Annotated in this window: 42 protein-coding genes and 1 pseudogene; 35 read left to right on the forward strand and 8 right to left on the reverse strand. The window is 40.3% G+C overall.

The window, feature by feature from the left end; all coding sequences use genetic code 11:
• The 15 genes from tnpA to HT701_RS08115 form a co-directional block, all read left to right on the forward strand.
• Nucleotides 1-292 (forward strand): IS200/IS605 family transposase (gene tnpA, locus HT701_RS08050; RefSeq protein ID WP_119920204.1); only part of this gene is annotated, 292 nt, incomplete at its 5' end.
• A gap of 201 nt (nt 293-493) precedes the next feature.
• Nucleotides 494-1,597: a Gfo/Idh/MocA family oxidoreductase gene (locus tag HT701_RS08055; RefSeq protein ID WP_000241724.1), complete on the forward strand. Its 1,104-nt coding sequence runs from the start codon at nt 494-496 to the stop codon at nt 1,595-1,597.
• A 179-nt stretch (nt 1,598-1,776) separates the two neighbouring features.
• Nucleotides 1,777-2,475: an N-acetylmannosamine-6-phosphate 2-epimerase gene (locus HT701_RS08060; protein WP_001135655.1), complete on the forward strand. Its 699-nt coding sequence runs from the start codon at nt 1,777-1,779 to the stop codon at nt 2,473-2,475.
• 19 nt (nt 2,476-2,494) lie between these two features.
• Nucleotides 2,495-4,012 (forward strand): PTS transporter subunit EIIC, encoded by a 1,518-nt coding sequence (locus HT701_RS08065; RefSeq protein ID WP_172931421.1) that lies wholly within the window; start codon nt 2,495-2,497, stop codon nt 4,010-4,012.
• Nucleotides 4,013-4,135: 123 nt separating this feature from the next.
• Complete coding sequence (locus tag HT701_RS08070) at nt 4,136-5,464, forward strand: ABC transporter substrate-binding protein (RefSeq protein WP_023936033.1); 1,329 nt, start codon at nt 4,136-4,138, stop codon at nt 5,462-5,464.
• Nucleotides 5,465-5,715: 251 nt separating this feature from the next.
• Nucleotides 5,716-6,582 carry a sugar ABC transporter permease gene (locus HT701_RS08075; RefSeq protein WP_165852403.1) on the forward strand — a complete coding sequence of 289 codons (867 nt, stop codon included), beginning with the start codon at nt 5,716-5,718 and terminating at the stop codon, nt 6,580-6,582.
• A gap of 15 nt (nt 6,583-6,597) precedes the next feature.
• Nucleotides 6,598-7,437: a carbohydrate ABC transporter permease gene (locus tag HT701_RS08080; protein ID WP_001192119.1), complete on the forward strand. Its 840-nt coding sequence runs from the start codon at nt 6,598-6,600 to the stop codon at nt 7,435-7,437.
• Between the two features lie 227 nt (nt 7,438-7,664).
• On the forward strand, nt 7,665-8,117 hold the full coding sequence (locus HT701_RS08085; RefSeq protein WP_119920024.1) for a YhcH/YjgK/YiaL family protein: 453 nt from the start codon (nt 7,665-7,667) through the stop codon (nt 8,115-8,117).
• A 326-nt stretch (nt 8,118-8,443) separates the two neighbouring features.
• Nucleotides 8,444-8,788 (forward strand): hypothetical protein, encoded by a 345-nt coding sequence (locus tag HT701_RS08090; protein ID WP_014017319.1) that lies wholly within the window; start codon nt 8,444-8,446, stop codon nt 8,786-8,788.
• A 9-nt stretch (nt 8,789-8,797) separates the two neighbouring features.
• Nucleotides 8,798-8,989 (forward strand): hypothetical protein, encoded by a 192-nt coding sequence (locus tag HT701_RS11550; RefSeq protein WP_014017318.1) that lies wholly within the window; start codon nt 8,798-8,800, stop codon nt 8,987-8,989.
• 82 nt (nt 8,990-9,071) lie between these two features.
• Nucleotides 9,072-9,716 (forward strand): YesL family protein, encoded by a 645-nt coding sequence (locus HT701_RS08095; RefSeq protein ID WP_172931403.1) that lies wholly within the window; start codon nt 9,072-9,074, stop codon nt 9,714-9,716.
• A 169-nt stretch (nt 9,717-9,885) separates the two neighbouring features.
• On the forward strand, nt 9,886-10,803 hold the full coding sequence (locus tag HT701_RS08100) for a dihydrodipicolinate synthase family protein (RefSeq protein WP_172931404.1): 918 nt from the start codon (nt 9,886-9,888) through the stop codon (nt 10,801-10,803).
• 17 nt (nt 10,804-10,820) lie between these two features.
• Nucleotides 10,821-11,705: an ROK family protein gene (locus HT701_RS08105; RefSeq protein ID WP_050307310.1), complete on the forward strand. Its 885-nt coding sequence runs from the start codon at nt 10,821-10,823 to the stop codon at nt 11,703-11,705.
• Between the two features lie 96 nt (nt 11,706-11,801).
• The gene (locus HT701_RS08110; protein WP_000150673.1) at nt 11,802-12,089 is read left to right on the forward strand and encodes a hypothetical protein; all 288 of its coding nucleotides are present in this window, start codon (nt 11,802-11,804) and stop codon (nt 12,087-12,089) included.
• A complete protein-coding gene (locus HT701_RS08115) occupies nt 12,079-12,429 on the forward strand; it encodes a type II toxin-antitoxin system RelE/ParE family toxin (protein ID WP_172931405.1) in 351 nt (116 codons plus the stop codon). Before HT701_RS08110 ends, HT701_RS08115 begins: the two co-directional genes overlap by 11 nt.
• 61 nt (nt 12,430-12,490) lie before the next feature.
• On the opposite strand, the gene HT701_RS08120 is transcribed toward HT701_RS08115, so the two are convergent.
• Nucleotides 12,491-13,342, reverse strand: a complete 852-nt coding sequence (locus HT701_RS08120) for a MurR/RpiR family transcriptional regulator (protein WP_172931406.1) — start codon at nt 13,340-13,342, stop codon at nt 12,491-12,493.
• Nucleotides 13,343-13,535: 193 nt separating this feature from the next.
• Between HT701_RS08120 and pbp2b the strand changes: the two genes are divergently transcribed.
• The 17 genes from pbp2b to HT701_RS08205 all read left to right on the forward strand — a co-directional run bounded on the left by pbp2b (nt 13,536) and on the right by HT701_RS08205 (nt 33,714).
• Nucleotides 13,536-15,593 carry a penicillin-binding protein 2B gene (gene pbp2b / locus HT701_RS08125; RefSeq protein ID WP_172931407.1) on the forward strand — a complete coding sequence of 686 codons (2,058 nt, stop codon included), beginning with the start codon at nt 13,536-13,538 and terminating at the stop codon, nt 15,591-15,593.
• A 10-nt stretch (nt 15,594-15,603) separates the two neighbouring features.
• Nucleotides 15,604-16,200: a recombination mediator RecR gene (gene recR / locus HT701_RS08130; protein WP_076984727.1), complete on the forward strand. Its 597-nt coding sequence runs from the start codon at nt 15,604-15,606 to the stop codon at nt 16,198-16,200.
• 176 nt (nt 16,201-16,376) lie between these two features.
• Nucleotides 16,377-17,420 (forward strand): D-alanine--D-alanine ligase, encoded by a 1,044-nt coding sequence (locus HT701_RS08135; RefSeq protein ID WP_172931408.1) that lies wholly within the window; start codon nt 16,377-16,379, stop codon nt 17,418-17,420.
• A gap of 84 nt (nt 17,421-17,504) precedes the next feature.
• The gene (murF, locus tag HT701_RS08140; protein WP_172931409.1) at nt 17,505-18,878 is read left to right on the forward strand and encodes a UDP-N-acetylmuramoyl-tripeptide--D-alanyl-D-alanine ligase; all 1,374 of its coding nucleotides are present in this window, start codon (nt 17,505-17,507) and stop codon (nt 18,876-18,878) included.
• Entirely contained in the window at nt 18,865-19,476 is a 612-nt protein-coding gene (locus HT701_RS08145; RefSeq protein WP_172931410.1) for an NUDIX hydrolase, read from the forward strand. Before murF ends, HT701_RS08145 begins: the two co-directional genes overlap by 14 nt.
• 90 nt (nt 19,477-19,566) lie before the next feature.
• Entirely contained in the window at nt 19,567-20,271 is a 705-nt protein-coding gene (locus tag HT701_RS08150) for a TIGR02206 family membrane protein (protein WP_172931411.1), read from the forward strand.
• 218 nt (nt 20,272-20,489) lie between these two features.
• Entirely contained in the window at nt 20,490-21,863 is a 1,374-nt protein-coding gene (ftsA, locus tag HT701_RS08155; RefSeq protein WP_000090393.1) for a cell division protein FtsA, read from the forward strand.
• Between the two features lie 16 nt (nt 21,864-21,879).
• A complete protein-coding gene (gene ftsZ / locus HT701_RS08160) occupies nt 21,880-23,139 on the forward strand; it encodes a cell division protein FtsZ (RefSeq protein WP_000144272.1) in 1,260 nt (419 codons plus the stop codon).
• Nucleotides 23,140-23,143: 4 nt separating this feature from the next.
• The gene (locus tag HT701_RS08165; RefSeq protein ID WP_172931412.1) at nt 23,144-23,815 is read left to right on the forward strand and encodes a YggS family pyridoxal phosphate-dependent enzyme; all 672 of its coding nucleotides are present in this window, start codon (nt 23,144-23,146) and stop codon (nt 23,813-23,815) included.
• Between the two features lie 9 nt (nt 23,816-23,824).
• Complete coding sequence (locus HT701_RS08170) at nt 23,825-24,364, forward strand: cell division protein SepF (protein WP_172931413.1); 540 nt, start codon at nt 23,825-23,827, stop codon at nt 24,362-24,364.
• A complete protein-coding gene (locus HT701_RS08175; protein WP_172931414.1) occupies nt 24,364-24,627 on the forward strand; it encodes a YggT family protein in 264 nt (87 codons plus the stop codon). The genes HT701_RS08170 and HT701_RS08175 overlap by 1 nt, the downstream gene beginning before the upstream one ends.
• Nucleotides 24,624-25,409, forward strand: a complete 786-nt coding sequence (locus HT701_RS08180; protein ID WP_172931415.1) for an RNA-binding protein — start codon at nt 24,624-24,626, stop codon at nt 25,407-25,409. Before HT701_RS08175 ends, HT701_RS08180 begins: the two co-directional genes overlap by 4 nt.
• An 8-nt stretch (nt 25,410-25,417) precedes the next feature.
• Nucleotides 25,418-26,299, forward strand: a complete 882-nt coding sequence (locus tag HT701_RS08185) for a DivIVA domain-containing protein (RefSeq protein ID WP_310732916.1) — start codon at nt 25,418-25,420, stop codon at nt 26,297-26,299.
• A gap of 252 nt (nt 26,300-26,551) precedes the next feature.
• Nucleotides 26,552-29,344 (forward strand): isoleucine--tRNA ligase, encoded by a 2,793-nt coding sequence (gene ileS / locus HT701_RS08190; protein ID WP_119920034.1) that lies wholly within the window; start codon nt 26,552-26,554, stop codon nt 29,342-29,344.
• A 145-nt stretch (nt 29,345-29,489) separates the two neighbouring features.
• Nucleotides 29,490-30,182, forward strand: a complete 693-nt coding sequence (locus HT701_RS08195) for a phosphoglycerate mutase (RefSeq protein WP_172931416.1) — start codon at nt 29,490-29,492, stop codon at nt 30,180-30,182.
• A gap of 120 nt (nt 30,183-30,302) precedes the next feature.
• On the forward strand, nt 30,303-31,004 hold the full coding sequence (locus HT701_RS08200) for an ABC transporter ATP-binding protein (protein ID WP_050261670.1): 702 nt from the start codon (nt 30,303-30,305) through the stop codon (nt 31,002-31,004).
• Nucleotide 31,005: 1 nt separating this feature from the next.
• A complete protein-coding gene (locus tag HT701_RS08205) occupies nt 31,006-33,714 on the forward strand; it encodes an FtsX-like permease family protein (protein ID WP_172931417.1) in 2,709 nt (902 codons plus the stop codon).
• A gap of 210 nt (nt 33,715-33,924) precedes the next feature.
• On the opposite strand, the gene tpx is transcribed toward HT701_RS08205, so the two are convergent.
• The 7 genes and pseudogenes from tpx to HT701_RS08240 form a co-directional block, all read right to left on the reverse strand.
• Nucleotides 33,925-34,416 carry a thiol peroxidase gene (gene tpx / locus HT701_RS08210; protein WP_172931418.1) on the reverse strand — a complete coding sequence of 164 codons (492 nt, stop codon included), beginning with the start codon at nt 34,414-34,416 and terminating at the stop codon, nt 33,925-33,927.
• Nucleotides 34,417-34,837: 421 nt separating this feature from the next.
• On the reverse strand, nt 34,838-35,767 hold the full coding sequence (psaA, locus tag HT701_RS08215) for a metal ABC transporter substrate-binding lipoprotein/adhesin PsaA (RefSeq protein ID WP_050253855.1): 930 nt from the start codon (nt 35,765-35,767) through the stop codon (nt 34,838-34,840).
• A 34-nt stretch (nt 35,768-35,801) separates the two neighbouring features.
• Complete coding sequence (locus HT701_RS08220) at nt 35,802-36,650, reverse strand: metal ABC transporter permease (protein WP_000559786.1); 849 nt, start codon at nt 36,648-36,650, stop codon at nt 35,802-35,804.
• Nucleotides 36,647-37,369: a metal ABC transporter ATP-binding protein gene (locus HT701_RS08225; RefSeq protein WP_172931419.1), complete on the reverse strand. Its 723-nt coding sequence runs from the start codon at nt 37,367-37,369 to the stop codon at nt 36,647-36,649. The genes HT701_RS08220 and HT701_RS08225 overlap by 4 nt, the downstream gene beginning before the upstream one ends.
• 474 nt (nt 37,370-37,843) lie before the next feature.
• A pseudogene (locus HT701_RS08230) lies at nt 37,844-38,092 on the reverse strand (uridine kinase); the annotation flags it as partial.
• Nucleotides 38,093-38,308: 216 nt separating this feature from the next.
• Complete coding sequence (locus HT701_RS08235) at nt 38,309-38,611, reverse strand: bacteriocin immunity protein (protein WP_119920039.1); 303 nt, start codon at nt 38,609-38,611, stop codon at nt 38,309-38,311.
• The gene (locus tag HT701_RS08240) at nt 38,608-38,829 is read right to left on the reverse strand and encodes a bacteriocin (protein WP_119920040.1); all 222 of its coding nucleotides are present in this window, start codon (nt 38,827-38,829) and stop codon (nt 38,608-38,610) included. Before HT701_RS08240 ends, HT701_RS08235 begins: the two co-directional genes overlap by 4 nt.
• Nucleotides 38,830-39,121: 292 nt before the next feature.
• Between HT701_RS08240 and pepO the strand changes: the two genes are divergently transcribed.
• From pepO to HT701_RS08255, 3 genes are all read left to right on the forward strand, one after another.
• Nucleotides 39,122-41,014, forward strand: a complete 1,893-nt coding sequence (pepO, locus tag HT701_RS08245) for an endopeptidase PepO (RefSeq protein ID WP_050261692.1) — start codon at nt 39,122-39,124, stop codon at nt 41,012-41,014.
• 182 nt (nt 41,015-41,196) lie between these two features.
• Nucleotides 41,197-41,820, forward strand: coding sequence for a recombinase family protein (locus HT701_RS08250; protein ID WP_000078994.1), 624 nt, complete (start codon nt 41,197-41,199; stop codon nt 41,818-41,820).
• Between the two features lie 427 nt (nt 41,821-42,247).
• A complete protein-coding gene (locus HT701_RS08255) occupies nt 42,248-44,992 on the forward strand; it encodes an LPXTG cell wall anchor domain-containing protein (protein WP_172931420.1) in 2,745 nt (914 codons plus the stop codon).
• Nucleotides 44,993-45,188 lie beyond the last annotated feature (196 nt).

Below are 45,188 nucleotides of genomic sequence, written 5' to 3' on the forward strand. Positions count from 1 at the left end.
CCATGTACACCTGCTTGTACTGATACCTCCCAAACTTTCGATTTCCGATTTTATGGGGTATCTCAAGAGCAAAAGTGCATTGATGATATTTGATAAGCACGCTAATTTAAAATATAAGTATGGAAATCGAAAGTTCTGGGCTAGGGGATACTATGTAAGTACCGTTGGACTAAACGAAAAGACCGTAGCTAAATATATTCGCGAGCAGGAAAAGAATGACATTGCACTCGATAAGCTGAGTGTAAAAGAATATGAAGATCCGTTTTCTGATGGCGGATTTAGAACAAGGTAAAAGCCCGTTGTGACGGGCATTAGTCAAGTAATATAGCACGACCTGAACGAAGTTCAGCGAGCGTCTTTAGACGCCGCTGGAGAGAAACGGCTTATAGCCGGTGTACAAGCCACCCGTTTTCACGGGTGGTTATGACTTAAGCAATGTAGTTCAGTATATAGATTTGGAAATTAATGATTTAACAAAATAAAGGAGAAAAACATGGTTAAATACGGTGTTGTTGGAGCAGGGTATTTTGGAGCTGAATTGGCTCGCTACATGCAAAAGAATGATGGAGCAGAGATTACTCTTCTCTATGATCCAGATAATGCAGAGGCGATTGCAGAAGAATTGGGAGCAAAAGTAGCAAGTTCCTTAGATGAGTTGGTTTCTAGTGATGAAGTAGATTGTGTTATCGTCGCAACTCCAAATAATCTTCATAAGGAACCGGTTATTAAGGCTGCACAGCATGGTAAAAATGTTTTCTGTGAAAAACCAATTGCGCTTTCTTATCAAGATTGTCGCGAGATGGTAGATGCGTGTAAAGAAAACAATGTAACCTTTATGGCAGGACATATTATGAATTTCTTTAATGGTGTTCATCATGCAAAAGAACTCATTAATCAAGGAGTTATCGGAGACGTTCTATATTGTCATACAGCTCGTAATGGTTGGGAAGAACAACAACCGTCAGTATCATGGAAAAAAATTCGTGAAAAATCAGGTGGTCACTTGTATCACCACATCCATGAATTGGATTGCGTTCAATTCCTTATGGGGGGCATGCCTGAAACTGTAACCATGACAGGTGGAAATGTGGCCCATGAAGGTGAACATTTCGGTGATGAAGATGATATGATTTTTGTCAATATGGAATTTTCTAATAAGCGTTTTGCCTTGTTAGAATGGGGTTCAGCTTATCGTTGGGGTGAACATTATGTCTTAATCCAAGGAAGCAAAGGTGCCATCCGCTTAGACTTATTCAACTGTAAAGGAACTCTTAAGCTAGATGGGCAAGAAAGCTATTTCTTGATTCACGAATCGCAAGAAGAAGATGATGATCGGACTCGTATCTATCATAGTACAGAGATGGATGGAGCAATTGCTTATGGTAAACCAGGTAAACGTACTCCATTATGGCTATCATCTGTCATTGATAAAGAAATGCGCTATCTGCATGAGATTATGCAAGGAGCTCCAGTATCAGAAGAATTTGCAAAACTATTGACAGGTGAAGCTGCCCTAGAAGCAATTGCTACTGCAGATGCTTGTACCCAGTCTATGTTTGAAGATCGCAAAGTAAAATTGTCAGAAATTGTAAACTAAATTTTGGTATTCTCCTATTATAGGTCGACTTGCTCCTCTGAAAGTACTTTCAGAGGAGCTGTTTGACTTGGCTAGTTTTTGAAACTGAAATCTATTATACTACAAACTCTTGAAAGCGTTTTAATTTTAAGGTATAATAATCTCATAGAAATAAAGAAAAAAGAAAGGGAGGAAAGAGGATGCCACAGATTAGTAAAGAAGCCTTGATTGAACAAATCAAAGATGGAATCATCGTTTCTTGTCAGGCTCTTCCTCATGAACCGCTTTATACAGAAGCGGGAGGGGTGATTCCCTTGCTGGTCAAAGCGGCTGAGCAAGGTGGAGCAGTCGGTATCCGAGCCAATAGTGTTCGCGATATCAAGGAAATTAAGGAAGTCACCAAACTTCCGATTATTGGGATAATCAAACGAGATTATCCGCCACAAGAACCCTTCATCACGGCTACTATGAAAGAAGTTGATGAATTGGCAGAACTGGACATCGAGGTGATTGCTCTGGATTGTACCAAGCGTGAACGCTACGATGGTTTGGAAATTCAAGAGTTCATTCGTCAGGTCAAGGAGAAATATCCTAACCAGCTCTTGATGGCGGACACCAGTACTTTTGAAGAAGGATTGGCAGCGGTCGAAGCAGGAATTGACTTTGTCGGAACAACCTTATCAGGCTACACATCCTACAGTCCAAAAGTGGATGGTCCAGATTTTGAACTCATCAAAAAACTCTGTGATGCCGGTGTAGATGTCATTGCAGAAGGAAAAATTCATACACCAGAACAAGCCAAACAAATCCTTGAATACGGAGTGCGAGGCATCGTTGTTGGTGGCGCTATTACTAGACCAAAAGAGATTACAGAACGCTTCGTTGCTGGTCTTAAATAAGATGTGAGGGGGGAGTTTTATATTTAAAGTTTTACAAAAAGTTGGAAAAGCTTTTATATTACCTATAGCTATACTTCCTGCAGCAGGTCTACTTTTGGGGATTGGTGGTGCACTTTCAAACCCAACCACGATAGCAACTTATCCAATACTAGACAATAGTATTTTTCAATCGATATTCCAAGTAATGAGCTCTGCAGGAGAGGTTGTATTCAGTAACTTGTCACTACTTCTCTGTGTGGGATTATGTATTGGCTTAGCGAAACGAGATAAAGGAACCGCTGCGTTAGCAGGAGTAACTGGTTACTTAGTTATGACTGCAACGATCAAAGCTCTGGTAAAACTTTTTATGGCAGAAGGATCTGCAATTGATACTGGAGTTATTGGAGCATTAGTTGTCGGAATAGTTGCCGTATATTTGCACAACCGATATAGCAATATTCAATTACCTTCCGCTTTAGGATTCTTTGGAGGTTCACGCTTCGTTCCTATTGTTACATCGTTCTCTTCTATCTTAATTGGCTTTGTCTTCTTTGTTATTTGGCCACCTTTCCAACAACTTCTTGTTTCTACAGGTGGATATATTTCTCAGGCAGGTCCAATTGGAACTTTTCTATATGGATTTTTAATGAGACTTTCTGGAGCAGTAGGCTTACATCATATGATTTATCCTATGTTTTGGTATACTGAACTTGGTGGTGTTGAAACTGTTGCAGGACAAACAGTGGTTGGGGCTCAAAAAATATTTTTTGCTCAATTAGCCGATCCGGCTCATTCTGGATTATTTACAGAAGGAACAAGGTTTTTTGCAGGTCGTTTCTCAACAATGATGTTCGGTTTACCGGCTGCCTGTTTAGCGATGTACCATAGTGTTCCTAAGAATCGTCGTAAAAAATACGCGGGTTTGTTTTTTGGAGTTGCTTTAACATCTTTTATTACCGGTATTACAGAACCAATTGAATTTATGTTTCTATTCGTCAGTCCGGTTCTATATGTTGTTCACGCATTCCTTGATGGTGTCAGCTTCTTTATTGCAGACATCTTAAATATCTCAATAGGAAACACATTTTCAGGAGGTGTAATCGATTTCACTTTATTTGGAATTTTGCAGGGGAACGCTAAGACGAATTGGGTTCTTCAGATTCCATTTGGACTTATTTGGAGTGTTTTGTATTATATTATTTTTAGATGGTTCATTACTCAATTCAACGTTCTAACGCCAGGAAGAGGAGAAGAAGTAGATTCTAAAGAAATTTCTGAATCCGCAGATTCAACTTCAAATACTGCGGATCATTTAAAACAGGATAGCCTACAAATTATCAGAGCGTTGGGTGGATCAAATAATATAGAAGATGTAGATGCTTGTGTGACACGTTTACGTGTAGCTGTAAAAGAAGTTAATCAAGTTGATAAAGCACTTTTAAAACAAATTGGTGCAGTTGATGTCTTAGAAGTGAAGGGTGGCATTCAAGCAATCTATGGAGCAAAAGCAATCTTATATAAAAATAGTATTAATGAAATTTTAGGTGTAGATGATTAAGTACTTACTGACTTAATAAAAAATAGAGGAGAGTGATTGATGAGTAGGAAAAAATGAAAACGTATATAAATGCAAAGAACTCATTATCCAAGTTGGATACGCTTATAAAATAGGAGAATACAAATGAAATTTAGAAAATTAGCTTGTACAGTACTTGCGGGTGCTGCGGTTCTTGGTCTTGCTGCTTGTGGCAATTCTGGCGGAAATAAAGATGCTGGTAAATCAGGTGGTGACGGTGCCAAAACAGAAATCACTTGGTGGGCATTCCCAGTATTTACCCAAGAAAAAGCTGGTGACGGTGTTGGAACTTATGAAAAATCAATCATCGAAGCGTTTGAAAAAGCAAATCCAGATGTAAAAGTGAAATTGGAAACCATCGACTTCAAGTCAGGCCCTGAAAAAATCACAACAGCCATCGAAGCAGGAACAGCTCCGGACGTACTCTTTGACGCACCAGGACGTATCATCCAATACGGTAAAAATGGTAAATTGGCTGAGTTGAACGACCTTTTCACAGATGAATTTGTTAAAGATGTCAATAACGAAAACATCATACAAGCAAGTAAAGCTGGAGACAAGGCTTACATGTATCCAATTAGTTCTGCCCCATTCTACATGGCAATGAACAAGAAAATGCTAGAAGATGCTGGAGTGGCAAACCTTGTAAAAGAAGGTTGGACAACTGATGATTTTGAAAAAGTATTGAAAGCACTCAAAGACAAGGGCTACACACCAGGTTCATTGTTCAGTTCTGGTCAAGGGGGAGACCAAGGAACACGTGCCTTTATCTCTAACCTTTATAGCGGTTCTGTAACAGATGAAAAAGTTAGCAAATATACAACTGATGATCCTAAATTCGTCAAAGGTCTTGAAAAAGCAACTGGCTGGATTAAAGACAATTTGCTCAATAATGGTTCACAATTTGACGGTGGGGCAGATATCCAAAACTTTGCCAACGGTCAAACATCTTACACAACCCTTTGGGCACCAGCTCAAAATGGTATCCAAGCTAAACTGTTAGAAGCAAGTAAGGTAGAAGTAGTAGAAGTACCATTCCCATCAGACGAAGGTAAACCAGCTCTTGAATACCTTGTAAACGGATTTGCAGTATTCAACAATAAAGACGACAAGAAAGTCGCTGCATCTAAGAAATTCATCCAGTTTATCGCAGATGACAAAGAGTGGGGACCTAAAGACGTAGTTCGTACAGGTGCTTTCCCAGTCCGTACTTCATTTGGAAAACTTTATGAAGACAAACGCATGGAAACAATCAGCGGCTGGACTCAATACTACTCACCATACTACAACACTATTGATGGATTTGCTGAAATGAGAACACTTTGGTTCCCAATGTTGCAATCTGTATCAAATGGTGACGAAAAACCAGCGGACGCTTTGAAAGCCTTCACTGAAAAAGCGAACGAAACAATCAAAAAAGCTATGAAACAATAGTCCTTAGTTATTCTATAAAAAGTAGTTTTTTAAAGAAGCTAAGAGTGTATACCCCCTTTTCCCTCTACACAGATAGTGTAAGAAAAGGGGGCTTTTGTTTAAAATGTAAGAAACTGTCACGAAATTAAAATGAAGTTCTTACATAAGCGAATCATAAAAAATTTCATTTTGATTTTAAAACAGTTCAAGAAAGTCAAAAAATTATTCTATTTGAAAGAGAGGTGCCGACTGTGAAAGTCAATAAAATTCGTATGCGGGAAACAGTGATTTCCTATGCTTTCCTAGCACCAGTGTTGTTCTTCTTTATTATCTTTGTTTTAGCACCAATGATTATGGGCTTCATCACAAGTTTCTTTAACTATTCTATGACTAGTTTCCAATTTGTGGGCTTAGATAACTATGTCCGTATGTTTAAAGATCCTGTCTTTGCAAAATCTCTGATTAACACAGTTATTTTGGTTATTGGATCCGTGCCAGTTGTTGTTCTATTCTCACTCTTTGTAGCATCGCAAACCTATCACCAAAATGCCATTGCCAGATCCTTCTACCGTTTTGTCTTCTTCCTTCCTGTTGTAACAGGTAGTGTTGCCGTAACGGTTGTATGGAAATGGATCTATGATCCATTATCAGGAATTCTCAACTTTGTGCTTAAATCAAGTCATATCATTACTCAAAACATTTCATGGCTTGGTGATAAGCACTGGGCATTGATGGCGATTATGATTATTCTCTTGACCACTTCAGTTGGTCAGCCAATCATCCTTTATATCGCTGCTATGGGGAATATTGACAATTCACTGGTTGAAGCGGCGCGTGTTGATGGTGCAACTGAGTTTCAAGTTTTCTGGAAGATTAAATGGCCAAGCCTTCTTCCAACAACTCTTTATATTGCAATCATCACAACAATTAACTCATTTCAAGTTTTCGCCTTGATTCAACTATTAACATCTGGTGGGCCAAACTACTCAACAAGTACCTTGATGTACTACCTTTACGAAAAAGCCTTCCAATTGACCGAATACGGGTATGCTAATACCATTGGTGTCTTCTTGGCAGTCATGATTGCTATTGTAAGCTTTGTTCAATTTAAGGCGCTCGGAAATGACGTAGAATATTAAAGAAAGGAGACAGCTATGCAATCTACACAAAAGAAACCTTTAACAGCTTTCACTGTTATTTCAACTATTATCTTGCTCTTGTTGACCGTGCTGTTCATCTTTCCATTCTACTGGATTTTGACAGGTGCCTTCAAGTCACAGCCTGATACCATTATGATTCCGCCACAATGGTTCCCTAAAATGCCAACCATGGAAAACTTCCAACAACTCATGGTGCAAAACCCTGCTATGCAGTGGATGTGGAACTCTGTGTTTATCTCATTGGTAACCATGTTCTTGGTCTGTGCGACCTCCTCTCTAGCAGGTTATGTATTGGCTAAAAAACGTTTCTATGGTCAACGTATTCTTTTTGCTATCTTTATCGCTGCTATGGCGCTTCCAAAACAAGTTGTCCTTGTACCATTGGTACGTATCGTCAACTTCATGGGAATTCATGACACTCTTTGGGCAGTTATTTTGCCTTTGATTGGATGGCCATTTGGGGTCTTCCTCATGAAACAGTTCAGTGAAAATATCCCTACAGAATTGCTCGAATCAGCTAAGATTGACGGTTGTGGTGAGATTCGTACCTTCTGGAGCGTAGCCTTCCCGATTGTGAAACCAGGGTTTGCGGCTCTTGCAATCTTTACCTTCATCAATACTTGGAATGACTACTTCATGCAGTTGGTAATGTTGACTTCACGTAACAATTTGACTATTTCACTTGGGGTTGCGACCATGCAGGCTGAAATGGCAACCAACTATGGTTTGATTATGGCAGGAGCTGCCCTTGCTGCCGTGCCAATTGTAACAGTCTTCCTAGTCTTCCAGAAATCCTTCACACAAGGGATTACTATGGGAGCGGTCAAAGGATAATACTCTGCGAAAATCGAATGCAAACTACGTCAGCGTCACCTTGCCATACTTAAGTATTGCCTGCGGTTAGCTTCCTAGTTTGTTCTTCAATTTTCATTGAGTATAAGAGAATATAGAGTTATAAGTGTCTACAAAATGGAGGGTATGCAGTTACTTTATGAAGTTTTGTCAGACACTTATCAACTTAAGAATGGTTTTAGTTAACTATCAGAAACGAAGGAAAGAGTATGATTTTTGACGATTTGAAAAATATCACCTTTTACAAAGGGATTCATCCTAATTTAGACAAGGCTATCGACTATCTCTACCAACATCGTAAGGATTCTTTCGAATTAGGAAAGTATGATATTGATGGAGATAAAGTCTTTCTAGTTGTTCAGGAAAATGTCCTCAATCAAGCTGAAAATGATCAATTTGAACACCATAAGAACTATGCAGATTTGCATTTGCTGGTAGAAGGGCATGAATATTCGAGCTACGGTTCACGTATCAAAGATGAAGCAGTAGCATTTGACGAAGCAAGTGACATTGGTTTTGTCCATTGTCATGAACACTACCCACTCTTGTTGGGTTATCACAATTTTGCGATTTTCTTCCCAGGAGAGCCACATCAGCCAACTGGTTATGCAGGTATGGAAGAAAAGGTTCGAAAATATCTCTTTAAAATTTTGATTGATTAAAAATAGGATGAATTGTTTTTTTGTAAAGCTTTGATAATACTCTACCATGAAATTGATCTTTGTGAGGTAGAGAAATGAGAATAAAATATTTAAAAATTGGTATCTTCTTGTCAGTCTGTTTATTGCTAATGAGTAATATTTTACCTTCAATTGTGTATGCGAATGAAGTTTCGCATATCCAAACTATACAGTCAGAAATAGATCGAATAGATGCAAAATTATCTCAAAATTACTTGCTAACTGAACAAGAAATTAAGGATCTGGTGGAAGATAGCAAAGGAGTCTATCCAGACATATCAGATGAACGTAAAATTGAATTGCTAGAAATGGTATCTTCTAAGTATGCTGCAAGAGCTAGTTTCTTGGATGGACAGGGAATTACAGTTGATGAGATGGCTTGGATAATTAGGGGCATTGTGAATGCATTGATTGGTAGATACATAAAATTAGGTACTTATGCGGCTAAGTATGGTATTAGTATGGCACGCTCGATCTTAAGTAGGGCAGCTGCAACTGCAGCAGCAAGAGTAGGATTAGCGACCAAGATTTCTGGATGGATTTTACGAGTAGCTGTGAATGTAGCTGATGTATATGGTAATTTTGCCTACAATATTGCTGCAGCTTGGGATGCACATGATAAAATTCCTAACAATGGTCGTATAAACTTTTAAAATGCGAGAATGAAAGCACTTTGTATTTTTTTATTGAATATGTTAGCTTGGACAGTGCTTGCAATGATAATTCGTGGAGGGCTAGATGGATTTAATGAGCATACTTGGAGTACTATTTTAATTGCTTCGCTGTTCGGGGTATATGATTATAAGCCTATATATAAAAATAGAAAAAAGTCCAAAAGAAAAAAGAAAAAATAGATTTGTTCATGGTAGGGACTTATGAAAGCTTTACTGACAAAAAAGAAAACAGTTTACAAAGAAAAATGATGGAGGAGCAAACATGGCACAAAAAGGAGTAAGCCTTATCAAGGCAGCATTTGATACAGACAACTTTCTCATGCGTTTTAGTGAGAAAGTCTTGGACATCGTGACAGCCAATCTTCTTTTTGTCGTCTCTTGTTTGCCCATCGTGACGATTGGAGTGGCTAAAATCAGCCTCTACGAGACCATGTTCGAAGTTAAGAAGAGCAGACGGGTGCCTGTTTTTAAAATCTATCTAAGATCTTTCAAGCAAAATCTGAAACTAGGTTTTCAGTTGGGGATGTTAGAATTAGGAATTGTATTTCTTACCTTTTCAGATCTCTATCTTTTCTGGGGTCAAACAGCTCTGCCCTTCCAATTGGTTAAAGCTATTTGTTTAGGTATTCTTATTTTCCTTACCATTGTGATGCTGGCTAGCTATCCAATCGCTGCGCGCTATGATTTAACTTGGAAAGAAGTGTTACAGAAAGGGCTTATCTTGGCTAGTTTTAACTTTCCTTGGTTCTTCCTCATGTTAGCCATTCTTGTCCTCATTGTGATGGTTCTTTATCTGTCCGCCTTCAGTCTACTCTTAGGTGGCTCAGTCTTCCTACTTTTTGGGTTTGGACTATTGGTCTTTATCCAGACTGGATTGATGGGGAAAATTTTCGCAAAATATCAATAGGAGTCTTATTTCTGAAACTACTTTCAAAGGCTTCAAACGCTATTCTATAAGCTAGAAACTAAAATCTAAGTGTCTATAAGATATTGAAAGCCTTTTCGGTAAAGTGTATACTAAAGAAGTAAAGAAAGAATCTGCTTTAGCAGAAAATAAAAATAATAGGAGAAAATCTATGTCAGATTTGAAAAAATACGAAGGTGTCATTCCAGCCTTCTACGCATGTTATGATGATCAAGGAGAAGTAAGTCCAGAGCGTACACGTGCCTTGGTTCAATACTTCATTGATAAAGGTGTTCAAGGTCTTTATGTCAATGGTTCTTCTGGTGAATGTATCTACCAAAGTGTAGAAGACCGCAAGTTGATTTTGGAAGAAGTCATGGCAGTTGCTAAAGGTAAATTAACTATTATTGCCCATGTTGCTTGCAACAATACCAAAGATAGTATGGAACTGGCTCGCCACGCTGAAAGCTTGAGAGTAGATGCCATTGCAACAATTCCACCAATTTACTTCCGCTTGCCAGAATACTCAGTTGCTAAATATTGGAACGATATCAGTTCTGCAGCTCCAAACACAGACTACGTGATCTACAACATTCCTCAATTGGCAGGGGTTGCTTTGACTCCAAGTCTTTATACCGAAATGTTGAAGAATCCTCGTGTTATCGGTGTGAAGAACTCTTCTATGCCAGTTCAAGATATCCAAACCTTTGTCAGCCTTGGTGGGGAAGACCATATCGTCTTTAACGGTCCAGATGAACAGTTCCTAGGTGGTCGCCTCATGGGTGCCAAAGCTGGTATCGGTGGTACTTATGGTGCTATGCCAGAACTCTTCTTGAAACTCAACCAATTGATTGCGGATAAAGATTTAGAAACAGCGCGTGAGTTACAGTATGCTATCAACGCTATCATTGGTAAATTGACTGCTGCACATGGAAATATGTATGGTGTGATTAAGGAAGTTTTGAAAATCAATGAAGGCTTGAGTATTGGTTCTGTTCGTTCACCATTGACACCAGTGATTGAAGAAGATCGTCCAGTTGTAGAAGCAGCTGCAGCCTTGATTCGTGAAACCAAGGAGCGCTTCCTCTAATCCATAAGGAGGTATTTATGACACACTACGTTGCAATTGATATCGGTGGAACCAACATCAAATATGGTTTGATTGACCAAGAAGGCCAACTTGTTGAATCGCATGAAATGCCAACTGAGGCGCATAAGGGTGGACCTCATATCTTACAAAAAACCAAAGATATTGTAGCCAGCTATTTAGAAAAAGGCCCAGTAGCAGGTGTTGCCATTTCTTCTGCAGGAATGGTGGATCCAGATAAGGGTGAGATTTTCTATGCTGGGCCTCAGATTCCAAACTATGCAGGAACTCAGTTCAAAAAGGAAATCGAGACTAGCTTTACTATTCCTTGTGAGATTGAAAATGATGTCAACTGTGCAGGTCTGGCTGAGGCAGTATCTGGTTCAGGCAAGGGAGCAAGTGTCACCCTTTGCCTGACTATTGGAACAGGTATCGGTGGTTGTTTGATTATGGATGGGAAAGTCTTCCATGGATTTAGCAATTCGGCCTGTGAAGTTGGTTATATGCATATGCAGGATGGAGCTTTCCAAGACTTAGCCTCAACCACAGCTTTGGTTCGTTATGTAGCAGAAGCACATGGTGATCCAGTTGACCAGTGGAATGGCCGACGCATTTTCAAGGAAGCCACTGAGGGCAATAAACTCTGCATGGAAGGTATTGACCGCATGGTAGACTATCTAGGAAAAGGTCTGGCAAATATTTGCTACGTTGCCAATCCAGAGGTGGTCATTCTCGGGGGTGGTATCATGGGGCAAGAGGCAATCCTCAAACCCAAGATTCGCAAAGCTTTGAAAGAGGCTTTGGTGCCAAGTCTGGCTGATAAGACGAGATTAGAATTCGCCCATCACCAGAATACAGCAGGTATGTTAGGAGCTTATTATCACTTTAAAACAAAACAATCCTAGTTTGGCTTAGCCGAACTAGGATTTTCTAATCAAATTCCCTTGACTTTCTTTATAATTGTGAGATAATAAATAAAATATATAAAGGAATTATATAAAATGACTATAGCGAATTCAAGTAAGATTGTGACCTTCCAAGCTAATAGAGAATTAGTAAATGATGCCATGGAAGTGTTAAAAGAAAAAAATCTTTCTCTTTCATCGGCACTTAGATTATTTTTAAAGAATGTTGCCGTAACAAATGAAGTAGATTTACTGAGTGAAGAGGAATTAGAGAAGGAGTATTTGTTTAGACAATTGCAAGCAGAAGTTCAAGAAAGTTATGCCAAGATTGAGGCTGGAAATTACTTGACAGATGAGGATGTCGTGACACGCTATGGATTATAAAAAATATAGGATTTTGTATTCTCCTAGAGTGATTGATAGTCTGGATAAAATATATCAGTATATAGCGGAGAAAATCGGTTCTGTAGAGGCTGCTAGACGAAAAGTAGCCAATATTAGAAAAGATATTAATCGGCTAGAAATTTTCCCCCAAGCTGGATTTGATGCCGATGAAAAATTTGGTAAGAAATTAGATCCTCACTACCAAACGCGAGGATTGACCTTGAGTAAGGATTACATCGTATTATATACAATTGTTGAGGATACCGTCAGACTTGCTTATTTACTCCCTTCAAAAAGTGATTACATGAAATTATTCAAGACTAAGTCAAGATATGACTAATTCATAATCTTGAAGAGGTATGTTTGGTGATGAATAATAATCCTAGTTTGGCTGAGCCAAACTAGGATTTTCTGACACGTTTTTGTCTACGATAGCCGTTGAGTTTCTTATTTTCCCAGTAGCTGTTAAAAATTTTTTCCTTGCTTTCGCGATTGATTTCCAAAAAGTAGGCATAAATTAAATCGATAAAGAAGAGCATAGGAAGTTGAGCGGATATACGTTGGATGTAAGAAGACTGGCTGTGGGTGGCTACAAGAACAGTCTCTGTGTAGGCCTGACTATCTTTATTGGGAACACTTGAAAAAAGTACAGTCTTTGCGCCCATCTCCTTAGCGTCTAATAGACTATCTAAAATAGAAGGAGTTGTGCCAGAAAGTGAGAAACCGAGTACGAGACAATTTTCATCCATAATACTGGTTGTCCAAGCAAAGCCGTCTTGGTCTGTCAAAGCTTCGCAGACAACACCCAGACGCATGAAGCGCAATTTCATTTCACGAGCAACAAGGCCAGAACTCCCTGTTCCGAAGAAGTAGATACGCTCAGCCTCTTCGATTAGCTGGGCAATTCGTTCTAGTTGGATTTCGTCAATCAAGTCTTGTGTTTGTTCCCTCATATTGCTATAACTTCTGAGGACTCGTTTGGTCAGTGGACTGTGCTTGGAGACTTGGTTGGCTTGATTTTCTGCCTCATGTTGGTATTGGAAAATGAATTCTCGGTAGCCAGTAAAGCCACACTTTTTAGCAAAGCGGGTCAAAGCAGCCTGAGAGATATGTAATTTTTGGGTGACTTGTTGAGAAGATAAATCATCTGCAATCGTTTCCGTTTGTAAAAAATAATGAGCGATTTCTTGCTCTAGGTCTGTCATTTCTTCAAAATGTGAATCAATGACAGTTGCGATATCTGGTTTGTCCATAGGGAAGGCTCCTTTAAATGAGTCGTGTTGGAAAAAGACTAGATTATTGAACTTTTACATTCATTATAACATATAATATAGGGATGGATAAATAAAAACGTATCTTACTGTAAAAACGAAAAAAAGCTTCTTTCTTTTCCATAATTTTCTGCTCAAATTGTGGTACAATTAAGAGTAAGATTTTAAGTTAGAAATGAGACTGATTTGTATGAGAAAATTTAACAGCCATTCGATTCCGATTCGGCTTAATTTATTGTTTTCAATCGTCATTTTACTCTTTATGACCATTATTGGTCGTTTGTTGTATATGCAGGTTTTGAACAAGGATTTTTACGAAAAAAAGCTAGCCTCAGCTAGTCAGACCAAGGTCACAACCAGTTCTGCCCGTGGGGGAATTTATGATGCTAGTGGGAAACCTTTGGTAGAAAATACGTTAAAGCAGGTTGTTTCCTTTACGCGTAGCAATAAAATGACGGCTACAGACTTAAAAGAAATAGCTAAAAAGTTACTGACTTATGTGAGCATCAGTTCGCCAAATTTGACAGAACGCCAGCTGGCTGATTACTATTTGGCTGATCCTGAAATCTATAAAAAAACAGTGGAAGCTCTCCCAAGTGAGAAACGATTGGATTCAGATGGCAATCGCCTATCCGAATCAGAACTGTATAACAATGCGGTCGATAGTGTCCCAACAAGTCAACTAAACTATACAGAGGATGAAAAGAAAGAAATCTATCTTTTTAGTCAGTTAAATGCTGTTGGCAACTTTGCGACAGGAACCATTGCGACAGATCCTCTAAATGATTCTCAGGTGGCTGTTATTGCCTCTATTTCAAAGGAGATGCCTGGCATTAGTATTTCTACTTCTTGGGATCGAAAGGTTTTGGAAACTTCCCTTTCTTCTATAGTAGGGAGTGTATCCAGTGAAAAAGCTGGTCTCCCAGCGGAAGAAGCAGAATCCTATCTTAAAAAAGGCTATTCTCTAAATGACCGTGTTGGAACCTCCTATTTGGAAAAGCAATATGAAGAGACCTTACAAGGAAAACGCTCGGTAAAAGAAATCCATCTGGATAAATATGGCAATATGGAAAGCGTGGACACAATTGAGGAAGGTAGTAAGGGAAACAATATCAAACTGACCATTGATTTGGCCTTCCAAGATAGCGTGGATGCTTTGCTGAAAAGTTATTTCAATTCCGAGCTAGGAAATGGTGGAGCCAAGTATTCTGAGGGTGTGTATGCAGTCGCCCTTAACCCCAAAACAGGTGCTGTTTTGTCTATGTCAGGACTCAAACATGACCTGAAAACGGGAGAGTTGACTCCTGATTCCTTGGGAACGGTAACCAATGTCTTTGTCCCAGGTTCGGTTGTTAAGGCCGCTACCATCAGCTCAGGTTGGGAAAATGGTGTTTTATCAGGAAACCAAACCTTAACAGATCAGCCTATTGTTTTCCAAGGTTCAGCTCCAATTTATTCTTGGTATAAATTGGCATATGGATCTTTTCCTATTACAGCTGTGGAAGCCTTGGAGTATTCATCCAATGCTTACATGGTTCAAACCGCTCTTGGAATCATGGGCCAGACCTATCAACCAAATATGTTTGTTGGAACCAGCAATTTGGAAACAGCTATGGGAAAACTTCGTGCGACCTTTGGCGAATATGGCTTGGGGGCTGCGACCGGAATTGACCTACCAGATGAATCTACTGGATTTGTTCCCAAAGAGTATAGCTTTGCTAATTACATCACCAATTCCTTTGGGCAGTTTGATAACTATACGCCCATGCAGTTGGCTCAGTATGTAGCAACTATTGCAAATGATGGTGTTCGTGTGGCTCCTCGTATTGTTGAAGGCATTTATGGTAATAATGATAAGGGAGGACTGGGTGACTTGATTCAGCAACTGCAACCGACAGAGATGAATAAGGTCAATATATCCGACTCCGATATGAGTATCTTGCACCAAGGATTTTACCAAGTATCGCATGGAACTAGTCCCCTTACGACAGGACGGGCGTTTTCAGATGGCGCCACTGTTTCTATCAGTGGTAAGACCGGTACAGGTGAAAGCTATGTAGCTGGTGGTCAAGAAGCTAATAATACCAATGCCGTGGCCTATGCTCCAACAGAAAATCCTCAAATTGCAGTTGCAGTAGTCTTTCCTCATAATACCAATTTAACCAAAAATGTTGGGCCAGCAATTGCTCGCGACATTATCAATTTATATAACCAACACCATCCAATGAATTAGAAAGGAAGCCATGCTTTATCCAACACCCATTGCCAAGCTGATTGACAGTTATTCCAAGTTACCAGGTATCGGGATTAAGACGGCTACGCGTCTGGCCTTTTATACGATTGGGATGTCTGATGACGATGTCAATGAATTTGCAAAAAATCTCCTTTCTGCTAAGAGAGAGCTGACCTATTGTTCCATCTGTGGTCGTTTGACTGATGACAATCCTTGCTCCATTTGTACCGATCCAAGTCGTGACCAGACAACGATTTTAGTTCTTGAGGATAGTCGTGATGTGGCAGCCATGGAGAATATCCAAGAATACCATGGACTCTATCATGTCCTGCATGGCCTCATTTCTCCCATGAATGGTATCAGTCCAGACGACATCAATCTCAAGAGCCTTATGACTCGTCTGATGGATAGTGAAGTTTCAGAAGTGATTGTGGCGACTAATGCTACAGCAGATGGGGAAGCGACTTCCATGTATCTTTCCCGTTTACTCAAGCCAGCTGGGATCAAGGTTACTCGTCTGGCACGAGGCCTCGCTGTGGGAGCAGATATCGAGTATGCAGATGAAGTCACACTCTTACGGGCCATTGAAAATCGGACAGAGTTGTAAGTGTGGACAAATTTACGAACTCCATTCATTTATAAAAAAATCAAAGAGGCTGAAAATCGTTCATATCGGCCTCTTTTTGTATAGTGTGATGAGTAGGATCAGGTTCAAGTTTTAAAAAAACAAGCAAATATGATATACTAAAGAGCGAGTATTCTAGTAGAATTAGGACAAATAATATGAAACAAACGATTATTCTTTTATATGGTGGACGGAGTGCGGAACGCGAAGTCTCTGTCCTTTCAGCTGAGAGTGTCATGCGTGCGGTCAATTATGATCGTTTCACAGTCAAGACTTTCTTCATCAGTCAGTCAGGTGACTTTATCAAAACGCAGGAATTTAGTCAGACTCCAGGTCAAGAGGACCGTCTCATGACCAATGAAACCATTGATTGGGATAAGAAAGTTGCACCAAGTGCTATCTATGAAGAAGGGGCAGTGGTCTTTCCAGTTCTTCACGGTCCGATGGGAGAAGATGGCTCTGTTCAAGGATTCCTTGAAGTTTTGAAAATGCCGTATGTCGGATGTAATATCTTGTCATCAAGTCTTGCCATGGATAAAATCACGACCAAGCGTGTTTTAGAATCTGCTGGTATTGCCCAAGTTCCTTATGTGGCTATCGTTGAAGGCGATGATGTGACTGCTAAAATCGCTGAAGTGGAAGAAAAATTGACTTATCCAGTCTTCACTAAGCCGTCAAACATGGGGTCTAGTGTCGGTATTTCTAAGTCTGAAAATCAAGAAGAACTTCGTCAGGCTTTGGAACTTGCCTTCCAATATGACAGCCGTGTCTTGGTAGAGCAAGGGGTAAATGCCCGTGAAATCGAGGTTGGTCTACTAGGCAACTACGATGTCAAAAGCACGCTACCGGGAGAAGTAGTCAAGGATGTTGCCTTTTATGACTACGATGCCAAGTATATTGATAACAAGATTACCATGGATATTCCAGCCAAAATCGGTGATGATGTGGTAGCTGTCATGCGTCAAAATGCAGAAACGGCCTTCCGTGCCATTGGTGGTTTAGGTCTATCTCGTTGCGATTTCTTCTATACAGATAAGGGAGAGGTTTTCCTAAATGAGCTCAATACCATGCCAGGTTTTACCCAGTGGTCAATGTACCCACTGCTTTGGGACAATATGGGAATCAGCTACCCAGAACTAATCGAGCGTTTGGTTGACCTTGCTAAAGAAAGTTTTGACAAGCGCGAAGCGCATTTGCTATAAAAATGAAAGAGAGGGTAGAAGCCAGAACCATCACTGCAAGGTGACTAGAGTTCTCAGACTTCAACCCTTTTTAAAGGAGTAGAAATGAAATTAACAATTCATGAAGTGGCCCAAGTTGTAGGAGCTAAAAATGATATCAGCATCTTTGAGGACACCCAGTTAGAAAAAGCTGAGTTTGACAGTCGTTTGATTGCGACAGGAGATTTATTTGTGCCCCTCAAAGGTGCGCGTGACGGCCATGACTTTATTGAAAGAGCCTTTGAAAATGGCGCTGCTGTAACCTTGTCTGAGAAAGAAATCGCAAATCATCCTTACATTCTAGTAGACGATGTGTTGACTGCCTTTCAAACCCTCGCAGCCTACTATATAGAAAAAACGGGAGTTGATGTCTTTGCAGTTACGGGTTCAAATGGTAAGACGACGACCAAGGATATGTTGGCGCACTTGCTATCAACAACCTACAAAACCTACAAAACACAAGGCAACTACAATAACGAGATTGGTCTTCCCTACACGGTTCTTCATATGCCTGAAGGAACAGAAAAGTTGGTCTTGGAGATGGGGCAGGATCACTTGGGCGATATTCATCTCTTGTCTGAATTGGCTCATCCAAAAACAGCCATCGTGACCTTGGTTGGAGAATCCCATTTGGCCTTTTTCAAAGACCGTTCTGAGATTGCTAAAGGAAAAATGCAAATTGCAGACGGGATGGCACCTGGTTCCTTGCTTTTAGCTCCGGCTGACCCTATTGTAGAGGCCTACCTGCCAGCTGATAAAAAGGTGGTTCGTTTTGGGCAAGGAGCAGAGCTGGAAATCACAGACTTGGTTGAGCGTAAGGACAGTCTGACCTTTAAGGCTAATTTCTTGGAACAAGACCTTGATTTGCCAGTGACTGGTAAGTACAATGCGACCAATGCTATGATTGCGTCTTATGTTGCCCTACAAGAAGGGGTTTCAGAGGAGCAGATTCGTCAGGCCTTCCAAAATCTTGAATTGACGCGTAACCGTACCGAGTGGAAGAAAGCAGCCAATGGAGCAGATATCCTATCAGATGTGTATAATGCCAATCCAACTGCTATGAAGTTAATTTTGGAAACATTCTCTGCCATTCCAGCCAATGAAGGTGGCAAAAAAATCGCTGTTCTAGCAGATATGAAGGAGCTTGGTGACCAGTCTATTCAACTCCATAACCAGATGATTTTGAGCCTTTCTCCAGATGTGCTTGATACCGTTATTTTCTATGGAGAAGACATTGCTGAATTAGCCCAATTGGCCAGTCAAATGTTCCCAATTGGCCACGTTTATTACTTCAAGAAAACAGAAGACCAAGACCAATTTGAAGACCTAGTTAAGCAGGTCAAAGAAAGCCTTGGGGCTTATGACCAAATCCTGCTCAAAGGCTCTAACTCTATGAATCTAGCCAAGTTGGTAGAAAGTTTAGAACATGAAGACAAGTGATTTTGCTAAGTATCTTCAAAGAATGATTGCTCTTACAGATACTGGATTAACCTTTACAAAGGATCCGTTTGACCGTGAGCGCTATGAAGACTTGCGAGGTCTTTTATCTGAAATGTTGAATCAAGCATCAGACCTTGATGCCGAAGAAGTGGCAGAAGTCTTGAAGCCAACTTCTGCTTATGCGACTCCGTTAATGGACGTCCGTGCTTGGATTGTTGAGGACGAAAAGATTTGTCTGGTTAGGGGACAAGGAGAGAATGATTGGGCTTTGCCAGGTGGCTTTGGTGAGGTCGGCTATTCTCCAACCGAAAATATTCTCAAGGAAATTGAAGAAGAAACCGGTTTTGAAGCTAAAGTAGAAAGACTACTAGCTGTTTTTGATACCAATCGTTTCCAACTACAGAGCAAACAATATGCAAAGTTTGTTTTTGAATGTAAGCTTCTTGATGGACAATTCCAAAAAAATCAAGAAATTGCTGACCTTCAATTTTTTGCCATTGACCAACTGCCAGCCTTATCTGAAAAACGCATTACCAAGGAGCAAATAGAGATTCTTTGGCAGGTTTATCAAGGTCAGAGGGAGCAATATCTTGATTAAGAAGATGATTATCGTATTTCTAAATTCATTTTTGACAAATAGCATGGTATAATAAAATGCAGGAAAATTTTGAATCATGAGGAAGACTAGATGAATTTATGGGATATTTTCTTTACGACCCAAGCAACAGAGCCACCCAAGTTTGATCTTTATTGGTATGTCAGTATATTTACACTCTTGGCCTTGACCTTTTATACAGCCTATCGCTATCGTGAAAAGAAGGCTTGCCAACGATTTTTCCAAATCTTGCAGGCGGTTCAGTTGATCCTCCTTTATGGTTGGTACTGGGTCAATCATATGCCACTGTCAGAAAGCTTACCCTTTTACCATTGCCGTATGGCTATGTTTGTGGTGCTTTTGCTTCCTGGTCAGTCTAAATATAGGCAGTATTTTGCATTGCTAGGAACATTTGGGACATTAGCAGCCTTTGTTTATCCAGTGCCAGATGCCTATCCTTTCCCCCATATTGCGATTTTGTCCTTTATCTTTGGGCATTTAGCACTCTTGGGGAACTCTCTAGTTTATCTATTGAGACAGTATAATGCGCGATTGCTGGATGTGAAGGGAATTTTTCTCATGACCTTTGGACTAAATGCCTTGATTTTTGTGGTCAATTTAGTAACAGGTGGAGATTACGGATTCCTGACAAAACCACCATTGGTTGGAGACCATGGCTTAGTAGCTAATTATTTAATCGTTTCTCTGGCCTTGTCGGTAGCCATTACTTTGACCAAGAAAATCTTGGAACTATTTTTAGCACAAGAAGCAGAAAAAATGACTGCAAAGAAAGCTTAGAAATGAGCTTTCTTTTTTCATAAATCTGATTTTTTATAATTTGTTTGGAAAATAAAAAAAGTTGATGAGCAAAAGTGAAAAAATAGCAAGTAAATTTAGGAAAAAACTAAGCACAATTAGATTTTTTGTGTTATAATATTCTGTGAATAGCTATGCCTATGTTTAGCTATGGAATAATACGAAGTGCGAAACTTGGAAGATAGAGAGGATGCGATGTAATGGCTAGAGAAGGCTTTTTTACAGGTCTAGATATTGGAACAAGCTCTGTCAAGGTGCTTGTAGCCGAGCAGAGAAATGGTGAATTAAATGTAATTGGCGTGAGTAATGCCAAAAGTAAAGGTGTAAAGGATGGAATTATTGTTGATATTGATGCAGCAGCAACTGCTATCAAATCAGCTATTTCCCAAGCAGAAGAAAAGGCAGGCATTTCGATTAAATCAGTGAATGTCGGCTTGCCTGGTAATCTTTTGCAGGTAGAACCAACTCAAGGGATGATTCCAGTAACATCTGATACCAAGGAAATTACGGATCAAGATGTTGAAAATGTTGTCAAATCAGCTTTGACAAAGAGTATGACACCTGACCGTGAAGTCATTACCTTTATTCCTGAAGAATTTATTGTGGATGGTTTCCAAGGGATTCGTGACCCACGTGGCATGATGGGGGTTCGCCTTGAAATGCGTGGTCTGCTTTATACAGGCCCTCGTACTATCTTGCACAATTTGCGTAAGACGGTTGAGCGTGCAGGTGTTCAGGTTGAAAATATTATCATTTCACCACTAGCAATGGTTCAATCAGTTTTGAACGAAGGTGAACGTGAATTTGGTGCTACAGTGATTGATATGGGGGCAGGTCAAACGACTGTCGCTACAATCCGTAACCAAGAACTTCAGTTCACCAATATTCTCCAAGAAGGTGGAGATTATGTAACTAAGGATATCTCTAAAGTCTTGAAAACTTCTCAGAAGTTGGCTGAAGGTTTGAAATTAAACTATGGAGAGGCTTACCCTCCTCTTGCAAGCAAAGAAACCTTCCAAGTAGAAGTTATTGGAGAAGTAGAAGCAGTCGAAGTGACGGAAGCCTACTTGTCAGAAATTATTTCTGCACGAATCAAGCACATCCTTGAACAAATTAAGCAAGAATTAGATAGAAGACGTCTATTGGAGCTCCCTGGTGGCATTGTCTTAATCGGTGGAAATGCTATTTTACCGGGTATGGTAGAATTGGCTCAAGAAGTCTTTGGCGTTCGTGTCAAACTATATGTTCCAAACCAAGTTGGTATTCGCAATCCAGCCTTTGCGCATGTGATTAGTCTATCGGAATTCGCTGGACAATTGACAGAAGTCAATCTTTTGGCTCAACGAGCAGTCAAGGGTGAAGTTGCTCTGACTCATCAACCAATTAGTTTTGGAGGAATGATTCAGAAAACAGCTCAGTTTGTACAATCAACGCCTGTTCAACCAGCTCCTGCTCCAGAAGTAGAGCCGGTGGCGCCTACAGAACCAATGGCGGATTTCCAACAAGCTTCACAAAATAAACCGAAATTAGCAGATCGTTTCCGTGGCTTGATCGGAAGCATGTTTGACGAATAAAGAGGAAAAATAAATTATGACATTTTCATTTGATACAGCTGCTGCTCAAGGTGCAGTGATTAAGGTAATTGGTGTCGGTGGAGGTGGTGGCAATGCCATCAACCGTATGGTCGACGAAGGTGTTACAGGCGTAGAATTTATCGCAGCAAACACAGATGTACAAGCATTGAGTAGTACAAAAGCTGAGACTGTTATTCAGTTGGGACCTAAATTGACTCGTGGTTTGGGTGCAGGAGGTCAACCTGAGGTTGGTCGTAAAGCTGCTGAAGAAAGCGAAGAAACACTGACGGAAGCTATCAGTGGCGCAGATATGGTCTTCATCACTGCTGGTATGGGAGGAGGCTCTGGAACTGGAGCTGCTCCTGTTATTGCTCGTATCGCCAAAGATTTAGGTGCTCTTACAGTTGGTGTTGTAACACGTCCCTTTGGTTTTGAAGGAAGCAAGCGTGGACAATTTGCTGTTGAAGGAATCAACCAACTTCGTGAGCATGTAGATACTCTATTGATTATTTCAAACAACAACTTGCTTGAAATTGTTGATAAGAAAACACCGCTCTTGGAGGCTCTTAGCGAAGCGGATAACGTACTTCGTCAAGGTGTTCAAGGGATTACTGATTTGATTACCAATCCAGGATTGATTAACCTTGACTTTGCCGATGTGAAAACAGTTATGGCAAATAAAGGGAATGCTCTTATGGGTATTGGTATCGGTAGTGGAGAAGAACGTGTTGTTGAAGCAGCACGTAAGGCAATTTACTCTCCACTTCTTGAAACAACAATTGATGGAGCAGAAGATGTGATTGTCAACGTAACTGGTGGTCTTGACTTAACCTTGATTGAAGCAGAAGAGGCTTCACAAATTGTGAACCAGGCGGCAGGTCAAGGAGTGAACATCTGGCTCGGTACTTCAATTGATGAAAGTATGCGTGATGAAATTCGTGTAACAGTTGTTGCAACGGGTGTTCGTCAAGACCGCGTAGAGAAGGTTGTTGCTCCACAAGCTAGACCTACTACTAACTACCGTGAGACAGTGAAACCAGCTCATTCACATGGCTTTGATCGTCATTTTGATATGGCAGAAACAGCTGAATTGCCAAAACAAAATCCACGTCGTTTGGAACCAACTCAAGCATCTGCTTTTGGTGATTGGGATCTTCGCCGTGAATCGATTGTTCGTACAACAGATTCAGTTGTTTCTCCAGTCGAACGCTTTGAAGCCCCAACATCACAAGATGAAGATGAATTGGATACACCTCCATTTTTCAAAAATCGTTAAGTAAATGAATGTAAAAGAAAATACAGAACTTGTTTTTCGAGAAGTTGCAGAGGCTAGTCTGAATGCTCATCGAGAGAGTGGTTCAGTCTCTGTCATTGCAGTTACCAAGTATGTAGATGTACCGACAGCGGAAGCCTTGCTTCCGCTAGGTGTTCATCATATCGGTGAAAATCGTGTAGATAAGTTTCTGGAAAAATATGAAGCTTTAAAAGATCGAGATGTGACTTGGCATTTGATTGGTACCTTGCAAAGACGTAAGGTGAAAGATGTCATACAATTTGTCGATTATTTCCATGCATTGGACTCAGTAAAGCTAGCAGAGGAAATTCAAAAAAGAAGTGACCGAGTCATCAAATGTTTCCTTCAAGTAAATATTTCTAAAGAAGAAAGCAAACACGGTTTTTCGAGAGAGGAACTGCTGGAAATCTTGCCAGAGTTAGCCAGACTAGATAAGATTGAATATGTTGGTTTAATGACGATGGCACCTTTTGAGGCTAGCAGTGAGCAGTTGAAAGAAATTTTCAAGGCGACCCAAGATTTGCAAAGAGAAATTCAAGAAAAACAAATTCCAAATATGCCTATGACCGAGTTAAGTATAGGAATGAGTCGTGATTATAAAGAAGCGATTCAATTCGGTTCCACCTTTGTTCGTATAGGTACAGCATTTTTTAAGTAGGAGAGAACCATGTCTTTAAAAGATAGATTCGATAGATTTATAGATTATTTTACGGAGGATGAGGATTCAAGTCTCCCTTATGAAAAAAGAGATGAGCCTGTGTTAACTCCAGTAAATTCTTCACAGGAACCGGCTCTCCCAATGCATCAACCTTCACAGTCTGCTGGTGCAAAAGATAGCAATATCACCAGACTTCATGCAAGACAACAGGAATTGGCAAATCAGAGTCAGCGTGCAACGGATAAGGTCATTATAGATGTTCGTTATCCTAGAAAATATGAGGATGCAACAGAAATTGTTGATTTATTGGCAGGAAACGAAAGTATCTTGATTGATTTTCAGTATATGACTGAAGTGCAGGCTCGTCGTTGTTTGGACTATTTGGATGGAGCTTGTCATGTTTTAGCTGGAAATTTGAAAAAGGTAGCATCTACTATGTATCTGTTAACACCAGTGAATGTTATTGTGAATGTAGAAGATATTCGTTTACCAGATGAAGAACAAAATGGTGAGTTTGGCTTTGATATGAAGCGAAATAGAGTACGATAATGATTTTTTTAATTCGTATGATTTATAATGCAGTGGATATTTACTCCCTGATTTTAGTAGCCTTTGCTGTCATGTCTTGGTTTCCAGGTGCCTATGAATCCAGTTTAGGTCGTTGGATTGTAGCATTGGTAAAGCCAGTGCTTTCTCCCTTGCACCGCCTGCCTTTACAGATAGCGGGTCTTGATTTATCTGTTTGGGTTGCGATTGTTTTGGTTCGATTTTTAGGAGAAAACCTAGTCCGTTTTCTGGCGATGATAGGATGAATAAAGGGATTTACCAGCATTTCTCCATAGAAGATCGTCCATTTCTTGACAAGGGAATGGAATGGATAAAGAAGGTAGAAGATAGCTATGCTCCTTTTTTAACTCCTTTTATCAATCCTCATCAGGAGAAGCTATTAAAGATTTTGGCCAAAACCTATGGTCTTGCTTGTAGCAGTAGTAGGGAATTCGTCTCGAGTGAGTATGTTCGAGTTTTATTATACCCAGATTATTTCCAGCCAGAGTTTTCAGATTTTGAAATATCTCTCCAGGAAATAGTGTATTCCAATAAATTTGAACACTTAACGCATGCTAAGATTTTAGGGACAGTCATCAATCAATTAGGGATTGAACGGAAACTTTTTGGAGATATCCTAGTAGATGAAGAACGGGCGCAGATTATGATTAATCAGCAGTTTCTTCTTCTCTTTCAAGATGGATTAAAGAAAATTGGCCGTATATCCGTTTCGCTGGAGGAACGTCCTTTCACCGAGAAAATAGATAAGCTAGAGCAGTATCGAGAACTGGATTTATCTGTGTCTAGTTTTCGATTAGATGTTCTTTTATCAAATGTTTTAAAACTATCTAGGAATCAAGCAAACCAGTTGATTGAAAAGAAACTTGTCCAAGTAAATTATCATGTGGTAGACAAATCAGATTACACTGTTCAAGTTGGAGACTTGATTAGTGTGAGAAAATTTGGTCGCTTGAGATTACTTCAAGATAAGGGACAAACGAAAAAAGAGAAGAAAAAAATAACCGTCCAGTTATTATTAAGTAAGTGAGGAATAGAATGCCAATTACATCATTAGAAATAAAGGACAAAACCTTTGGAACTCGATTCAGAGGCTTTGATCCAGAAGAAGTCGATGAATTTTTAGATATTGTGGTTCGTGATTACGAAGATCTTGTGCGTGCGAATCATGATAAAGATTTGCGTATTAAGAGTTTAGAAGAGCGTTTGTCTTACTTTGACGAAATGAAAGATTCATTGAGCCAGTCTGTATTGATTGCCCAGGATACAGCTGAGCGAGTGAAACAAGCGGCGCATGAACGTTCAAACAATATCGTTCACCAAGCAGAGCAAGATGCGCAACGCTTGTTGGAAGAAGCTAAATATAAGGCAAACGAGATTCTTCGTCAAGCAACTGATAATGCTAAGAAAGTTGCTGTTGAAACAGAAGAATTGAAGAACAAGAGCCGTGTCTTCCACCAACGTCTCAAATCTACAATTGAGAGTCAGTTGGCTATTGTTGAGTCTTCAGACTGGGAAGATATTCTTCGTCCAACAGCTACTTATCTTCAAACCAGTGATGAAGCTTTTAAAGAAGTGGTTAGTGAAGTGCTTGGAGAACCGATTCCAGCTCCAATTGAGGAAGAACCAATTGATATGACACGTCAGTTCTCTCAAGCAGAAATGGCAGAGTTACAAGCTCGTATTGAGGCAGCCAATAAAGAATTGGCTGAATTTGAAGCTCAGGCTAAACAGGAAGTGGAAGATCCAACTCCTGTAGTGAGTCCTCAAATGGAAGAAGAGCCTGCTCATCCAGTTGGTCCAATGTACGAAGAACCAGAAGTAGCTCCAGTACATCCTTCGGCTCCAACACCAGCTACAGAAACGTTTGATTCAGCACCAGGATTTGAAGCACCGCAAGAATCTGTTACAATTTTATAAGAAATATTCTGAGAACAATATCTTATCCTTATATTTCCAGCGAGCAGGAGATGGTGTGAGTCCTGCATTCCCTAACGATAAGATTATCCTCTCAAAAACTCAAGTCTGAAGTTAGTAGGATTTGACGTTCCCCACGTTACGGGATAAGAGGGAGAAAGACTAAATCTTTTTCCGAATAAAGGTGGTACCACGATTTTCGTCCTTTTTGGAAGTCGTGGTTTTTAATTTGTTATTATTTATAAAGGAGATACCATGAAACTCAAAGATACCCTTAACCTTGGGAAAACAGCTTTCCCAATGCGTGCAGGACTTCCTACCAAAGAGCCAGTTTGGCAAAAGGAATGGGAAGATGCAAAACTTTACCAACGTCGTCAAGAATTGAATCAAGGAAAACCTCATTTCACCTTGCATGATGGCCCTCCATACGCGAACGGAAATATCCACGTTGGCCATGCTATGAATAAGATTTCAAAAGATATCATTGTTCGCTCAAAATCTATGTCAGGTTTTTACGCACCATTTATCCCAGGTTGGGATACTCATGGTCTGCCAATCGAGCAAGTTTTGGCAAAACAAGGTGTTAAACGCAAAGAAATGGACTTGGTTGAGTACTTGAAACTTTGCCGCGAATACGCTCTTTCTCAAGTAGATAAACAACGTGAAGACTTTAAACGTTTGGGTGTTTCTGGTGACTGGGAAAATCCATATGTAACTTTGACTCCTGACTATGAAGCAGCCCAAATCCGTGTCTTCGGTGAGATGGCTAATAAAGGTTATATCTACCGTGGTGCCAAGCCAGTTTACTGGTCATGGTCATCTGAGTCAGCCCTTGCTGAAGCAGAGATTGAATACCATGACTTGATTTCAACTTCCCTTTACTATGCCAACAAGGTTAAGGACGGAAAAGGTATCCTAGATACAGATACTTATATCGTTGTTTGGACAACTACTCCATTTACCATCACAGCTTCTCGTGGTTTGACGGTTGGAGCGGATATTGATTACGTCTTGGTTCAACCTGCTGCTGAACCTCGTAAGTTTGTGGTTGCTGCAGAATTATTGACTAGCTTGTCTGAAAAATTTGGCTGGGTTGATGTTCAAGTCTTGGCAACTTACCGTGGTCAAGAACTCAACCACATCGTAACAGAACACCCATGGGATACAGCTGTAGATGAGCTCGTTATCCTTGGTGACCACGTTACAACTGACTCTGGTACAGGTATTGTCCATACAGCCCCTGGTTTTGGTGAGGACGACTACAATGTTGGTATTGCTAATGGTCTTGAAGTCGCAGTGACTGTTGACGAACGTGGTATCATGATGAAGAATGCTGGTCCTGAGTTTGAAGGTCAATTCTATGAAAAGGTAGTTCCAACTGTTATCGAGAAACTTGGTAACCTCCTTCTTGCCCAAGAAGAAATCTCTCACTCATACCCATTTGACTGGCGTACTAAGAAACCAATCATCTGGCGTGCAGTACCACAATGGTTTGCCTCAGTTTCTAAATTCCGCCAAGAAATCTTGGATGAAATTGAAAAAGTGAAATTCCACTCAGAATGGGGTAAAGTCCGTCTTTACAATATGATTCGTGACCGTGGTGACTGGGTCATCTCTCGTCAACGTGCTTGGGGTGTTCCACTTCCAATTTTCTACGCTGAAGATGGTACAGCGATCATGACTGCTGAAACGATTGAACATGTAGCTCAACTCTTTGAAGTACATGGTTCAAGCATTTGGTGGGAACGCGATGCCAAGGACCTCTTGCCAGAAGGATATACTCACCCAGGTTCTCCAAATGGTGAATTCAAGAAAGAAACAGATATCATGGACGTTTGGTTTGACTCAGGTTCATCATGGAATGGAGTGGTAGTAAACCGTCCTGAGTTGACTTACCCAGCAGACCTTTACCTAGAAGGTTCTGACCAATACCGTGGTTGGTTCAACTCTTCACTCATCACATCTGTTGCCAACCATGGTGTAGCACCTTACAAACAAATCTTGTCACAAGGTTTTGCCCTTGATGGTAAAGGTGAGAAGATGTCTAAATCTCTTGGAAATACCATTGCTCCAAGTGATGTTGAAAAACAATTTGGTGCAGAAATCTTGCGTCTCTGGGTAACAAGTGTTGACTCAAGCAATGACGTACGTATCTCTATGGATATCTTGAGCCAAGTCTCTGAAACTTACCGTAAGATTCGTAACACTCTTCGTTTCTTGATTGCCAATACATCTGACTTTAACCCAGCTCAAGACGCAGTAGCCTACGATGAGCTTCGTTCAGTTGATAAGTACATGACCATTCGCTTTAACCAGCTTGTCAAGACCATTCGTGATGCTTACGCAAACTTTGAATTCTTGACAATCTACAAGGCCTTGGTAAACTTTATCAACGTTGATTTGTCAGCCTTCTACCTTGATTTTGCCAAAGATGTTGTTTATATCGAAGGTGCCAAATCACTGGAACGCCGTCAAATGCAGACTGTCTTCTATGACATTCTTGTGAAAATCACCAAACTCTTGACACCAATCCTTCCTCACACTGCGGAAGAAATCTGGTCATATCTTGAGTTTGAAGCAGAAGACTTCGTTCAATTGTCAGAATTACCAGAAGCGGAAACTTTTGCTAATCAAGAAGAAATCTTGGATACATGGGCTGCCTTCATGGACTTCCGTGGACAAGCTCAAAAAGCCTTGGAAGAAGCTCGTAATGCAAAAGTAATCGGTAAATCACTTGAAGCACACTTGACAGTTTATCCAAATGAAGTTGTGAAAACTCTACTCGAAGCAGTAAACAGCAATGTAGCTCAACTTTTGATCGTGTCAGACTTGACCATCGCAGAAGAATCAGCTCCAGAAGCTGCGGTTAGCTTCGAAGATGTATCCTTCACAGTTGAACGTGCTGCAGGCCAAGTATGTGACCGTTGCCGTCGTATCGCCCCAACAACAGCAGAACGCAGCTACCAGGCAGTCATCTGTGACCACTGTGCAAGTATCGTAGAAGAAAACTTTGCGGACGCAGTCGCAGAAGGATTTGAAGAGAAATAAGGTTATTTTATAATGTGAACAAGGAAAAGGATTGCCAAACAGTCCTTTCCTTTTTGGTTTTGACTAGCTTTTTTGTGAAAAATTGTGTAAAATAGAATAGATAAACGAGGGGAAACCTCGGAAAATTTAAAGGAGAATCCATCTAATGGTAAAATTGGTTTTTGCTCGCCACGGTGAGTCTGAATGGAACAAAGCTAACCTTTTCACTGGTTGGGCTGATGTTGATTTGTCTGAAAAAGGTACACAACAAGCGATTGACGCTGGTAAATTGATCAAAGAAGCTGGTATCGAATTTGATCAAGCTTACACTTCAGTATTGAAACGTGCTATCAAAACAACAAACTTGGCTCTTGAAGCTTCTGACCAATTGTGGGTTCCAGTTGAAAAATCATGGCGCTTGAACGAACGTCACTACGGTGGTTTGACTGGTAAAAACAAAGCTGAAGCTTCTGAACAATTTGGTGATGAGCAAGTTCACATCTGGCGTCGTTCATACGATGTATTGCCTCCAAACATGGACCGTGATGATGAGCATTCAGCTCACACTGACCGTCGTTACGCTTCACTTGACGACTCAGTAATCCCAGATGCTGAAAACTTGAAAGTGACTTTGGAACGTGCCCTTCCATTCTGGGAAGATAAAATCGCTCCAGCTCTTAAAGATGGTAAAAACGTATTCGTAGGAGCTCACGGTAACTCAATCCGTGCCCTTGTAAAACACATCAAAGGTTTGTCAGATGACGAAATCATGGACGTGGAAATTCCTAACTTCCCACCATTGGTATTCGAATTCGACGAAAAATTGAACGTCGTTTCTGAATACTACCTTGGAAAATAATTTATAGACAGAAATCCTAGGAATTCCTAGGATTTTTTGTATTTGCTTCTGGTTTCCAACTAGTTGAAAAAGCGATATAATGGTAGTAGGAAGTAATTTGTTTGAGAGAGGGTGGGTCTGATGGCTTATATTGAGATGAAACACTGTTATAAGCGTTATCAGGTTGGGGACACGGAGATTGTGGCCAATCGTGATGTGAATTTTGAGATTGAAAAGGGTGAATTGGTTATTATTCTAGGTGCATCTGGTGCAGGCAAGTCAACGGTTCTTAACCTTCTTGGGGGAATGGATACCAATGATGAGGGGGAAATCTGGATTGATGGGGTCAATATTGCAGACTATAGTTCTCATCAGAGAACCAATTACCGCCGCAATGATGTAGGCTTTGTTTTTCAGTTTTATAATCTAGTTTCCAATTTGACTGCTAAGGAAAATGTGGAGTTGGCTTCAGAAATCGTTACAGATGCCTTGAATCCTGAACAGATCTTGACAGATGTAGGTCTGGCTCATCGTCTCAATAATTTCCCAGCTCAGCTTTCTGGAGGGGAGCAACAGCGAGTCTCCATTGCACGCGCGGTAGCCAAAAATCCTAAAATTCTCCTTTGTGACGAACCGACAGGTGCCTTGGATTATCAGACGGGCAAGCAAGTCTTGAAGATTCTCCAAGACATGTCTCGTCAAAAGGGGGCGACGGTGATTATCGTGACTCACAATGGAGCTTTGGCGCCCATTGCTGATCGCGTGATTCATATGCACGATGCCAGTGTCAAGGATGTGGTGCTCAACCAGCATCCTCAGGATATCGATAGTTTGGAGTACTAGCATGATCAAGCGAAAAACCTATTGGAAGGACTTAATTCAGTCCTTCACAGGCTCCAAGGGGCGTTTTTTATCCATCTTAACCTTGATGATGTTGGGTTCTTTAGCCCTAGTAGGCCTCAAAGTGACTAGCCCCAACATGGAGGCGACAGCTAATGCTTATTTAAGAGCTGCTCAAACCTTGGATTTGGCAGTCATGTCTAATTATGGTTTGGATCAAACAGATCAAGAAGAACTAAAACAGACGGAGGGCGCAGAGGTTGAGTTTGGCTATTTGACAGATGTGACTATGGAAAATGGGCAGGATGCCATTCGGCTGTACTCCAAACCAGAGCGAATTTCAACCTTTCAGCTAAGAGAGGGACGACTTCCTCAGTCAGACAAGGAAATCGCTTTGGCCAGTCATCTGCAGAGTCAATATAGCGTGGGACAGGAGATTAGCTTTAAAGAAAAAGAAGGCGGTCATTCCCCTTTAAAAGACCATACTTATACCATTACTGGTTTTGTGGATTCGGCTGAAATCCTCTCCCAGCGAGATATGGGCTACGCAGGAAGTGGAAGTGGGACTCTGACAGCTTATGGGGTGATTTTACCTAGTCAGTTTGATCAGAAAGTCTACAATATAGCTCGTTTGAAATATCAAGATTTAGCAGGCTTAAATGCTTTTTCATCAGCTTATGAAGAAAAATCCAAGCAACATCAGGAAAATCTAGAACAAGCTTTGACAGATAATGGCGAGGCACGTCTGCAACTCTTGAAAAAAGAAGGACAAGAGTCTTTAGACAAGGGCCAAGAGGCCCTTGACAAGGCTGAGACTAATTTGCAGGAAGGCAAGCGTCGTTTAGCAGCTGCTCAAGCTCGTATACTGGCTCAAGAAAGTCAACTAGCCTTGCTTCCTCAAGCCCAGAGAGAGCAGGCTAGTGCCCAACTTACTCAAGCCAAGCAGGAATTGAGCAAGGAAGAAGACAAACTAAAGCAGGCTGAACAAAATTTAGCCCAAGAAAAGGAAAAATTAGAAAAACATCAGCAAGTCTTGGATGATTTGGCGGAGCCCAAGTATCAAGTCTATAATCGTCAGACCATGCCTGGCGGTCAAGGCTACCTCATGTATAGTAATGCTTCATCCAGTATTCGGGCAGTGGGCAATATCTTTCCTGTGGTGCTTTATGCTGTTGCAGCTATGGTGACCTTTACAACTATGACTCGTTTTGTGGATGAAGAGCGAACACATGCAGGGATTTTTAAGGCCTTGGGTTATCGTAGCAAGGATATTATTGTCAAGTTTCTCCTTTATGGTCTAGTAGCTGGGACTGTAGGAACAGCTCTAGGTAGTATACTTGGACATTATTTACTAGCCGGTGTGATTTCAAGTGTCATTACAAAAGGCATGGTGGTGGGAGAAACCCAGATTCAGTTCTATTGGACCTATAGCTTACTGGCTCTTGTCTTGAGTTGGTTGGCGAGTGTGTTACCAGCCTACTTGGTAGCTCGTAGGGAACTTCATGATGAAGCAGCCCAGCTTTTACTGCCTAAACCTCCTGTTAAAGGAGCTAAAATCATACTGGAGCGTATCGGTTTTATCTGGCGCCGTCTCAGTTTTACTCATAAGGTAACAGCTCGCAATATCTTCCGTTATAAGCAGCGGATGTTGATGACGATCTTTGGTGTGGCAGGTTCTGTGGCCCTGCTCTTTGCAGGTTTGGGAATCCAATCCTCTGTAGCAGGAGTTCCGTCTAGACAGTTTCAACAAATCCAACAGTATCAAATGATTGTCTCTGAAAATCCTAGTGCGACCAATCAGGACAAGGCAGAGCTAGAAGAATTATTGAAAGGGCAAGATATCCAAGCCTATCAGAAAATCTATTCTAAAACGCTAGACAAGGATTTCAAAGGCAAGGCTGGTCTTCAAACCATTACCCTTATGATGACAGAGAAGGAGGATTTGACGCCCTTTATCCATCTGCAACATCATCAGCAAGAGCTGACATTAAAAGATGGCGTTGTCATCACAGCTAAACTCGCCCAGTTGGCAGGTGTCAAGCTTGGACAAACTTTAGAAATTGAAGGTAAGGAGCTAAAGGTTGCTGCTATTACTGAGAACTACGTTGGTCACTTTATTTATATGAGTCAGGCTAGCTATGAGCAACTTTACGGACAGCTACCCCAAGCCAACACTTATCTGGTCTCGCTAAAGGATTCTAGTGCGCCTAGTATCGAAAGGCAGGCAGGCTTGCTTATGAATCAATCTGCGGTGTCCAGCGTTGTCCAGAATGCTTCAGCCATTCGACTCTTTGACTCCGTCGCTAGTTCACTCAATCAGACCATGACCATATTGGTCATCGTATCGGTTCTGTTGGCTATTGTTATCCTCTACAATTTGACCAATATCAATGTGGCTGAGAGAATCCGTGAACTCTCCACTATCAAGGTTCTCGGCTTTCATAATAATGAAGTCACCCTCTACATTTATCGTGAGACGATTGTGCTGTCCCTTGTGGGAATCGTACTTGGTCTGCTCTCAGGTTTCTATTTACACCAATTTTTGATTCAAATGATTTCGCCTGCGACTATTCTCTTTTATCCGCAGGTAGGTTGGGAGGTCTATGTAATCCCAGTGGCAGCAGTAAGCATCATTTTGACCTTGCTTGGTTTCTTCGTCAATCATCATCTGAGAAAGGTTGATATGCTTGAAGCCTTGAAATCTGTAGAGTAATACTCTTCGAAAATCTCTTCAAACCAGGTCAGCTTCCATTTGAAAACCCAAAACAGTGTTTTGAGTAGCCTGTGGCTAGAATCTTAGTTTACTCTTTGATATTCATTGAGCATAAGGTAGTTATTTTTAGCTGATTGAACTTGTATTTACTCGTAAACAAAAATCCTCCGTTTCAAAGAGCAGGAAACTCTTTGTGACAGAGGATTTTTTCTATAGGGCTTTAGCAGCTGTAATTGCGGCTTCGAAGTTTGGTTCAGAGTTGATATTATCCACGTATTCAACGTAGCGAATCGTATTGTCAGTATCGAGGACAAAGACTGCGCGTGCTAATAGGTGCCACTCATTGATTAAGAGGGCATAATCACGTCCAAAAGAATGGTCAAAGTAGTCTGAGAGCATGATGGCATTTTCAATACCTTCAGCACCGCACCAACGTTTCTGAGCAAAAGGCAGGTCCATGGAAACAGTCAAGACAACCGTATTGTCCAGTCCAGCCAGTTCTTGGTTAAAACGACGCGTTTGAGTTGAGCAGATGCCTGTATCGATAGAAGGTACGACACTCAAGACTTTTTTCTTGCCATCAAAATCAGCCAGAGATTTTTTAGAAAGGTCTGTTGTAGTGAGAGAAAAATCAAGCGCCTTGTCGCCGACTTGTAGTTGTTTACCTGTAAAGCTCACAGGATTTCCGAGAAAAGTTACCATAAGATACTCCAATCTTTTTTCTTCCATTTTAGCTGAAACAGTCGGAATTTTCCAATGATTTGACCGGAAATGTGGGCATAGAAAAAACGCCAGCTCATGTGAGAATGACGTTTTTCAGATTTTTTATCTATTTGATATTTCTCGAAGGTAGTGCGGACGGGAGCAACTTCCTTCGGAACTTCATCCCTAATTTTTGAGCCCTAGGGCTCAAAAATTCCGTCCTAGATAAGATCAAAGTTCTTATCTAGGATACCACTACAGTGAGAAATATCTGGTAAAAACTCACTTCGTTCGTACTGATTTAAGAAATCTTTATTCTTATAAACGCTGTTTTGTAGCTAGAGATAGAACTAACAAAGCTAATATTAGAAGTAATGTAAAGAGAGACAAGAACCTAGTAATAGATAAACTAATATCTAGATTATTTTGCCAATCCTTCAGCAATCTTATCAAGGTTGTATTTCATCATGCTGTAGTAGCTGTCGCCTTCTTTACCTTGTTCTGCGATAGAGTCAGTAAAGATTTGTGCGTAGATTGGGATGTTTGTGTCTTGTGAAACAGTCTTCATTGGACGGTCATCCACACTAGATTCTACAAAGAGTGAAGGAACTTTTGTTTGGCGAAGTTTTTCAACCAAGGTCTTGATTTGTTCAGGTGTTCCTTCTTCTTCAGTATTGATTTCCCAGATGTAAGCACTTGGGACACCATAGGCTTTAGAGAAGTATTTGAATGCTCCTTCGCTAGTTACAATGAGTTTCTTTTCAGCAGGGATGTTATTAAATTTATCCTTACTTTCTTTATCAAGTTTGTCTAACTTATCAGTATATTCTTTGAGATTTTTTTCATAGAATTCTTTGTTGTTAGGGTCTTTGGCGCTCAATTGTTTGGCGATATTTTTAGCAAAGATAATCCCATTTTCAAGGTTGAGCCAAGCGTGTGGGTCTTCTTTACCTTTTTCATTTTTTCCTTCAAGGTAGATAACATCAACACCTTCACTGACTGCAAAGTAGTCTTTGTTTTCAGTTTTCTTAGCGTTTTCTACCAATTTGGTAAACCAAGCATTGCCACCTGTTTCAAGGTTGATACCGTTATAGAAAATGAGGTCTGCCTCAGAAGTTTTCTTAACATCTTCAGGAAGTGGTTCGTATTCGTGTGGGTCTTGCCCAATCGGAACGATACTATGAAGATCAATTTTGTCACCAGCAATATTTTTAGTAATATCAGCGATGATTGAGTTTGTAGCAACAACTTTTAGTTTTTGACCAGAAGCTGCATCTTTTTTTCCACTAGCACATGCTACAAGAGCAATGACGGAAAGAAAGAGAACGAGTAATGTACCTAATTTTTTCATTAGATCCTCCAATTTATTATTGGGGCTTTGCCCCTTATTTTAACAAATGTTTATTTTTTAGTTTCAAATATCGTTGTTTTGGAGCGATAAAGAAGCTAATGAGAAAGAAACTAGCAGCTGTGAGCACGATACTAGAACCTGCCGCAACGTTAAAGCTATAACCGATAAAGAGTCCCAAAACTGAAGCAGTAGCTCCAAAGGTTGAGGAAAGGAAAATCATACTTTTCAGGCTATTAGCATACAGATAAGCAGTTGCAGCTGGGGTAATCAGCATGGCTACAATCAGGATAGTTCCGACACTTTGCATGGCTGTCACAGACACGAGAGTCAGGAGTACCATGAGAAGGTAGTGATAGAAATTGACAGGCATTCCCATGGCTTTAGCCAAGAGTTCATCAAAGGAAGTTATCAAGAGTTGCTTGAAGAAAATCCAGATCAACAAGAGAATGGCTGCCCCTACCCCCATGGTAATAAACATATCCGTATCTTGGACGGCTAGGATATTACCAAAAAGGATATGGAAAAGGTCAGTTGAACTTTTAGCGACACTAATCAAGATGATACCGAGGGCTAAGAAAGAAGAAAAGGTAATGCCGATGGCGGTATCGCTTTTGATAATCGAGTTTCCCTTGATGTAGGTAATGATGATGGCAGCTAGCAGTCCAAAGACAATGGCTCCGATAAAGAAGTCAAGGCCCAAGATGAAGGAGAGGGCTACACCTGGTAAGACAGCATGTGAAATGGCATCTCCCATGAGTGACATCCCGCGTAGAATGATGAAACATCCTACAGCTCCAGCTACGACCCCGACGACAATAGCTGTTATCAAGGCATTTTGTAGGAAATGGAATTTTTGCAATCCATCGATAAATTCTGCAATCATAGGTCACCTCCATTGAAAAAGAGTCGATTACCGTAAGCTTCTTTGAGATTGGCTTCGGTAAAGGTTTCTTTGATTGGACCAAAGGCAATCACTTCTCGATTGACAAGCAAGACTTGATCGAAGTAGTGGGGAACCTTGCTGAGGTCGTGGTGGACGATGAGAACCGTCTTCCCAGCTTTTTTCAGATCTCTCAGCGTATTCATGATGATTTCCTCACTGACAGAGTCAATCCCAACAAAGGGTTCATCCAAGAGGATATAGTCGGCTTCCTGTACCAAACATCTGGCAATCAAGACCCGCTGGAATTGACCTCCAGACAGTTGACTGATTTGCCGTTCAGCGTAGTCAGCTAGACCGACGATTTCAAGGGCTTCTTTCACTTTCTTCCAATGTTTAGCCTTTAAACTTCGAAAGAGAGGGATAGAGGGAAAGAGTCCTAAAGAGACACATTCCTTGACCTTGATGGGAAAGTTGTAGTCGATATTGATTTTTTGTTCGACATAGGCAATTCGATGTAAGGATTTTTTAACTTCCTTGTCATCGAGAAATGCCTGACCTTGATGTGGGATAATTCCCAGCATACCTTTTAATAATGTTGATTTCCCAGCGCCGTTTGGACCAATAATACCGATAATTGTTGGTCCTTGGAGCACTAGTGAAATATCCTTAAGTGCCAACGTTTCTTTGTAGGAGACACTGAGGTTTTCGATACGTATCATAAACTTGTATTCCTCCTGTCTCTTAATATACCTTAAAAAAAAAATTAAGTCAAGTTAATTTTTGAAAAAATTAAAATAAGGCATTAAAAAATCTTTACACATCACACAAGGGAATCAATATATCAAACAGGTTGTGACTATGTCGGGATTAATCGCAGCACATTCTACGGATCCAGTTTTTTCTTCTTTTTACAATTGAATTTCTCAAAGATGAAGCAAGATGAAGCCTATTATTGCTTGGGCTCATAAGATTCTCAGAATCATTTATAAACTATAGTGGATTGAAGTTAGAATAGTATAATATGACTTCTAATTCATTTTTAGAAATTCATTGAAAGCAGCCAATCGATTTGTTCACATTTTATTTCAATCCACTATAGTCTCTATTAAGCAGACTTATCAAAAAGAAAAGGCGCTAGAACTGAGGAAACAGTTCTAACGCCTAAACTAAAAAATTCAATTACAGTATAGTATTGGAATGCCCACCGAACGCCCTGCCAACAATCCCTTAATTTGTTCAATTATCAAGTCTGTATCAAAGGATGGTCATAGTTGGTTTTGACACGATCTTCAAATGTCAAGTGAAACTGATTCTTGTAGCATGAATCATGCTCAATCATAGAAATCTTTTCCAGCAGGGAAATAGGATAAAATAAATCTTGAAACACTGATTTTATCACTAGAAGCACTTGTAACTCCGATAATGATTTGTTTATTTTGTATGCTATCTTCCCTTCAATTTTTTATCTGCCACCTATTCTATAGTAAGTTGAAACTAGAATAGTACGCCGGGGATGCTAAAACATTTCTAGAAATTAATTTGATTTCCCTAATCAAGTTGTCCATAGCTTATTTCAATCTACTGTATCATATTTTTAGGAAAATTTATAGTCTTATCAGCAAAAAACACCAGAGTATCCCCTCTGATGTTCGATAGTTTTAACGAAAGCCTTGTAGGGTTTGAGCAAGCATCTGCAAGAAAGCCAGCTTCCCTCTCTCCTTGCTAGGTGCTTTGGCAATCTGTAAACCAAAATCAATCACGGACTTAGGGGCTTGATAATGATGTGTCATGAGGTAAAAGGACAACCCTTGACTCAATTTGGCCATGACTGATTGATATTTTTCATTCTTGTTTAAATCTTGTAGAGAAAGACGAAATAGGTCACTCAACTCACTATTTTCATTTATTTCTTTTTGATGAAGAAGATGCTCTACCCTTTCCCGAAATTCAATTTGCATCATGGAATTATTACACCAAATCCTGGTCTAGGTGCCCATGGACCATAATTAATCCATCCATTGACTATTACACTTCCTGTGTACCCCCAAAATTCTCCAGGATTGATACTACATTTTGCTCTACCGTTAACGTCTACACAATACACTCCTGGGGCTAAATCTCCACCAGAACCTGTAATGGACTCTAAATATTTATCTGAAAGAATTTCAAATTGCTTCATTATAATAATACCTCTAAATTTCTATATAGATTATTCGAGTATCGACAACTCGTAACAGTTGGAATCGATCTCTTAGAATTATTTTACTATCAATCCTTGGTTTTGTCAAGAAATTAATGCATATCATCCTGATTTTTTGATTTGAATGCGGACAAACCCTCTAAAATCTGAACATAGATTTTCAAAAAATTAAATAACTGAAAAACAATAGGAAACATCCGTTCATTTTTAATTGCATTCCCTAGTGATTTTTGTTAAGATAAAGACAAATACAAATGAAAGCGAGAACAAGATGACACGTTATCAAGATGATTTTTATGATGCTATCAATGGAGAATGGCAACAGACAGCTGAAATTCCAGCAGATAAGTCTCAAACGGGAGGTTTTGTTGATTTAGATCAGGAAATTGAAGACTTGATGCTGGCGACAACAGACAAGTGGTTAGCAGGTGAAGAGGTGCCTGAGGATGCTATCTTGGCAAACTTTGTCAAATACCACCGCCTAGTTCGTGATTTTGACAAGAGAGAAGCTGACGGTATCACACCTGTCTTACCACTCCTTAAAGAATTCCAAGAATTGGAGACTTTTGCGGATTTTACAGCTAAACTAGCAGAGTTTGAGCTTGCAGGAAAACCAAACTTCCTTCCTTTTGGTGTATCGCCAGACTTTATGGATGCTAGAATCAATGTTCTATGGGCTAGCGCTCCAAGCACAATCTTGCCAGATACGACCTACTATGCAGAAGAGCATCCTCAGCGCGAAGAGCTCTTGACTCTTTGGAAAGAAAGCAGCGCAAATCTCCTCAAGGCTTATGATTTCTCTGATGAAGAAATTGAAGACTTGCTAGAAAAAAGACTTGAATTGGACCGCCGAGTTGCGGCAGTGGTGCTCTCTAATGAAGAAGGTTCAGAATATGCCAAGCTTTACCATCCATATTCTTACGAAGATTTCAAGAAATTCGCGCCTGCTCTACCTTTGAATGACTTCTTCCAAGCTGTTCTTGGACAAGTACCAGACAAGGTTATTGTAGACGAGGAACGTTTCTGGCAAGCAGCAGATCAATTCTATAGTGAAGAGGCTTGGCCTCTTCTCAAAGCAAACTTAATTTTAAGTGTAGTCAATCTTTCAACCAGCTATTTAACAGAGGATATCCGTGTTTTGTCTGGTGCCTACAGCCGTGCCCTTTCTGGAGTTCCAGAGGCAAAAGATAAGGTCAAAGCAGCTTATCATCTAGCACAGGAACCTTTCAAGCAAGCCCTGGGTCTTTGGTACGCCCGTGAGAAGTTCTCTCCAGAAGCCAAGGCGGATGTGGAGAAAAAAGTGGCAACCATGATTGATGTCTATAAGGAGCGTCTGCTTAAGAATGACTGGCTCACTCCAGAAACCTGTAAACAGGCTATCGTGAAGCTCAATGTGATCAAACCTTATATTGGCTATCCAGAAGAATTGCCTGCACGTTACAAGGATAAGGTGGTGAATGAAACTGCCAGTCTTTTTGAGAATGCTCTAGCCTTTGCGCGTGTGGAAATCAAGCACAGTTGGAGCAAGTGGAACCAACCTGTAGACTACAAAGAATGGGGCATGCCTGCTCATATGGTCAATGCCTACTACAATCCACAGAAGAACCTGATTGTCTTTCCTGCGGCTATTTTACAGGCGCCTTTCTATGACTTGCATCAGTCATCTTCTGCTAACTACGGTGGTATTGGGGCAGTGATTGCCCATGAAATTTCCCACGCCTTTGATACCAACGGAGCTTCCTTTGACGAAAATGGTAGCCTCAAGGATTGGTGGACAGAGAGCGACTATGCTGCCTTCAAGGAGAAAACACAAAAAGTCATTGACCAATTTGATGGACAGGATTCTTATGGAGCAACCATTAACGGTAAATTGACTGTATCAGAAAACGTGGCTGACTTGGGAGGAATCGCAGCAGCGCTTGAAGCAGCTAAGAGAGAAGCAGACTTCTCAGCAGAAGAGTTCTTCTACAACTTCGGTCGCATCTGGCGCATGAAAGGTCGTCCAGAATTTATGAAACTTTTGGCTAGTGTCGATGTGCACGCGCCAGCCAAACTTCGTGTCAATGTACAAGTGCCAAACTTCGATGATTTCTTTACAACCTATGATGTCAAAGAAGGTGACGGAATGTGGCGTTCACCAGAAGAGCGCGTGATTATTTGGTAATACAAAGAGACAAGTAAAACTCCTATAATTACACCTTCCCTATCTATGTACACCCTAAAAAGTTAGATAGAATAATCTAGCTTTTGGGGTGTAGTTCATAGGGATTATGAAATTGAAGTCTTTTCTTATTTTAAAATTCATAGTAAAATATCCCTCTGTATCAAGATAACAGGAGGATTTTTATGTCTCAAAAGACTATCAACATAGGCTACGCCCGTGTATCTACTCATAAGCAAGACCTAGGATTGAAAGTGCAAATCGAAGCTCTCAAACATTGCGATAAACTTTTTATAGAAAAGGAATCTGGTGCAAATAACACTCGTCCTGAACTTACAAAAGCCTTAAAACTGGCCTCTGACTTTTCGAAAGATGGCAAGCAGGTTACTTTCACTATCTATAAGTTAGATAGACTGACTCGATCTATGTTTAAGCTACTAGAACTTATTGAACAATTTAATGAATATCATATTCAGCTAGTCAGTTTGCATGAAAAACTAGAAACAGACTCTCTTATTGGCAGGTTACTTTGCGTCATTTTAGGCTTTGTGGCAGAAAATGAGCTGGAAAATCTGAGGTTTCGCACAAAAGAAGGACTTCGAAAAGCTAAGGAAAATGGTGTTAGATTAGGAGCAAAACGGATTTCAAAAGAAAAGGAGGAGCGGATACTTAACAAATATCTACATTCAAATATAAGCATACGTAATATTGCAAAAGCTGAACAAATTTCTACATCAACCCTATATAAAGTGTTAGAACGCAATAAAGTGGCGAACAATCGTCAAAAAAAAACGGAAAATCATTGCTAAAAATAGGGAAAAATGGTAGAATGAAGCTGTAAATTTGTTTCGATTAACGACCGTTTGATGAAACAGTCAAAACAACAATATGAATATTTAAAAAATACGAGTTTAACAGTGTTTTTAACCTGTATTAGACTGGTATTTTTTGTGTATCGTTTAACGGTCGTTACGCGATACACTTAGTTCCCTATCTCTAAAGTAGTTAGCGAGCTTATGGTAACAAAAAATTTAAAAATTATTAAGATATGTAATAGTGTAATAGCTGTATTGTTCAGTTAATGGATAAAGGTTCATTTAAGGCTTCTATCAAGAACATTAAATGTTTAGAGAATGAGTTGGCTCAAAATTTTGCTTTTGTGGTCTTGAAAGGAAGTTGATTTTGTTATTTTATAAGCCTAAAAAGGCAATTATATATTCCCAAGGAGGAAAAATTATGAATAAACTAACTAAACTAGGTATTGTCACTTTCTCTGCTGTAACTCTTAGTGCTGCCGTGCCAACTTTGGTGCGTGCCGAGGAAAACGTTGCGCCGCAGCCAAATGTTGCTGCTAAACCTAATGTTGCTCAACCAACACCTGCACCAAAACCTAATGGTAGCTGGGTTGATTTCAGTATGCTCGACCCAATCGCTAAACCAAAACCAAAGCTAGACAAAGAAGTTTCAAAACCTGCTGAAAAGCCAGTAGAAGAGCCCGCTCCTGTCGAAAAACCTTCGACCGAGGGCAACATTCTTGCAAACGGAACAGATGAGGCTATCGCAGAGGACAAGAAAAATGCTGAGATCGAGAAAAAATACAACGTCGATCCAACCAATCAGCTACCTGAGCCAGGCCTGCCAATCATAACGCCTGAACCAGAACAACCTATAACAGATTCTGAAGAGATGAAGAAGATGGTGGCGGAAGATTTGGCATACAAGAAGGGAGCAGCTAAGACTCAAGAAGAGTACAATGAACTGATAGCTGAGGCTAACAAGGAGCTTTGGGCTGCTAAAGGAATTGACATAGATGAACTAATCCATAGACCAATCCCAGGAGCACCTCCTGGAGCAGTGCGAGCATTATCAGATATAAGCGATCGAACATATGAAATCCAAGCATATTTCTTAGATGCTGATCGTGTCAAGGAGCATGGATACACTACCGAATCAAGTATTGATAGCCCAAAACAAGCAAAAGTCTGGTCTACATGGGATATACATGACAAAGATAGTGCAGATGGAATACTAACAGCAGAAAAAATTCCTGGCTACACTTTTAGCCACGTCGTAAAATCAGCTGCAGATCATCCAGATATCGATCCAGATCCAAAGGTTGTCAGAGTTAGCTATGATGCAGCCTATGCTTTGCGTGGTTCTGGTTACAAAAATGGTAAAGGAGATAATCTTTTCCGCTACTATTTTATTTACACTAAAAATAAACCAGTAGAAGAAAAACCGAAAGATCCGCAACCAGCGGAAACGGAAAAACCTGCTGAAATTTCGAAACCAGTGGAGACAGTTGAACCAACTGTGCAGCCGAAACCAGCTGAGAACAAGCCGGTTGAAAATAAACCAGCTGAAACACCCGTTCCATCTCCAAAACCAGCAGAAAACCCTCAACCAGAGGTTAAACCAGTGGAGCAACCACAACCTGCTAAACCAGTGGAACCAGCTAAAAATGCTGGATTACCAAAGATTCCTTATAGAACCAACCAGCCAAAACGTTGGTTTAACGGAGCAGGTCGCCCTACTCTAACAACAAACGACCTTGCTGCTCCACTTCCTGTTGAAAATGTAGAAAAAACATCTTACGGTTGGTGGACAGCTGAACCAGACTTGCTTCATGCAGGCTCTCACATAAAAGTAAATACTTTTAATTCGAATTTCAATAATCCGATGTTCGAAAACGGTAAAGAGATAAAATTTAAAGGTAGCGGATTTGGAGATATGGACAGTAGGTTTAAACCTGCTCTTGTTCGAGTAAAAGTTCCAGAGTTAGAAGGAATGAACTACGAAGCTTATACAATCTTCTATGAAGTTCCTAATAAAAATGGAAATCCAACTTACGGAACAAATCGAACTCTCCAAGGTGGTGGCATCTCTTTAACTATCAAATCAAAAGAGAAGAAAGAAGATATTCAGGTTTATACATTAACTAAGGATAGAAAACTGGAAGAACTCTATTATCCAGGATTCCCAAGTGAAGAAACAAATCGCTATGATGAGAAAACTAAAACTCATTCATACAATCTATTTGGTGAAACCTACGATACTTACGTTTTCTTGTTTAAGAACCCTGCTGAAAAACCAGCTGAGCAAGTAAAACCTGAAGTTAAGCCAAGTGAACAACCTAAGCCAGACAAGCAACCAAGTGTTCCTACTGTTCCAGTTGATCAACCACAACCTGCTAAGCCAGTGAAACCAACTGAGAAGCCAAGTGAGAAACCTGTAGTTCCTGACACACCAAAACCAGTTGCACCAGCTGTTCCAGATCAACCACAACCTGCTAAGCCAGAGAAACCAACTGAACAACCTGTGAATCCAGTTGCTCCAATAACACCGACAACTCCCGTAACGCCTACGCTTAATCCAGCCATCCCAAACAATACTCGTGTTCTTTCGAACAAAGCTGGAAGCGTTCAAGTGCATGGTTCAGAAGCAACACTCAAAAATGTCAGCTATATCAAGGTAGAAGAAACCAAGCCGACTTCACTTGAATCAAAAGACTACAAGGCCTTTGACATTCATCTGTATGACGCGAATGGTAAAGCTATCCAGCCAAATGGCATGGTTCTAGTAAGTCTTTCTGCCGATAAGCCAGTTGAAAATGTTTACTATGTTGCTCCAGATGGTACTTTACAGGCATTGAAGTTCAAACAAGATACAGATAAGGTTACTTTTGAAACCAATCACTTTAGTATCTATGCTATGACTTTCAAAGTTGCCGCAAGCCGTGATAACGGAGGTAGTACAACTCCTGTTCCAGTTGTAAATAGTAGTAATACTGAACAAAAAGGAAATGACGCAAGTAGTACAAAAACTCAAGCTGAGTCGTTAGCAACTAAGACTGAAACTATTTCGAAACAAGTAGCTAAGACTTTGCCAAATACTGGAGAAAATCACTCAATTCTCGCTACCCTATTTGGAATGTTAACTCTAACTGCTGGATTATTTAGCTTTCGTAAGGAGTCAGAATAACTCCAATTCATAGTTTATCTATCAATTATTTTAGACTGTGAAAAAATCAATTTGAGGAGATGATTTAGAAAATCTTTTCATGATAAAACGCATAATATCAAATTTTCTACATCTGATATTATGCGTTTTTTATAATTCTAATACTCTTCGAAAATCTCTTCAAACCACGTCAGCTTCGCCTTGCCGTATGTATATG

It is taken from the genome of Streptococcus sp. 10824 (assembly GCF_013276595.1).
Lineage (GTDB): Bacteria > Bacillota > Bacilli > Lactobacillales > Streptococcaceae > Streptococcus > Streptococcus pseudopneumoniae.

What these genes read in the sequence shown, in the direction of transcription:
- HT701_RS08055 (WP_000241724.1), top strand. Translation starts at nt 494, where the DNA reads ATGGTTAAATACGGTGTTGTTGGAGCAGGGTATTTTGGAGCTGAATTG.
- HT701_RS08060 (WP_001135655.1), top strand. Translation starts at nt 1,777, where the DNA reads ATGCCACAGATTAGTAAAGAAGCCTTGATTGAACAAATCAAAGATGGA.
- HT701_RS08070 (WP_023936033.1), top strand. Translation starts at nt 4,136, where the DNA reads ATGAAATTTAGAAAATTAGCTTGTACAGTACTTGCGGGTGCTGCGGTT.
- HT701_RS08075 (WP_165852403.1), top strand. Translation starts at nt 5,716, where the DNA reads ATGCGGGAAACAGTGATTTCCTATGCTTTCCTAGCACCAGTGTTGTTC.
- HT701_RS08080 (WP_001192119.1), top strand. Translation starts at nt 6,598, where the DNA reads ATGCAATCTACACAAAAGAAACCTTTAACAGCTTTCACTGTTATTTCA.
- HT701_RS08085 (WP_119920024.1), top strand. Translation starts at nt 7,665, where the DNA reads ATGATTTTTGACGATTTGAAAAATATCACCTTTTACAAAGGGATTCAT.
- HT701_RS08090 (WP_014017319.1), top strand. Translation starts at nt 8,444, where the DNA reads ATGGTATCTTCTAAGTATGCTGCAAGAGCTAGTTTCTTGGATGGACAG.
- HT701_RS11550 (WP_014017318.1), top strand. Translation starts at nt 8,798, where the DNA reads ATGAAAGCACTTTGTATTTTTTTATTGAATATGTTAGCTTGGACAGTG.
- HT701_RS08095 (WP_172931403.1), top strand. Translation starts at nt 9,072, where the DNA reads ATGGCACAAAAAGGAGTAAGCCTTATCAAGGCAGCATTTGATACAGAC.
- HT701_RS08100 (WP_172931404.1), top strand. Translation starts at nt 9,886, where the DNA reads ATGTCAGATTTGAAAAAATACGAAGGTGTCATTCCAGCCTTCTACGCA.
- HT701_RS08105 (WP_050307310.1), top strand. Translation starts at nt 10,821, where the DNA reads ATGACACACTACGTTGCAATTGATATCGGTGGAACCAACATCAAATAT.
- HT701_RS08110 (WP_000150673.1), top strand. Translation starts at nt 11,802, where the DNA reads ATGACTATAGCGAATTCAAGTAAGATTGTGACCTTCCAAGCTAATAGA.
- HT701_RS08115 (WP_172931405.1), top strand. Translation starts at nt 12,079, where the DNA reads ATGGATTATAAAAAATATAGGATTTTGTATTCTCCTAGAGTGATTGAT.
- HT701_RS08120 (WP_172931406.1), bottom strand. Translation starts at nt 13,342, where the DNA reads ATGGACAAACCAGATATCGCAACTGTCATTGATTCACATTTTGAAGAA.
- pbp2b (WP_172931407.1), top strand. Translation starts at nt 13,536, where the DNA reads ATGAGACTGATTTGTATGAGAAAATTTAACAGCCATTCGATTCCGATT.
- recR (WP_076984727.1), top strand. Translation starts at nt 15,604, where the DNA reads ATGCTTTATCCAACACCCATTGCCAAGCTGATTGACAGTTATTCCAAG.
- HT701_RS08135 (WP_172931408.1), top strand. Translation starts at nt 16,377, where the DNA reads ATGAAACAAACGATTATTCTTTTATATGGTGGACGGAGTGCGGAACGC.
- murF (WP_172931409.1), top strand. Translation starts at nt 17,505, where the DNA reads ATGAAATTAACAATTCATGAAGTGGCCCAAGTTGTAGGAGCTAAAAAT.
- HT701_RS08145 (WP_172931410.1), top strand. Translation starts at nt 18,865, where the DNA reads ATGAAGACAAGTGATTTTGCTAAGTATCTTCAAAGAATGATTGCTCTT.
- HT701_RS08150 (WP_172931411.1), top strand. Translation starts at nt 19,567, where the DNA reads ATGAATTTATGGGATATTTTCTTTACGACCCAAGCAACAGAGCCACCC.
- ftsA (WP_000090393.1), top strand. Translation starts at nt 20,490, where the DNA reads ATGGCTAGAGAAGGCTTTTTTACAGGTCTAGATATTGGAACAAGCTCT.
- ftsZ (WP_000144272.1), top strand. Translation starts at nt 21,880, where the DNA reads ATGACATTTTCATTTGATACAGCTGCTGCTCAAGGTGCAGTGATTAAG.
- HT701_RS08165 (WP_172931412.1), top strand. Translation starts at nt 23,144, where the DNA reads ATGAATGTAAAAGAAAATACAGAACTTGTTTTTCGAGAAGTTGCAGAG.
- HT701_RS08170 (WP_172931413.1), top strand. Translation starts at nt 23,825, where the DNA reads ATGTCTTTAAAAGATAGATTCGATAGATTTATAGATTATTTTACGGAG.
- HT701_RS08175 (WP_172931414.1), top strand. Translation starts at nt 24,364, where the DNA reads ATGATTTTTTTAATTCGTATGATTTATAATGCAGTGGATATTTACTCC.
- HT701_RS08180 (WP_172931415.1), top strand. Translation starts at nt 24,624, where the DNA reads ATGAATAAAGGGATTTACCAGCATTTCTCCATAGAAGATCGTCCATTT.
- HT701_RS08185 (WP_310732916.1), top strand. Translation starts at nt 25,418, where the DNA reads ATGCCAATTACATCATTAGAAATAAAGGACAAAACCTTTGGAACTCGA.
- ileS (WP_119920034.1), top strand. Translation starts at nt 26,552, where the DNA reads ATGAAACTCAAAGATACCCTTAACCTTGGGAAAACAGCTTTCCCAATG.
- HT701_RS08195 (WP_172931416.1), top strand. Translation starts at nt 29,490, where the DNA reads ATGGTAAAATTGGTTTTTGCTCGCCACGGTGAGTCTGAATGGAACAAA.
- HT701_RS08200 (WP_050261670.1), top strand. Translation starts at nt 30,303, where the DNA reads ATGGCTTATATTGAGATGAAACACTGTTATAAGCGTTATCAGGTTGGG.
- HT701_RS08205 (WP_172931417.1), top strand. Translation starts at nt 31,006, where the DNA reads ATGATCAAGCGAAAAACCTATTGGAAGGACTTAATTCAGTCCTTCACA.
- tpx (WP_172931418.1), bottom strand. Translation starts at nt 34,416, where the DNA reads ATGGTAACTTTTCTCGGAAATCCTGTGAGCTTTACAGGTAAACAACTA.
- psaA (WP_050253855.1), bottom strand. Translation starts at nt 35,767, where the DNA reads ATGAAAAAATTAGGTACATTACTCGTTCTCTTTCTTTCCGTCATTGCT.
- HT701_RS08220 (WP_000559786.1), bottom strand. Translation starts at nt 36,650, where the DNA reads ATGATTGCAGAATTTATCGATGGATTGCAAAAATTCCATTTCCTACAA.
- HT701_RS08225 (WP_172931419.1), bottom strand. Translation starts at nt 37,369, where the DNA reads ATGATACGTATCGAAAACCTCAGTGTCTCCTACAAAGAAACGTTGGCA.
- HT701_RS08235 (WP_119920039.1), bottom strand. Translation starts at nt 38,611, where the DNA reads ATGATGCAAATTGAATTTCGGGAAAGGGTAGAGCATCTTCTTCATCAA.
- HT701_RS08240 (WP_119920040.1), bottom strand. Translation starts at nt 38,829, where the DNA reads ATGAAGCAATTTGAAATTCTTTCAGATAAATATTTAGAGTCCATTACA.
- pepO (WP_050261692.1), top strand. Translation starts at nt 39,122, where the DNA reads ATGACACGTTATCAAGATGATTTTTATGATGCTATCAATGGAGAATGG.
- HT701_RS08250 (WP_000078994.1), top strand. Translation starts at nt 41,197, where the DNA reads ATGTCTCAAAAGACTATCAACATAGGCTACGCCCGTGTATCTACTCAT.
- HT701_RS08255 (WP_172931420.1), top strand. Translation starts at nt 42,248, where the DNA reads ATGAATAAACTAACTAAACTAGGTATTGTCACTTTCTCTGCTGTAACT.